The organism is Luteimonas kalidii (assembly GCF_029887935.1).
GTDB classification, from domain to species: domain Bacteria; phylum Pseudomonadota; class Gammaproteobacteria; order Xanthomonadales; family Xanthomonadaceae; genus Luteimonas; species Luteimonas kalidii.
In genome coordinates this window covers 15,484-72,441 of sequence record NZ_JARXRO010000009.1, presented here as the reverse complement: position 1 = coordinate 72,441, position 56,958 = coordinate 15,484, and the positions used below count along the sequence as shown (strand labels likewise).

The window sequence follows — 56,958 nt, the reverse complement described above, 5'->3', positions numbered from 1 at the left end:
CTGGTGACGTTGTTGATGGCGGCGGCGGTGGCACCGGTGAAGTAGCCGAGGTTGCGCGAGACCACCGGGTCCTGGAAGGCGTCGTAGGCGTTGCCGCTGCCGTCGTTGCCCTGCTGCAGGCGGACGATGGTGTCGCGCACGCGGTCTTCCTGCCCGCTGGCGAGCAGGCCGGCGGTGTAGGACACCATCGCCTGGCCGGACGGATCGGCATTGGTGCGCAGCTGGGTCACGATGCCGTTGGGATCGCTGTCGAGCAGGGTGCCGAGCGCGTCGGACACCGCGGCGACGTCGTCGGACTGGCCCACGTAAGGCGTGAACAGCCCGCCGGCGTCCTGGATATCCTGCAGCTGGCCGGCGGCGACCTCGAACACGCGCGCCTTGGTGGCGGCATCGTCGCTGCGCGCGGCGGCGGTGACGATGTCCGCGAGCAGGCCGGGGTCGTAGTCGACCGTGGTGGCGCTGGCGCCATGGCCGCCGGACACGGTGGTCAGGCTGCCGCCTGCGGCACTCTCGAGCACCGACGAGAGCTGGGAATCGTTCAGCGCAGCCACGGCGCGGTCGAACGAGGCGGGATCGTCGGACAGGCTGGCCAGCACCTCACCCACCGCGATCGCCTGCGGATCGGCCTGGGTGGAGCTGGCATAGCCGAGGCCCGCGTCGATCTGGAGCGTGTCGCCACTGTCGGTCTGCGCGGCCATGCGCTCGACGTATTCCACCCGCACCGTGGCCGGCGCGCGCTCGGCGATGGCGCGGCCGAGTTCGGCCACGCTGCCATCGTGGCCCTCGAATGCGGCGGTCACGCGCGCCAGCTGTTCGGCGTCGAGTCCGTCGGCGAGCGAATTGAACAGCGACTGGCGCTCGCTGGCGCTCAGGTCGCCGATCGTGCCGTGGATCTCGTCGGCCCACTTGTCGAGGTCGCCGTCGCCGAGCTGGCCGATGACCTCGTTGCGTTCTTCCGGCGTGAGCGATGCGAGGACCTGGCTGTTCTCGGTCAGATCGCCATGGCTGACATCCCAGTCACGCCAGGATTCGGACAGGTTGTCCTTGATGGTGTTGACGGCATCGCCGACCGGATCCGGCATGGCACATCTCCGTGGCGGCATGCGCCGCATGATCGATGGCGCCATGATCCCCGCCACGGCAAGCGCCAGACAGCTGGGGAGGGCCCTAGGGTGAGCAGGCGGCGCTTGCGAGGCACTGCCTCGCGCCGCCTGCGAACGCCCGGCGCGCTGCGCCGGGCCGGACGTAGTTGAGTTGCGACGAACGACGCTGGCGCTTGCGAGGCACTGCCTCGCGCCGCCTGCGAACGCCCGGCGCGCTGCGCGGGACCGGATGAAATTATCTATGGCGGACGGCAAAAAGGAGAAGCGGGGGCACGGGTTCCGGCTGGGGCGACGCCGGAAGCGGAGCATGCTCCCCGGCTCGGTCAGCCGTCCCTGGCTGACTCGCCGCCGCAGGCCATCCATGGCCTGCTGTCCGCATGCCCCGCGTCCGACGCCGCCTCGGCCATTCGTTCATGCAGCTTCCCGGGCATCTCCCGCGCGAGCACGGTGTCGCGACCAGGATTGGTTGGGCGATGGATCGGGCGGCGCGACCCTGGCGAGGTCGCCACGCAGGCGCTTGAAAAAGCATCGAAGCACTCAGGGTCGGGCCGCAGCGAGCCGCGTCCTGTTGGCCGGGGATCGCGCCAAGCAAGACATGGATGTCTTGCGCCCGAGTCAGGACAGGACGTCATGACCGAGGGAAGAGCGATCCCCGGCCGGCAGGGCGCGGCGTCGGCCCGAAGCCGTTGGTCATGGGCGAAAGCGGCAGCAGACGGCCAGGTGTTGGCGTGGTCGGCGCTCCTCGTCATCCGGTGGCCATGCGAAGAAGCCGCTGGCGGAGAAAGGTGGCCACGCATCGGCGGCCGCTCGTCGAGTGCGCGGCCTCCTGCCGCGGCCCACCGCCGCGCCTGCAGCAACTCCCGCAGGCATCGAGAAAGCCCAGGGGCGCCTGGACAGGCCATGCGGCTGGCCGATGTGGCCGATCAACCCGCAGCCGACAAGGTGCGGATGGCGTCCCTGAGTTCCCGTGCGGTGGTCATGAGCGACGACATCTCGGTACGTTCTTCGAGACTGAGGCCCTGTGTCCCGAGCTGCCGCAGCTTCTCGGCCAGCTCCGCCTGGCGTTGCTCCACGACCTGCAGGTCGAGCTGCTTCACCGCGTTGAGCAGCGATGTCCGCCACACGCCTTCGTCCCCGGGCAGCGACTGGCTGGCCAGCTTCTGCAGCGCGGCGCCGTCCTCGCGACCTTCGAAATGCTCGAGCAGCGCACCGGTGGTGATCTCGGGACGGATGCTGACCAGCGCGATCAGCTCGGTCAGCAGCTCGATCCCGGGCTGGCGCAGGGCGACGAAGCGGTAGGGCGGCGGAAGGTCCAGCGCCAGCGACGGCTGCTGCAGCAGCAGCGCGATCGCGCTGCGCACCAGGCTGCGCCTGGGCGGCGCCAGCGGCTGGCTGCCGCGGCGGCGGATCGGCGCCGATGCCTCGGCGGCCGCCGGGCGCGCGCCGACGCCGGTCAGTTCGGTCAGCCGCTGCTGCATCAGGTCGCCGAAGGCCCCGTCCGGGATCTGCGCCAGCAGCGGCTTCGCGCGCTCGGCCAGCCGCGCCTTGCCGTCGAGCGTCCCCAGCGAAATCCCGTCCGACAGCGTGTCGAAGAAATACCGCGACAGCGGCGTCGCCTGCTGCAGCCGCGCATCGAAGCCCGGCGCGCCTTCGCTGCGCACGATGGTGTCGGGGTCCTCGCCCTCGGGCAGGAACAGGAAGAAGGCCTGGCGGCCGTCGCGCATCCGCGGCAGCACCGATTCGAGCGCCTTCCACGCGGCGCTGCGCCCGGCGCGATCGCCGTCGAAGCAGAAATACACGTCCGGTGCGTTGCGGAACAGCAGCTCGGCGTGGTCGGGCGTGGTCGCGGTGCCCAGCGTCGCCACGGCCTGGGTCACGCCATGTTCGAACAGCGCCACCACGTCCATGTAGCCTTCCACCACCACCAGCCGCTCGAGCTTCTGGTTCGCCTGGCGCACCTGCCACAGGCCGTACAGTTCGCGGCCCTTGTGGAACACCGCGGTCTCGGGCGAGTTGAGGTATTTCGGCGCGGCGTCCGGCTCCAGCACCCGGCCGCCGAAGGCGATCACGCGCCCGCGCCGATCGTGGATCGGGAACATCACCCGGTCGCGGAACTTGTCGTACACGTGGCCGCGGTCGTTCTTCGAGAACAGCCCTGCGCGGTCGAGCAGCTGCATGCGCCGCGGATCGGTGCCCAGCGCATCCTTGAGCGCGGAATAGCCGTCGGGCGCGTAGCCGATCGCGAACTGCGCGCGCACCGCCTCGCCCACGCTGCGGCGGTCGAGGTATCCACGCGCCTTGTCGCTGCCGGCGAGCTGGCGCTGGAAGAACGCGGCGGCCGCGTCGAGCGCCTTGAACACGTCCTGGGTGTCGGGATCGGCATTGCGCTGGCGGGTATCGCGCGGTACTTCCAGCCCGGCCTGGCGCGCGAGTTCGTCCACCGCGTCGAGGAACTCGAGCCGGTCGTAGTTCATCAGGAACGAGATCGCGGTGCCGTGCGCGCCGCAGCCGAAGCAGTGGTAGAACTGCTTGGTCGGCGAGACGGTGAACGACGGCGAGCGCTCGTCGTGGAACGGACACCGCGCCGAATATTCCTTGCCCTGGCGCTTGAGCGGCACCCGCGGGTGGATCACCTCGACGATGTCGGTGCGCGCCAGCAGCTCGTCGATGAAGGCATCGGGGATGCGGGCCATGGTCAGCGTCCCTGCGCGCGGGAGGCCGCGCCGCGCACGCACGCGGCCATCGCGCCGCCCGGGGCGGCGCCGCGGCAGCGGGCAGGTGCGTCGGGGATCCGGGACACCGCGCCATGATCGCATCCCGGCGCCTGCCGGGGCGACGCTCCCGTGGCGCGCTCCCGGCTACGCGTCGGCCGGATCCGGCCGGTCCGCGGCCCGCGCGGCGGACCGGGCCTCGCGCGCCCGCCGTGAGACCCGCTCGTCGATCAGTGCCGTGATCAGCGCGCCGGTGAAGAAGACCATGGCCGCGTAGTACATCCACACCAGCAGGATCACCAGCGTGCCCATCGACCCGTATGCGCTGCCGGGCGCGGCCTGGGCGATGTACAGCCCGATCCCCCAGCGCCCGAGCACGAACAGCAGCGAGGTGATCACTCCGCCCAGCAGCGCCTGCCGCCAGCGCACGCGGCGGTCGGGCAGGTAGTGGTACATCAGGGCGAAGGCCAGCGAATAGATTCCCAGCGCGGCCAGGTTGCCCAGCACCGGGAGCGTGGGCGAGCCGGCGAACACCACCTCCAGCGCCGTGGTCAGCGCCGCCGACACCACCAGCAGGAAGCCCAGCGCGAACACCACCCCGAACGAGAACACGCGCTTGCGCAGCCAGGCCTGCAGCCCGCCGAGGCGCCGGGCGTCGGTCAGGAACACCAGGTTGAGCGTGTTCTGCAGCCGCGCGAACACCGCGGTCGCACCGACGAACAGCAGCAGGGTGCTCCACAGGCCGGCCAGCGAACCCACGTCGGGCTGCTCCTCGGCATTGCGCAGCACCGTGGTCGCCACTTCCTGCGCGCCGCGACCGGCGAGGATGCCCAGCTGCTCCATCAGTTCGGCCTGCGCCGAGGGATAGAGCGAGGCGGTCAGCCACAGCAGCAGCACCAGCAGCGGCGCCAGCGAGAGCAGGGCGAAGAACGAGAGCGACGCGGCCTGGGTGAGCAGGTCGATCTCGATGAAGCGCTGCACCAGCTGCGCGGGCAGGGTGCGCTGCAGGCGGTCCAGGCGCGCCTGGAGCGCGGGGGAGAGTTTCATGCCGCCATCCTCGCGGTCCCGGCGTTGCCGCGGCGTCAGCACGCGGCGGCGGCCGTCAAGGCGCCGCCGGCGGACCCGGGGCCAGCACGGTCTCGCCGAGCGCACGGCCCAGGGCCTGGAAGGCCTGCTCGGCCTGCGCCAGTTCGTCGAAGCGTTCCGCGCAGGCGACCACTACGGTGGCGCCCGCGGTGCCGCGGTCGGGTTCGACGATGCCCACGTTGCACGCACGGCCGAGCTGGGTCCCGGTCTTCTGCGCGAAGTCGGTGCCCGGCGGCAGGCCGGCGGCGATCCGGCGGTCGCCGGTGGTGATCGCGCGCATGTGGCCCAGCAGCAGCGCCGTGCTCTGCGCCGACAGCAGCTCCCCGGCCACCAGACGTTCGAGCAGTCGCGCGAACGCCGGGAGCGTGGCCGCATTCGCGCCGGTGGCGTAGTAGTTCTCGAACGCATCCTGCAGCGACCCGGCCGGCAGTGCATCACGCTCCACGTCCAGCGCGCTCGCCAGCGCCTGCAGCCGTGGCTCGCCGGCCTCGGCGTTGCGCAGCGCGACGATCTGCAGGTTGTCGAGGCTCGCGACGTCCGGATGCAGCGCGCCATAGGCGTCGTAGCGCACCTGCAGGATCGTGGTCAGCGGTCCGAAGTCGCCCACCCATTCGGCCAGGCGCGCGTCGAGGTGGCCTTCGCCGAGGCGCCGGATCAGCATGTCGGTCGCGGTGCTGTCGCTGTCGCGCAGTGATTTCTCCAGCAGCGTGGCGATGCTGAAACGATTGCCGGGGGGCTGGGCCAGCATGTCGCCCGCGCCGTCGACGAAATCGCTGCGCTGCAGCTCGACCTCTTCGTCCAGCGACATGCGGCCGGCATCGACCTCTTCCAGCACGGCAATCGCCACCGGCACCTTGACCGTCGAGGACAGGTACCAGCGGCGTCCGTCGCCCCGGTCCAGCGTGCCGGCGCGATCGCCGAAGCGGGCGACGTAGACGCCGAACTCGCCCGGCATCGCGGCGTCGATCCGCTCCACGGCCGCGTCGAGCGGCGCCACCCAGGCCGGGTCCGGGGCCTGGGAACGGGCGTCGGCCTGGCGTTCGACCGGACCCGGTGGCTCGTCCCGGCAGGCGGCGAGCAGCGCCAGCAGCGCGATCGACGGCAGCGTCGCCGCCCACGGGCGCGCACGGCGCGTCGGAGTGGAATTCATGCGGGATCGGGCGGTGACACCGTCGGACGCGGCGGGGCGTCCATGAATATCCCGGACGCGGTGACGGCCGCGCCAACGTCGCGCAGCGCGCGTTCGGCCGCGGCGGTGCCGGTACCGCGCGCGCAGGCGGCGATCACCACCCGCGCCGGCGCGGCATCGGCACGGGTTGCGGGCACGGTCGCGATGCCGAGGTCGCAGATGCGCCGGTGCTGGGTGCCGGTCTTGTGCGCGAAGCGCGCCTGCGACGGCAGGCCGGCGCGCAGCCGGCGCTGTCCGGTCTGCACCCGTGCCATCAGGTCGAGCAGGGTGGTGGTTTCGCGCAGCGGCAGCGCGTGGCCGTCCGCGAGCGCGGCCAGCATGCGGCCGAAATCGACCAGGCTCGCGCTGTTGACGTGGGTGGCGTAGTAGGCCTCGAACGCGGTGTCCAGATCGTCCACGCGCAGGTCCTCCGGCGGCACCTGCAGCAGTTGCACCAGCTTGCGCACCCGCGCCTGGCCGGCGCCGCTGCGCTTGAGCGCCAGCAGGTCGGTCGAGCGCAGCGTGGCGGCGGCCGGGTGCAGTTCGCCGTAGGCCAGCCGGCGCACGTCGGCCAGGGTGGTGATGCGCACGCCGGCCGCATCGGTGAGTTCGGCAGCGACGGCATTGACCGCGTCGATGCCGACGGCGCGGATCAGCACGTCGCTGGCGGTGTTGTCGCTGTGCACGATCATCTGCTCGAGCAGCCAGGACACGCGCAACCGGCTGCCGGCGCGGAAGCCGTTGGTGGCGCCGGCGCCGTCGACGAAATCGTCCTCGCGCAGCGTGATCCGCGTGTCCAGCGCCAGCTCGCCGCGCGCGACCGCGCGCAGCACCGCGATCGCCACCGGCACCTTCACGCCCGAGGCGAGATACCACGGTTCCTCGGCGCGGTAGGAAAACGACTCGTCGCGATCGAGGTGCCGCACGTACACCCCCAGCTCGCCGGCATAGCGCGCATCGGCCGCGTCCAGCGCCCGTTCCAGCGCCGTCGTCCAGCCCGGGACCTGCAGCCGTTCCTCGTTCGTGTCCTTCGCGCGCGTGGTCGCGCCCGTGGCTCCCGGCAGGGTGCACAGCAGGGCGAGGCAGACGGCGATGGCGGACAGGCGCTGCATCGCGACAGGAGTCTGGCGTGAACACGCGCGACCCGCGCTGAACATCAGTCCGACGTCGCCCCGGCCGGCGGTTCACGCCGGCGGCGCAGGGGCCGCTTCATCGCCTGCCACAGCCAGATCCACAGGGCAGTGAGCGCCACCAGCCCCAGCGACCACCACAGCGCGCGTTCGTACGGCACCGACTGGTACAGCCCCAGGGTGTTGCGCAGCACGATGAAGATCACGCCGATGTGGACGATGAAGGCCATCAGCGCGTCGCTGCCCACCACCGCGATCGGTCGCAGCACGCGCGCCAGCAGCGTGCCGCCCGCGATGCACAGCGCCAGCAGGCACAGCGCACCGCCCACGCTGAACAGCGAGAAGTCCATGCCCGGCGGATGCTTGCCGTCGTTGCGCCCGATCGCCACCAGCGACGCATGCACGTCGTCCACCCGCAGCGCGAACCAGGCCAGCAGCGCCACCCCGGCACAGGCGACGCCGGCCGCGAGCAGCCAGCGGTGCGCGGCGGTCTGGTGGCATCGCAGCAGCAGGCCCCCGACCAGCAGGCCGACCAGCACCAGCGGCAGGCGCGAGAGCTGGCCCCAGGTGTAGTACTCGGGATGCTCGACGAAGATCGCCTGCAGCTGCGGCACGCCGCCGAACGAGGCATGCTCCAGCAGCCACCACGACACCCCGATGACCGGCCAGGGTGTCAGCCAGCGCAGCCACGCCGGCGCCTTCGCCCACAGCGGCAGCAGCCACGGAATCCACAGCAGGGCGATGGCGTAGAAGCCGAGGATCTCGACGAACGAGGGAAACTCGCGATACAGCAGCGCGTCGGTGATCTCGTCCCGGCTGCGGTCCCACAGTTCCACCACCGTCAGCACCTTGTACCAGACCAACACCACCAGCCCGCGCCGGAGCAGCCGGTTGCGCCGCCGCGGCCAGTCGGCCGCCGTGGTCTTCGGCACGAATGCCACCGCCAGCGCGATCCCGAAGACGATGAAGAACAGCGACGAGGAGAACTTGGTGATCGCGTGGACCGGCACCTGTCCCCAGTCCGGGAAGTCGCTGTAGGGCATCAGCCCGTTGGTGCCGTGGGCGACGATCATCAGGCACACCGCCATCCCGCGCGCGAGGTCGACCGCTTCGATCCGACCGCGCAGGGGACTGCCCGCGTGGGCTGCCGCCGCGTCGTTCACCGCGCCGGTTCCGCAGCGTACGGCGTGCGCCACGCGGCGCGGACGGGCGGGACAGGCATCGTGGCGGGCGCTCCTCGGGCGGAGCCTGCATTGCAGCAGCCGCGTCGTGATGGCGCGGTCAGCGCATCGCGTCGGTCAGTCGGCCTGTCCTGCCAGCCGACGCAGCGCCTCGCCGCTCACGCGCTGCACGGTCCAGCCGTCCATGCCGATGGCGCCGAGGCGGCGGTAGAAGCCGATCGCCGGCGCGTTCCAGTCCAGCACCGACCATTCGAAGCGCCCGCAGCCACGTGCAAGCGCGATGCGCGCCAGTTCTGCCATCAGCCGCCTGCCCACGCCATGGCCGCGGAAACGCGGTTGCACGAACAGGTCTTCGAGATAGAGGCCCGGCCTGGCGAGGAAGGTCGAATAGCTGTGGAAGAACAGCGCGAATCCGGCGGTGTCGCCATCGACCTCGGCGATCAGCACCTCGGCGGCGGGGCGCTCTCCGAACAGCGTCGCCTCGAGCGAAGGCGCGTCGGCCTGGCATTCGTGCCCCAGCCGCTCGTATTCGGCCAGGGCGCGGATGAGCGCCAGGATCGCGGGGACGTCGGCGCGGCGCGCAGGCCGGATCGCGACTTCTGATGTGCTGCTCATCGGCGCCATCTCCTACGGGCTGGGATATCGCGGGCCCGCGTTCGTCACGTGGGCGGGCGGCGGTGGCGGTTCCGTCGGCCGCGACACCGTCGGCCGAAGCCGCGGCCTTGGGATCGGGTGACGCGTCAGCCCGCCAGCCGCTGCTTCACCAGCGCCGAAACCTGGCCCATGTCGGCCTGGCCCGCGAGCGTCGGCTTGAGCACGCCCATCAGCCTGCCCATGTCGGCCGGGCCGGTCGCCCCGGTCTGCGCGATGGCGGCATCGATCGCGGCGCGGATCTCCGCCTCGCCGAGCTTGGCCGGCAGGTAGGCCTCGATCACCGCGATCTCGGCGCGCTCGATCGCGGCCAGGTCCTCGCGCGCGGCGGCCTCGTACTGGCTCACCGAATCCCTGCGTTGCTTGACCATCTTCTCCAGCACGGCCAGCACCGCGGCGTCGTCGAGTTCGACCCGCTCGTCCACCTCGCGCTGCTTGATCGCGGCGTTGATCAGGCGGATCACGCCCAGGCGCTCCTTCTGGCCGGACTTCATCGCGGCCTTCATGTCGTCGGTGAGCTGTTGCTTGAGGGCCATGGGCGGCTCCGTGTGTGTGGCGGGGTCAGAACGGGTGGAAAAGCGGTGGTCCAGAAGCGCAAAAAGCCGGCCACGCTCGCGCGTGCCGGCTTCTGCGCGTCGCGCAGCGGCTCAGTACAGGCGCTGGCGCTTGGTGACGTCGCGCGAGGTGCGGCGCGCCTGACGCTTCACGGCCGCGGCCGCCTTGCGCTTGCGCTCCTGGGTCGGCTTCTCGTAGAACTCGCGCTTGCGGGTCTCGGCGAGCACGCCGGCCTTTTCGCAGGTGCGCTTGAAGCGGCGCAGGGCAAACTCGAACGGCTCGTTTTCGCGGACTTTGACGCTGGGCATAGGAATCTCGGTTCTGGGATCATCCGGCGGTCGACACCGGGCTCGTGCGAAGGATCTTTCGCCAAACGCCAGGTCCCCGGACCGGGCGAGCCGCGTATGATAACTGCCTGTTTCCCGCCCATGCAAGCCGCACCGCCCGCCCCATGAAGGTCCTCGGCATCGAATCGAGCTGCGACGAGACCGGCGTGGCCGTCTACGACACGGCCCTGCCGGGCGTGGCCGGGCTGCGCGCGCACGCGGTCTACAGCCAGGTGGCCCTGCACGCTGAGTACGGCGGGGTGGTGCCGGAGCTGGCCAGCCGCGACCACGTGCGCAAGCTGCTGCCCCTGGTGCGCCAGACCTTGGCCGAGGCCGGGATGGGCGTGGGCGACCTCGACGGGGTGGCCTACACCGCCGGCCCCGGCCTGGTGGGCGCCCTGCTGGTGGGCGCCGGGGTGGCGCGCTCGCTGGCCTGGGCGCTGGACCTGCCGGCCATCGGCGTGCACCACATGGAAGGCCACCTGCTGGCGCCGCTGATGGAGGACCCGGATCCGGTCCACGGCACCCCGGAACCGCCGTTCGTGGCCCTGCTGGTCTCCGGCGGGCACACCCAGCTGGTGGCCGTGGACGGCATCGGCCGCTACCGGCTGCTGGGCGAGACCCTGGACGATGCCGCCGGCGAGGCCTTCGACAAGACCGCCAAGCTGATGGGCCTGCCCTATCCCGGCGGACCGCAGCTGGCCGCGCTGGCCGAGCAGGGCACGCCCGGCGCGTACCGCTTCTCGCGGCCGATGACCGACCGGCCCGGGCTGGACTTCAGCTTCAGCGGACTCAAGACCCAGGTGCTGCTGGCCTGGCAGCAGTCCGACCGTTCGCCGCAGACGAAGGCCGACATCGCCCGCGGGTTCGAGGACGCGGTGGTGGAGACGCTCGCGATCAAGTGCGGGCGCGCGCTGGACGCGGCCGGGTGCGACGTGATCGTGGTGTCCGGTGGCGTCGGCGCCAACCGGCGGCTGCGCGCGCGCCTGCAGGAGATGGCGGCCGCGCGCGGCGGCCGCGCCTGTTTCCCGCGTCCGTCGCTGTGCACCGACAACGGCGCCATGATCGCCTTCGCCGGCGCGCTGCGGCTGCAGGCCGGCCAGCACGACGACGCGGCGGTGCACGTCACGCCGCGCTGGGACATGGCGTCGCTGCCGCCGGTCGCGGCATAGGACCCGGCACATGGACAGGGTGTTCATCGAAGGCCTCGAGATCGACGCGCTGATCGGCATCTACGACTGGGAGCGGCGGATCCGGCAGACACTGGTGTTCGACCTGGAAATGGGCTTCGACAACCGCGTACCCGCGGCCAGCGACGACATCGCCGACACGCTCAACTACAAGGCGGTGAGCAAGCGCCTGATCGCATACGTGTCGCAGTCGGAGTTCGGCCTGGTGGAAACCCTGGCCGAGCGCTGCGCGGAGATCGTGCTGTCCGAGTTCGCGGTCTCGCACGTGCGCCTGAAGCTGAGCAAGCCCGGTGCGGTGCGCGGAGCGAAGGCGGTGGGCGTGATCGTGGAACGCGCGCGCGCCGGGTGACGGCATTGCCCGCCGGACGGGCGCACACGCGGCGTTTGTTACGATGGCGCCATGCAATTCGATGATCGGTGGCTCGCGTGGACCGCCCGCGTGCCGTACGGCGAGACCCTGGTGGGCCTGCTGGCCCTGGTGGTCCTCGCACTCCTGGCGAGCTGGCTGACCCACCGCGTGCTGCTGCGGGTGGTGCGACGCCTGGTGCGTGCCTCGCCGATGTCGTGGGACGATGCCCTGATGGCGCGCGGCGTGCTCACGCGCCTCGCCCACGTGGTGCCGGCGCTGGTGCTGTCGGCCGGGATCGGCCTGGTGCCCGACCTGCCGCCGATGGTGGTCGCGGTAGTGCGCAACGTCGCCAACGCGTACATGGTGCTCACGGTCGCGCTGTCGCTGGGCAACCTGTTCAACGCGATCGGCGATCTGTACGCGCACGACGTGGCACGCGCGCAGGCGCGCCCCATCAAGGGCTACCTGCAGGTGGCCAAGCTGCTGGTGTTCCTGCTGGCCGGCGTACTGGTGGTCGCCACCCTGATCGACCGCTCGCCGCTGATCCTGCTCTCCGGCCTGGGCGCGATGACGGCGGTGCTGCTGCTGGTGTTCAAGGACACCATCCTGTCGCTGGTGGCGAGCGTGCAGCTGTCGGGCAACGACATGCTGCGCGTGGGCGACTGGATCGAGATGCCGTCGCTGGGCGCCGACGGCGACGTGATCGACATCGCGCTGAACACGGTCAAGGTCCAGAACTGGGACAAGACCATCACCACCATCCCGACCTATCGCCTGATCAGCGAGTCGTTCAAAAACTGGCGCGGGATGAGCGAAGCCGGCGGGCGCCGGATCAAGCGCGCGCTGCTGATCGACCAGGCCTCGGTCCGGTTCCTGGAGAAGGACGAGCGCGATGCGCTGCGCCGGGTGGCGCTGATCGACGACTACCTCGACACCAAGCGCGCCGAACTCGAAGCCTGGAACGCGCGGCTGGAGGAGGCCGGCAAGGATCCGGTCAACGCACGCCGGGTGACCAACCTCGGTACGTTCCGCGCCTATGCGCTGGCCTACCTGCACGCCCATGAAGGCATCCGCGACGACATGACCCTGCTGGTGCGCCAGCTCGATCCGGGTCCGACCGGGCTGCCGCTGGAGATCTACTGCTTCACCGCGACCACGGCCTGGGCGGAATACGAAGGCATCCAGTCCGACATCTTCGACCACCTGCTGGCGATCCTGCCGCAGTTCGGACTCAAGATCTTCCAGAGCCGCAGCGACGCGCCACTGGACGTGCGCCTGCACCGGGCCGACGCCGACCCGTCGGACGTCACCGCCGGTTGAGCGACGGGCCCCTGGCATGGCGCGGTTGCACGAGCGGCATCCGCGCATCGCGTGACCGCCGGGTCGCCGCTGCATGGCGAGCCCGGACGCGACTCCGGTCCGCGGCCACCGTGGCCGCGATCGCGTCGATGGCGACGGACATGCGCCAGCTCCGCGCCCGCCGCTCCGTCCCGGGTCGAGGCATCCGCACGCGCTCCCAACCGCGCCTCGATGCGCGATCATGGACGCCCGTCCGGAGCGCCCCATGCCCACCGCCCATCTCAGCCTTGGCAGCAACCTCGATCCGGAGCACCACCTGCGCGCGGCGATCGCGGCGCTGCGCGCGCGTTTCGGCGAGGTGCGGGTCTCGTGCGTGTACCGGTTCCCCGCGGTGGGCTACGACGGCCCCGACTTCCTCAACGCCGCCGCCTCGCTCGACACCGACCTCCCGCCCGAGGCGCTCAACGCCTGGCTGCACGCGCTGGAGGATGCCCACGGCCGCGACCGCAGCGGCCCGCGCTACAGCGACCGCACGCTCGACATCGACATCGTGCTCTACGACACCCTGGTCGCCGAGGGCGCGGGCCACCTGCGCCTGCCGCGCGACGAACTGCGCCACGCCTTCGTGCTCAAGCCGCTGGCCGAGATCGCGCCCGATGCGGCGCATCCGCTCGCGGGACGCACGGTGGCCGAGCTGTGGCGCGCGCATCCCGACCACGACCGTCCGTTCGAGGCGGTGGCGCTGGAGCCGGTCGCCACCACCGGCTGAGCCAGGCCGGCCCGGCCGTGGTCCGCAGGGCGCCTGCAGACCGACGCGGCCGAAGCGGGCGGTGGCGGCGTATCGCGGCGCGCGTCCGCGGCGGTCACATCCGGCGCGCCGCCACGGTCGTGGACATGACATCCGTCAATTGCGGGCGCCGGTGCGCCGCGGCACGATGGCGGGCATCCACGGAGGCGACACCATGTTCGACAAGTTCTCGCGCAGTTGGGACCTGGTCAAGGCCAGCGCTTCGGTGCTGCGCTCGGACAAGGAACTGATGCTGTTTCCGGTGATCTCGGGCGCGGTCACCCTGGTGGTGCTGGCGACGTTCCTGCTGCCCGCGTTCGCGCTGCGGATCTTCGCCGACGGCTTCGGCCTGGGCGGCGTGGTGTTCGGCTTCCTGTTCTACTTCGTGCAGTACAGCATCATGATCTTCTTCAACTGCGCGCTGGTGGGCGCGGCGATGATCCGCCTCGACGGCGGCGACCCGACCCTGGCCGACGGCTTCAACGCCGCCAAGGCGCGGATCCCCGCGATCCTGGGCTACGCGGCGATCGCCGCGACCGTGGGCGTGCTGCTGCAGGGGCTGAAGCAGAAGGACAACTTCCTGGTGCGGCTGATGGGCAGCGTGCTCGGCGCCGCGTGGACGCTGGCGACCTTCCTGGTGGTGCCGGTGCTGGTCTCGCGCGACATCGGCCCGATCGATGCGCTCAAGCAGAGCGTGTCCCTGCTCAAGCGCACCTGGGGCGAGAACGCGGTCGGCCAGGTCGGCATCGGCGCGGCGTTCGGCCTGATCACCGGCGCGGTGGCGATCGTCGGCTTCGGGCTTGCGGTGCTCGCCGCGCAGGCCTCGTTCGCGCTGACCATCGTGGTGGGCGCGCTGGCGCTGCTGGCGGTGCTGCTGGTGGGCGTGTACCAGGCCGCGCTGAGCGGGATCTACTCGGCCGCCCTGTACCGCTACGCGGTGTCGCACGAGACGCCCGACGCGTTCCGCGGCGCTGACCTGGAACACGCCTTCCTGCCGAAGGCGTAGGCACGCCGGGAGCGTCGGCTCCGTCCGGCGCCGCGGCGTACTACCGATCGCTGCGCGCCACGCCAGTTGGCGTGCGTCGATCGGCATCTGCACGACATCGCTCGACGGGACGGTCGGCTGCTGACGCCGGTGGCGGGCTGCGGCGGTGGTCCCTCGCTACAGCGGCGTCCTTCCGCCGTCCACGGCCACCGTCGAACCGGTGGTGTAGGTCGCATCGCGCAGCAGCCACAGCGCGGTGGTGGCGATCTCGTCCACCGCGCCGGTGCGGCCGAGCGCGGTGCTGGCGAGGATCCGGGCCTGCAGCGCCTCGTCGCCGGCCTCCTCCGGCCACAGGATCGCGCCCGGCGCCAGCGCGTTGACCCGCACCTCGGGGGCGAGTGCCGCCGCCAGCGCGCGCGTCATCGCCTCCAGCGCGCCCTTGCTGGTGGCGTAGGCGGACAGGTCCGCGCGCGGCTGGCGCGCGTAGACGTCGCTGAGGTTGAGGATCGCGCCGCGCGCGGCGGCCAGGTGGGGCGCCGCCGCCTGCGACAGGAAGAACGGTGCGCGCAGGTTGGCGTCCATCAGGGTGGCCCACTGCGCCGGGGTCACCGTGCCGATCGGCGTGGGGAAGAACGCGGCGGCGTTGTTCACCAGTGCGTCGAGCCGGCCGAAGCGGCCGACCGCCTGCGCCACCAGCTCGGGCAGGCGGTCGAACTCCGCCAGGTCCGCCTGCAGCACCAGGCTGCTGCCCGCGCGCGTGGCCTCGAACGTGGCGGCCAGTGCGTCGGCCTCGACGCGCGATCCGCGGCAGTGCACGACCACCGCATAGCCGGCCGCGTGCAGCTGCCGCGCGATCGCGGCGCCAAGCCGGCGTGCGGCGCCGGTGACCAGCGCAACGGGGATCGGTTCGGGCATGGGTGGCTCCGGATTGCCGGTATCCTGTGCATTGTCGCCGCTGACGCCGCACGATGCCCGAAACCCCGCTCTCCGACGATGCGCGCGCCCACAGCGCGCGGCTGCAGGCGCTGATCCGCGAACAGATCGCCGCCGCGGGCGGGGCGATCCCGTTCTGGCGCTTCATGGAGCTGGCGCTGTACGCGCCGGGGCTGGGCTACTACAGCGCGGGGGCGACCAAGTTCGGCGCCGCCGGCGACTTCGTCACCGCGCCCGAGCTCGGCGCCCTGTTCGCCGAGTGCGTGGCCGAGGCGCTGGCGCCGGCACTGCGCCAGCTCGGCCCCGATGCACGCATGCTGGAGATCGGCGCCGGCAGCGGCCGCTTCGCCGCCGACGCGCTGGCGCATCTCGATGCGCTTGGCGCCGCGCCGGCGCGCTACGCGATCCTCGAACCCAGCGCGGACCTGCGCGACCGCCAGCGCGCGCACCTGGCGCAGGCGCTGCCGCCGGAATTGCATCGTCGCGTGGAATGGCTCGATGGCCCGATGCCGGACGACTGGACCGGCGTGCTGTTCGCCAACGAGGTGGTCGACGCCCTGCCCACGCCGCGGTTCTCGATCCTGGGCGGCGAGGTGTTCGAGGAACACGTGAGCCTCGACGGCGACCGCTTCGTACGCAGCGACCGCCCCGCCGACGCCCTGCTGGCCGCCGCCGTGCGCCATGTCGAATCGCAGCTCGAGGCCCCGTTCGCGGACGGCTACCGTTCCGAACTGCTGCCGCAGCTGCCGTACTGGGTGCAGGCGGTGGCCGGCGGGCTGAGGTCGGGCGCGCTGCTGTTCGTCGACTACGGCCATCCCCGGCGCGAGTACTACGATCCGCGCCGGCAGGGCGGCACCCTGCGCGCGTTCCACCGCCACCAGCTGGTCGAGGACGTGCTGGCGCGCGTGGGGCTGCAGGATCTCACCGCCTCGGTCGATTTCACCGCGCTCGCCGAGGCCGGCACCGGCGCCGGCTTCGGGTTCGCCGGCTACTGCACCCAGGCCGGTTTCCTGATCGGCAACGGCCTGGCCGCGCGCGTGGAAGCGCATGAGGCCCGCGCCGCCGACGAAGCCGCGCGCTACGCGCTGCGGCAGCAGGCCAAGATGCTGACCCTGCCGGGTGGCATGGGCGAACGCTTCCAGGTGATGGGGTTCGCGCGCGACGTGGATCTGGAAGCCGCGTTCCTGTTCGGCGACCTGGGATTCCGGCTGTGACCCGGCGCGGCGTCGGACGCTCGCTCAAGCCGCTGCGGCATCCGCGGCTGTGGTGCGCGCTGTGGTGCCTGGCGATCGCGGCCGTGGTGGTGGTGTCGCTGATGCCGCCGCCGCCGATGCCGGATTTCGACGACAGCGACAAGTGGTCGCACTTCCTCGCCTATGCGGTGCTCGCCGCGTGCGCGGTGCAGCTGTTCCGCAACTGGCCGGCGCTGCTGGGCGCGGGGCTGGGGCTGGTACTGCTCGGCATCGGCATCGAATACGCGCAGGACGCGTTCACCACCGACCGCATGCTCGACATGCGCGACGGGCTGGCGAACACGCTGGGGGTGATCGCCGGGCTCGCCACGCGGCTCACGCCGGCACGCGACCTGCTGCTGCGGCTCGACGGGCGGCGCGAGGGCCCGGGCTAGGCGCGAACCCCGCGGGTGTCTCGCGCGGTCGAACGCCTGCCCGATGCGCCGGCGTCGCGCGTCTGCGGCGCCGCCTGCGTGCAGGCGGGCGGACATCGATGGCCGCACGGGCGCCGCGTGCCAACGCGTCTGCCGCCATCCGCAGGCGCGCCTGCGCTCAGCGGGGGACCAGTTCCACCCGGTCCAGGACCCACATCGTCGGACGCGTGTCGCCGGTGGCGATCAGGCACAGGTCGGTGCGCCCGGCGTCGGCGCCCGCGTCGGGCAGCGGCAGGTCGAGTTCGATGAACCCGTCCGCGCCGGGCGCTTCGGGCAGGGGCAAGGAGGCGACCGGCTCGCCCTCGCAGCCGCCGGTGCGCAGCAGCAGTTCGCCATGCGGCGACTGCGCCGGTTCGAACCGGCGTGCCGGCTCGTCGTGCGCGAGCTGGAAGTAGTACGGCAGCCGACCCAGCCGCACCTTCGCCGAGGCGATGCCGTCCAGCTCGGCCCCCGCCCACAGCCAGCACGGGCGGAAGATGGTGACGTTGAAGATCGCGCGCTCGCCGTCGGGCGGCCCGTCGTCCTCCAGCCGCAGCAGCAGCCGGCCGGTGTCCGGGCACGTCGCCATCTGCTCGTCGGTGCGCACGCGCAGGCGCGCGGCATCGAACGCATGGCGCGAGGCCGGCGCCAGCGCGGTGGTGCCGGCGAACGCGGCGGCGCGCACCTCGACCGGCAGCGGCGCCTGCAGCGGCGCCTCGTACAGCGGCGAATCGGCGTCCGGGTCGCTGCCGTCGGTGGTGTAGCGGATCGCGTAGCCGAGCGGATTCTCCAGCGTGACCGTCGACGCATCGCCGTCGCCGGCTTCGACGTCGGCGAGCACCTCGAACGGCGTCTGCGCGTAGGCGATCCCGAACGCGCGGTAGCGCGCCAGCTGCGCCGGCAGGCGCGTGAGGAAGTCGGCGTAGTCCTTGCGCCCGGCCGGCGACCAGGCCGACTCGGCGAGCGCGGCGACGCGCGGGAACAGTGCGTGCTGCATCCGCGGCCAGGTGCGCAGGTGCTCGGTCCACAGGTTCGCCTGTACGCCCAGGATGTGGTTGCGCTGTGCCGGGGTCAGCACGGCCGGCACCGGCTCGAAGTCGTACACGGTCTGCAGGGTGACCTGGGCCGGGCGGCCCGGCGGTTCGTTCGGTGAGCCGGTCTGCAGGTAGTCCAGGTACAGGCTTTCCGCCGGCGTCATCACCACGTCGTGGCCGGCGCGCGCGGCGGCGATGCCGCCCTCGGTGCCGCGCCACGACATCACCGTGGCCTGCGGCGGCAGGCCGCCGTCGAGGATCTCGTCCCAGCCCAGCAGGCGCCGGTCCTTGCCTTCGAGATAGGTTTCCAGGCGCTTGACGAACCAGCTCTGCAGCGCGGTCTCGTCGGCGATGCCGAGCTCGGCCATGCGCGCCTGCACGCGCTCGGACTGCTCCCACTGGTCCTTGACCGCCTCGTCGCCGCCGATGTGGATGTAGGGCGCCGGGAATAGTTCGACAATCTCGTCGAGTACGTCCTCGATGAAGGCGAAGGTCGGCTCGTCGACGTTGAACAGGTACTGGTGCACGCCCCATTCGTTGGACACCGCGGGCGTATCGCCAAGCGAGCCGTACTCGGGATAGGCCGCGACCACCGCCTGCACGTGCCCGGGCATGTCGAACTCGGGCACGACGGTGATGTGGCGCTGCGCCGCGTAGGCGACGATGTCGCGGATCTGGTCCTGGGTGTAGTAGCCGCAGTAGGGCCGCGTCTGTCCGCTCACGGGGTCGGTGCCCGCCTCGCCGGCGGGGATGCGGCAGGCGGCCACGTCCATCAGCTTCGGATACTGCGGGATCTCGATCCGCCAGCCCTGGTCGTCGGTCAGGTGCCAGTGGAAGACGTTGAGCTTGTGCCAGGCCATCGCATCGAGCAGCTGCTTGATCTGCTCGACGGACTGGAAGTGGCGCGCCGAATCGAGCATCAGCCCGCGCCAGCCGAAGCGCGGCGCATCCTCGATCCGGAGCGCGGGAATGCGCACCGCCTCGCCCTGCGCGGAGGACAGCAGCTGCCACAGCGTGACCGCGCCGTAGAACAGGCCGCGTTCGTCGGCCGCGGCCACGCGCACGCCCTGGGGCGCGACCTCGAGCACGTAGGCCTCGGGCGCGTCGGCGGGCAGGGAGGCGTCGATCGCGAAGGTGATCGCGGGGGCCGCGTCGGCGCCTGCCAGCGCCGGCGTGACGCCGTGGGTGGTGGCCACCAGGCCAGCGAACGAGACCGCGACCCGGCGCGCGGCCTCGCCGTCCGCGACCAGGTGGGTGCCGCGGTCGAAGCGGAAGCTGCCCTCGCGCGACTGCAGCGAGGCCGGGGCCGGAATCAGCGCGGGCCGCGCCGTCGCCTCGGCCACCGGCGGCACCGGCGCCGGCTCCGGCTCCCGGCCGCAGGCGGCGAGCAGGGTGCAGCAGGACAGGGTCAGCGCGAGGCGCCACGTGCGTCGGATCGGCTTCATCTCGTCTCCTGGATCACTGTCGGACGATAGCGAAAAAAAAGCGGGCCCGGAGGAATCCAGGCCCGCATGGACAACGGCATCGATCTGGGAGGGGACGCCGTGGTGCCTCAGAACTGCATGCGCAGCGTGGTCAGGAAGCGGCGACCGGACCGGTACACGCCGCGGGTCAGCCGCTCGGTGTCCGCATAGCTGTGGTAGGCCTCGTCGAGCAGGTTCATCGCGTCGAAGTTGAGGCTGACGTTGTCGTTGAAGCGATAGCCCAGCGACAGATCCATCGAGGTGTACGGACGCACCCAGAGGTTGTCGCCGCGATCGACGTTGGTGAAGTACTCCGAACGCCACGACGCGCTCAGGCGGGCACTGAACCGCTCGTTCTCGAAGTAGGGGCTGATGTTGAGCTGGTTCTTCGAGTTGTAGGGCATCGGATCCCCCGAGCTCGACTCCGCATCGGCATAGGTGTAGTTCGCGACCATGCCGAAGCCGCCGCCGATCTGCTGTTGCCAGGCCAGGGCCGCGCCCTGGATCTTGGCCGTGCCGGCATTGTCGGGGCGCGCGACCTGGTAGGTGGTCACTTCGTTCCGGGACTGGTTGAAGTGCTCCTCGGGCGAAGTCGTGGTCAGGATGTAGTTGTCCACGTCCTTGTAGAACACGGACCCGGCCAGGATCGCGTCCTCGCTGAAGTACCACTCCGCGGACACGTCGAAGTTCGTGGATTCGTAGGGATCCAGGTCGGGGTTGCCGCCGCCGCCGGTCAGGGTCTGGTCGCCCAGCCACAGGTAGCTCGACATGTCGCTGTAGTTCGGGCGTGCGATCACCTTGGCCCCGGAGAAGCGCAGCACCACGTCGTTGGCCAGATCGTAGGCGAGGTTCACGTTGGGCAGCACGTTGTTGTAGGTCTTTCCGACCACCGCCGGCGCGTAGCCGTCGGCCGGGCACGGCGGCGGCGCGTCGGTGCGCACGCACTGCCAGCTGTGGCTTTCGGTCTCGGTCTGGACGTAGCGCAGTCCGACGTTGCCGCGCAGCCCGTTCCAGCTGAAATCCGCCTGCACGTAGGCAGCGTTGATGTCCTCGACGATGCGCCATGTGTTGGCTGCGAACGAGGGATCGTTGAACGTGCTCGGCTCGGGCATGGTCTGCCACGGGGCCAGCCAGTCGCCGCCGAGGATGTAGTCGGCCAGGGCCCAGCCATCGATGTAGAAGCGGTCGCCCAGGTCTCCATAGCCGTCGAAGCCCGTGAGGTAGTTGCCGGGCACGGATTGCGGATTGAACATGTCGGCCGTGGCATCGCCGTAGCCTGCCACGGACGCAAGCGAAACACCGCCCATCTGCTGTTCGGTTTCGTGCTCGCGACGCTTGACGCCGAAACGCAGCATGTACACCGGCGAGTCGAGGTTCAGGCCGAAATCGAGCTGACCATACGTTTCCTCGTCCCAGGTCGGCTTGAACACGATGTTGCCACCCCAGCCGGGGTTCCACGAAGGTGGCGGCTGGGTCGGATCGGCGCCCCATCCGCCGTCCATGCGGAATGCCGACGGATCGGTGAACGGGTTGGTGCCGTGGTACGTCAGCATGCCGGGCTGGGATGGCGCGCGGCTGATGTCATAGGAGTAGTTGGCCCAGTTGAGGAACTCGCCGAACACCTGCTGGTCGGTGCCACCCGTGGCCTCGGTGGTGCCGACGTGCGCGGAGGCGAACCAGCGCTCGCCGCTCCACTTCGCCTTGAGGTCGTAGGACTCGGTTTCCACGGTCGACTTTCGGTTCTGCACGTCGAACACCGACAGCGCGTTGCGGAAGGTGCCGCGGGTGATGATGCCGTCCTCGACGGTGACGTCGGTCAGCCGCATCAGGCTGTTCCAGGCATTGCCCATGAATGCGAACATGGACTGGTTGATGTTGTCGTAGCTGGCATCGATCTTCAGTGCATTGAACTCGATGTCGAGCTCGTCGACCGGCTTGAACTGCAGTGCCATCGAATAGCTGTTGCGCTCACGCTGCTGCTCGAAGAACGAGGCGCTGAGCGAGTTCGGCCCCCGTGCGTCGAGGTTGGCTTCGAGCGTGTCCGCACATGCGCCGACGCACGAGGCCGGCAACGTGGGCTGGCTGCCGTCTCCATTGGGGGGCTGCGACCAGTCCGGGGGCAGGTTGTTCACCGAGCCTCCGCCGCCCTGTCCATCGCGGTAGTCGCGCGCCGAGACGCTGCCGTAGGCCTCGATGCCGTCACGGCGGATGGTTTCGTCCAGGCGCTGGGCGGACAGGATCAGGCCGAAGTTCTCCGCCTCGTTCTTCCAGCCGAACATGAGCGAACCCTGCGGTTGGCCGTCCTCGTCGCGATCGTTGTACAGGTAGCCGAGCTGGCCGCCCACCACCATGCTCTCCTCGAGGTCGAGCGGCTTGCGCGTCTCCACGACCACGGTGCCGCCGATCGAACCCTCGTCGATGTGCGCCTCGGGCGACTTGTAGACCGTCACCTTGCCGACGATCTGAGGCGCGAGCAGCGAGTAGTTGAACGTGCGGCTGGGGTGGTCGAGGATGAACCAGTCGGCGGACGCCACCGTCTGCCCGTTGAGCAGCGTGCGATTCAGGGCAGGATCCGTGCCGAGGATGCTGACGCGCTCGCCCTGGCCGAACAGCCGGTCGATGGTGACGCCGGGGATCATGGTCATGGCCTCGGCGATATTGGTCGAAGGGAACTTGCCCACGTCCTCGGCCGTGATCACGTCGACGATCGCGTCGGAGTTGCGCTTGGTGTCCAGCGCCTGCTGCAGGCTGGCGCGGATGCCGGTGACGACCACGCGGTCGAGTTCGCTGGGACTCTCGGCTGCGTCGGTCCCCTGCGTGGCCGCGTCCTGCGCGCTCGCCTGCGCGGCGACCCCGAGGCACGCGGCGATGGCGGCCGACAGCATGGATGTACGGTGCTTCATGACGGTTCTCTCCATTGCGAATGTGTGGCTGTGGACGCCGGCAAGAGACGCGCCGGCGCCGGGGCAGTGCCATCTCCTCGCCGCCAGGGGCCGGCGCGGGGCGTGGCGGGTGGGTCAGCTCAGCAGGCGGGAATCCGTTCGCTCGTTGTCGTTCTGGTCCTGGTCGAGGTACCAACCGGCGGCGCCGATCACGCCCAGTTGCCCGTGCTCGACCAGCGTCACGGGGATGCGGAGCAGTGCCTCGCGCATCGGTCCCTTGTCGAGGAACCGCTGCACGAAGCTGCTGTGTGCGAGGAAGTCGCGGATCTGCGGCAGGATGCCGCCGGCCAGCGCGACGCCGCCGTGGGCGCCGTACAGCAGCGCCATGTCGCCGACCGCGCTGCCGAGCAGGCCGCAGAACAGCTCCAGGGTGTCGCGCGCCAGCGCGTCGGCGCCGGTCTTCGCCGCGGCGGTGATGGCGTCGGGCGTGGAATGGGTGGGGCGGGTGCCGCGCACGCGCGCCAGCGCGTCGTGCAGGCGCACCAGGCCGGGGCCGGACAGCGCGTGTTCGATCGAGACGTGGCGGCGCTCGCGCAGGAACTCGCGCAGCACCGCCATCTCGGCTTCGGTGGACACGGTGAGCGAAGCCTGGCCGGCCTCGGTGGCCAGCACCACCGCGCCGCCGCGCGCCGGGATGCGCACCGCGGCGCCGAGGCCGGTGCCCGGCCCCACCACGAGCGTCGGTCCGGGCGGGGCGCGTTCGGGGCCGGACAGGCGCAGCAGCGAGTGCGCGTCGGCAGACGCGACCGCATGCGCGACCGCCTCGAAATCGTTCACCAGCCGCAGGTCGTCGAAGCCGAGCTGGGCCCGGATCTGGGCGGGGACCACCGGCCAGGGCAGGTTGACCGACAGCAGCGAGCCGTCTTCGAGCGGATGCCCGGCGCAGGCGATCACGCCGCGGCGGACCGGGACCGGCGCCGCGAGCTCGCCGAGGAAGGCCTCGAGGATGGCGGCCAGGCCCGGGAAGTCGGCGCAGGCGAACTTGCGGTAGTGCGCCGGCGCCTCGGGGCTGGCGGTCACCAGGCCGACGCGGACATGGGTGCCGCCGACGTCCGCGGCCAGGAACGGCGCAGCGATCGGGCGGGGTCCGGCGACGGGCAGGGGGCGGGTCATGGCGGCCAAGTGGGCTCCTGCAGGGGCTGCCCACGTGCGGCAGCGATCTCGGTCCAGTGTCGACAGCTCGTGACAACGATGTCAAGCGCGCACCGTCGATGGATTCCAGATCGTCACCAATTCTTCACACCTGCAGGACAATCCCGCCAATCACGGTCGGCCACAACCTCAGATGCTGCGAATGAGCGGGGTTTCGGCCAGGTGTCCTGTCCATGTCCGGACCGTCGATGTTGCAGGACAACACCGTGCCCGTGCCGCATCCCCCGACCCGGCCCGCCGAGGCAACTGGCATCGGCGCGCGAAGTATGACAACGTTAGTCACCCTGTCCGGGGGCAGGACATGCGGTGGCAGGAGCGCAGATGAGCGACCAATCGGCCAACCCGCGCAAGCCGACGATCCGCACCGTGGCCGAACGCGCCGGGGTGTCGCTGAAGACGGTGTCGCGCGTGATCAACAACGAACCGTCGGTGTTGCCGGCCACGCGCGCGCGCGTGCTGCAGACCATCGCCGACCTGGACTACGAGCCCGATCCGTCCGCGCGCAACCTGCGCAGCGCCAGTGCCTACGTGATCGGCCTGGTGTACGACAACCCCAATCCGTACCACATCATCGGCCTGCAGAACGGCGTGCTGTCCGCTTGCCGCGAGACCGGCTTCGGCTTGCAGATCCATCCGTGCGACGCCACCTCGCCGCTTCTGGCGGACGAGCTGGTGGAGCTGGTGAACCGGTCCCGGCTCGCCGGTCTGGTGCTGACGGCGCCGATCTCCGAGCGGCCGGAGCTGATCGAGGCGCTGGAAAAGGCCGGCGTGCGCGCCACCCGCATCATCGCCGCGGCCGAGGATCCGACCGATGGCCATCCCTGCGTGTACGTGGACGACCGCGACGCGGCCTACGAGATCACCGAACACCTGGTCCAGCTGGGCCACCAGCGCATCGGCTTCCTCTGGGGCGGACAGGAGCACCGGTCCAGCTCCGAGCGCTACCTCGGCTACGAGCAGGCGCTGAAGGACTACGGCATCACCCTGGACAAGCACCTGGTGGTGCCCGGCGACTACACCTTCGACGACGGGTTCCGCGGCGCGCGCCGGCTGCTGGCGCTGCGCGACCCGCCGACCGCGATCTTCGGCTCCAACGACGAGATCGCCGCCGGCGTGCTGGCCGCGGCCAAGTCCGCCGGCATGAACGTGCCTTTCGATCTGTCGATCGCGGGGTTCGAGGACAGTCCGTTCTCGCGCCAGTCGTGGCCGGCGCTGACCACCGCCAAGCAGGCCACCGAGGACATCGCCCGCCACGCCGCGCGCATGCTCATCGCCGGCCTGCGACAGGATGCCGCCGCCGTGCACAACCAGGGCTTCGTGCCGCAGCTGGTGGTGCGCGGCTCCACTGCGCCGGTGCGGCCGCGCGTGCCACCCAATGCGAGCGAGGCATGAACGCAGTGATCGATCCCGAGGCGCTGCACGCGCGCGCCGCCACCACCCGCATGTTCCAGGAGGCGGCCGAAGCGCCGTCGGTGGTCGGCGCCCAGTTCGTCGCCAACCGCGACGTGCTGGCCGCGCTCGCGGCCGACCTGCGACGACGTCCGCCGTCCTTCATCGCCACCTGCGCGCGAGGCAGTTCCGACCACGCCGCCACCTACGCCAAGGCGCTGTTCGAGACCCGGCTGGGCGTGGTCACCGCATCGGTCTCGCCGTCGATCGGCTCGGTGTACGGCGTACCCCAGCAGTTGCGCGATGCGCTGTTCATCGCCGTTTCCCAGTCGGGCAGGAGCCCGGACCTGCTGCGCAACGCCGAAGCCGCGCGCGAAGCCGGCGCGCGCGTGGTCGCGCTGGTCAACGTGGCCGACTCGCCGCTCGCCGACCTGGCCGACGTGGTCGTGCCGCTGCATGCCGGACCGGAGCGCAGCGTGGCGGCGACCAAGAGTTATCTGGCATCGCTGTCGGCGCTGCTGCAGCTGGCGGCGCTGTGGAGCGACGACTTCGCCCTGCTCGATGCCCTCGACAAGCTGCCCGACGCGCTGCGGCGCGCCTGGGACTGCGACTGGTCGGCTGCCGGGGAGGGCCTGGTGCCGGCGCGCAACCTGTTCGTGCTGGGCCGGGGCCTTGGCCTGGGCGCGGCTCAGGAGGCCGCCCTCAAGCTCAAGGAAACCTGCGGCCTGCACGCCGAGGCCTACAGCTCGGCCGAAGTGAAGCACGGGCCGATGGCGCTGGTGGGGCCGGGCTTCCCGGTGCTGATCCTGGCCCAGCCCGACCAGACCGAGGCCGGCACGCTGGCGCTGGCCGGCGAGTTCCGGGCACGCGGCGCACAGGTCTGGCTGGCCTCGCGCGAACCCGGTGCCGACCTGCCGGTCGCCGTTGCGCCGCATCCGGCCTGCGCGCCGCTGCTGCTGGTGCAGAGCTTCTACCGGATGGCGAACGCGCTCTCGCTCGCGCGCGGGCTGGACCCGGACACGCCGCCGCATCTGAACAAGGTCACCGAGACGCTCTAGCGATGCCTGCGAACGAAACCGCCCTGATCAACGGCCGCATCGTCGGCGACGACGGCATCCGCGGTGGCGCCGCCGTGCTGCTGGCCGACACCCGGATCGCGGCGATCCTGCCGGCCCACGATCCGCGGGTGGCCGCGGCCACTCCGGTCGACCTCGAAGGCGGCCTGCTGGCACCGGGTTTCATCGACGTGCAGGTCAACGGCGGCGGCGGCGTGCTGCTCAACAACACCCCGACCGTCGAGGGCGTGCGTGCGATCGCGCGCGCGCACCGCCGCTTCGGCACCACCGGGATGCTGCCGACGCTGATCAGCGACCGGATCGGGACGATGCGCGAGGCGATCGACGCGGTGCGCGAGGCGATCGACGCGGGCGTGCCTGGCGTGCTCGGCATCCACCTCGAAGGCCCCTACCTGGCGCCGTCGCGGCGCGGCACCCACGATGCGCGCGTGTTCCGCGTCCCCGATGCCGACGAGGTCGCGCTCGCCACCTCGCTGGGCAACGGCGTCACCCTGATCACCCTGGCGCCAGAACAGGTACCGGCCGCGACGATCCGCACGCTGGTGGCCCGCGGCGCGATCGTGGCCGCTGGACATACGGCCGCCAGCTGGCGCGAAGCACGCGCCGGGCTGGAGGCCGGGATCCGCGGCTTCACCCACCTGTACAACGCGATGTCGCCGCTGCAGGGCCGCGAGCCGGGCGTGGTCGGCGCCGCGCTCGAGGATCCCGGCAGCTGGTGCGGGATCATCGTCGACGGCGTGCACGCGCATCCGGCCAGCCTGCGCGTGGCGCTGGCGGCCAAGCCGCGCGGCAAGCTGCTGCTGGTCACCGACGCGATGCCGATGGTCGGCGCGGACTCGCCCTCGTTCGAGCTCTACGGCGAGACCATCACCGCGGTCGATGGCGTGGTGCGCAACGCGAGCGGCGCCCTGGCCGGTTCGGCGCTGGACATGGCCTCGGCGGTGCGCAACGCGGTGCGCCTGCTCGGGGTGCCGGTCGAAGAGGCGGTGCGCATGGCGTCGCGCTATCCGGCCGAGTTCCTCGGCATCGGCGACCGGGTCGGCCGCATCGCCCCGGGCTACGCGGCGGACCTGGTGTTGCTCGACGACACCCTGGGCGTGCGCGCGACCTGGATCGGCGGCGAACACGAGCGGCACGCGGCTTGAGCGCGCCGGTACGCCGCTTCGCCTCGGTCGATGCCCTGCGCGGGCTCACCGTGGCGGCGATGCTGCTGGTCAACACGCCGGGCGACTGGGGCCACGTCTACGCGCCGCTGCTGCACGCGGACTGGCACGGCTGCACGCCGACCGACCTGGTGTTTCCGTTCTTCCTGTTCGTGGTCGGGGTGTCGATCGCGCTCGGGCCCGTGGCGTTGATGGAGCGGAGTGGCGACCTGCACGCGCTGCAGCGCGGCGTGATCCTGCGCGGCCTGCGCATCGTCGCGCTGGGCCTGCTGCTGCACCTGGTGGCGTGGTGGGCGCTGGACGCCGCGCACTACCGTCCATGGGGCGTCCTGCAGCGGATCGGACTGTGCGTCCTGGTCGCCGCGCCGCTGGCGATGCGCACCTCGCCGCGGGTGCAGTGGGCGGTCGTGCTGGCGATCCTGCTCGGCTACTGGGGGCTGCTGGCGTCGTGGGGCTACGCGCGCTTCGACAACCTCTCCGATCGCGTCGATACCGCATTGTTCGCGCCGCTGCTGTACGTGTACGAGCCCGCGACCGGCCGGGGACACGATCCCGAAGGGCTGCTGTCCACCCTGCCCGCGATCGCGACCGTGCTGCTCGGCGTGCGCGCTGGAGACTGGCTGCGGCGCGGCCGGCTGCAGCGCCTGTTCGCTGCGGGCGTGGCGATGCTGGCGCTCGGTGCGCTGTGGTCGCTGGCGTTGCCGGTGAACAAGGCGCTGTGGACGTCCTCGTACGTGCTGTGGACCGGCGGCTGGGCGGCGCTGGCCCTTGCGGCGATCCACGTCCTGGTCGACCGGCGCGGCTGGCCGGCCGTCGGGCGTGCGTTCGGCGTCAACGCGATCGCCGCCTACGCCGGCTCGGCGCTGATGGTGTACGTGCTGGTGGCGGTCGGCGTGTGGGGCGCGCTGTACCGGTTCGGCTTCGCGTGGCTGGCGCCGCACGTCGGTCCCGAACTTCCGTCGCTGCTGTTCGCGCTGGCGTTCGTGGCGCTGTGGTGGGGCATCGTGCGCGCGATGGATCGTCGGGGCTGGCACCTGAAGATCTGAGGCAGGGCGCAGCTCGCGCGTCGACGCCGCGTCGATTCACCGGCCGATCACGGCCGCTGGCGACACTCCGCGCATGCCCGCCTCCCGATCGCGTTCTTCCCGCCGTGTCCCACGTCGACAGGCATTGACTCCAGCCGAACGCGACGCCATCGAGGCCGGCCTGCGCTACGTGAGCGATGGATCGCCGGGCATCTCGCGCGAGCGTCGCGGCCGCGGCTTCTGCTACCGCGACCCGCAGGGCCAGGCGGTGCGCGATGCAGCTACCCTGGAGCGCATCCGCATGCTCGCGATTCCGCCGGCCTATCGCCAGGTCTGGATCTGCAGCTCGCCGATCGGACACCTGCAGGCGACCGGTCGCGATGCGCGAGGCCGCAAGCAGTACCGCTACCACCCCGACTGGCGTCCGCTGCGGGATGCCAACAAGTTCGATCGTATCGTCGAGTTCGGGCGCGCGCTGCCGAAGCTGCGGCGACGGGTGCGCAGCGATCTCGCACGGCCCGGGCTGCCGCGCGAGAAGGTGCTGGCCGGCGTGGTGGCGATCATGGCCACGACCCTGGTGCGCGTGGGCAACGAGGGCTATGCCCGTGACAACGGGTCGTTCGGACTGACCACGCTGCGCAACCGCCACGCGAAGTTCCTCAAGGGCGCGCTGCGGCTGCAGTTCGTCGGCAAGGGCGGACGCGCGCACGAGGCCGGCATCCAGGACCGGCGCCTGCTGCGGCTGGTGCGGCAGATGCACGAGCTGCCCGGCCAGCGCCTGTTCCAGTATCGCGACGACGACGGCACGCTGGTGCCGGTGGATTCGTCCGACGTCAACGACTACCTGCGCGAGGCCATGGGCGCGTCGTTCACCGCCAAGGACTTCCGCACCTGGGGCGCGACCGAGGCGGCCTTCCGGCAGCTGGCCGCGACCGTGGTCGGGGAAGGCGAGCGCATCACCGTGGTCGGCGTGCGCAAGCAGGTGGTGGAAGCGGTGGCGGCGATGCTCGGCAACACGCCGACGGTCTGCCGCAAGTCGTACGTGGATCCGCGCGTGTTCGACGGCTGGGAGGACGGCCGGCTGCAGCGGGCGGCGAAGAACGTGCGCGGCCCACGGCAGTGGGAAGGCGCGCTGCTGCGGTTCCTGGCGCGTGCGTCGGGAGGGCGGAAGGGCGCGGCGGCCTGAGGCGCGGCTGCGGTGCGGTGTGACGACTCGCCTGGTGCGAGCGCCGCATGGGCATTGCGTACCTGGTGGAGGCGATCTCAGCCACAACGTCCGGCTCGCCATGCGTAGCGATCCCGGGTGCGCTTCGCTTGCCCGGGCTACGGGGTTGGCGGCGCACCGATGGCGTAGCCCGGATAAGGCCGACGGCCGCATCCGGGGCGGACGGCCATCGGGGTGGCCATGTCGATCCTGACGAGAACGGCAAGCACATCCGCCTGCCCGGGTGGCCGCGTGATCAGGATCGCGGTGGCATCGCGCAAGCGTGGATCGTCGTCATGGTGGCGGGGCCGGGCTCTGGTACGGCGCGGTTCCCGGGTGCGCTTCGCTTACCCGGGCTACGGGGCGTGGTGCCGGGGACGTGCCGGTGGGCTAGCGCTCGCCCGCCGGCGCGTGGCGCGCGGCATGGATCGCCGCGATCCGGGCCTTGCGCAGGGCCTCGCCCACCGCAGGACCGTCGAGACCTTCGAGCGCAAGGTCGCGCGCGTTCACCGCGAGTGCGGCGGCGTGCATCCGGCGCAGTGCGTCGGCCTGCGGATACGACGCATCCTCGTGCCCGAGGCGCCCGCGCTTGTCGGCTTCGCACACGGTGGCGAGCCGGTCGATGCGCCCGGGCTTGCGGAACGCGTCGCAGCGCAGCAGCAGTTCGTGAACGGTGCTGTCGCGCAGTTCCGCCAGCCGATGCACGTTGAGGTGTTCGCGGCAGGCGGCGATCGCGAGGTCGCGGTGCTCCTGCGGCACCTTCAACCGCACGCACAGCGCGTTCAGCGGTGCCAGGCCGGCCTGCTCGTGACCGATGTGGCGCGGCCACTGTGCGGGCGGCGTGCGCGCCTTGCCGAGATCGTGGGCGAGCGCAGCGAAGCCGACCACGGTGTCGCCCGGCGCCAGACGCGCGGCCATGTCGCTCACCAGTTCCTGGTGCACGCCGGTGTCGACTTCCGGATGGAATTCCGCGCGCTGCGGGACTCCGTAGAGGGCGTCCACCTCGGGCAGCACCGCAGCGAGCGCACCGGCCTCGCGCAGCGTTCGCAGGAAGGCCGACGGGCGCGGCGCGGCCAGCGCCTTGGACAGTTCCTGCCACACGCGCTCGGGCACCAGGGTGTCGAGTTCGCCGCTGTCGGCCATGCGCCGCATCAGCGCCAGCGTGTCCGGCGCGACGCTGAAGCCCAGTGGCGCGAGCCGCGCCATGAAGCGCGCCGCGCGCAGCACGCGCAGCGGATCCTCGGCGAAGGCCGGGCCGACGTGGCGCAGCACGCGCGCTTCGATGTCGCGCGCGCCGTGGAAGGGATCGACCAGGCTGCCGTCGTCCCGCTGCGCGATCGCATTGATCGTGAAGTCGCGGCGCTGCAGGTCCTGCTCCAGCGTCACCGAGGGGTCGGCGTGCACGACGAAGCCACGGTGGCCGCGCCCGGACTTGCGTTCCGTGCGCGCGAGCGCGTACTCCTCGCCGCTGCCGGGATGCAGGAAGACCGGGAAATCGCGTCCCACCGCACGGTAGCCCGCGGCCAGCATCGACTCCGGGGTCTGGCCCACGACCACGAAGTCGCGGTCGCCCGGCGGCAGCCCGAGCAACCGGTCGCGCACCGCGCCACCGACCAGGTAGGTTTCCATGTGCACATGATGCCCCAGGGCGCCACGCAGCGCGGTCATCGCACGAGGGCGTCACGCCGGTCGCACACGATCTTGTGATACTTGGCGCATGAGCTGCATCGCAACCGGGCGCGTCGCACGCTGCCTCGCCGTGCCGGCGACGCTGTGCATGCCGGTGGCCGCGCTTGCCGCCGGACCGGTGGATACCGTGGACGTGGCGGCGTCGGGTACGCCCGCCGACGTGGCGCTGATGCTCGCCTACCTGTTCGGCGCGATCGTAGTGTCGTTCCTGTGTTCGATCGCCGAATCGGCGCTGCTGAGCATGACCCCGTCCTACGTCGCGGGGCTGCGCGCGAGCCGGCCGGCGCTAGCCGATCGGCTGCAGACGCTGCGGGTGGACCGGATCGACCGCTCGCTGGCGGCGATCCTCACGCTCAATACGATCGCCCACACGGTGGGCGCCGTCGGGTCGGGCGCCAAGGCCACCGTGGTGTTCGGCAGCGCGTGGGTGGGGGTGTTCTCGGCGGTGGCGACGCTGCTGATCCTGTTCCTGTCCGAAATCGTGCCCAAGACCCTTGGCGCCCTGTACTGGCGCCGGCTCGCGCTGCCGGTGGCCTGGTTCATCCGCGCGATGATCGTGCTGCTCTATCCGCTGATCGTGGTCTCGGAACTGCTGACCCGCCTGCTGTCGCGCGGCCACCAGGCCGAAGGCTTCAACCGCCAGGAGTTCCTGGCGATGGCCGGCATGGGGGAAGCCAGCGGCGACCTGGATCCGCGCGAATCGCGCATCCTGCACAACCTGTTTTCCATGAGCACGCTGCGCACCCGTGACGTGATGACCCCGCGCACGGTGGTGGCCGCCCTCGCGGGCGACACGCCCATCGAGGCGGCGCTGGCCGATGCGAAGGCCCTGCCGTTCTCGCGGATTCCCGTATACGCGCGCGACATCGACGACGTGTCCGGCTTCGTGCTGCGCGACGAGTTGCGCCAGGCCGAATCGACGGGACGCGGGGGCGAGACGATCGCCGGACTGGCGCGGCCGTTGCCGACCGTGGCCGACAGCATGCCGCTGGGTGCGCTGCTGGAGTTCCTGCTCGAGCGTCGCCAGCAGATCGCACTGGTGGTGGGCGAGTACGGCGACACGGTCGGCCTGGTGTCGATGGAGGACGTGGTCGAAACGCTGCTCGGCGACGAGATCGTGGACGAGCGCGACCGCGTCACCGACATGCAGCGGCTGGCGCGCGAACGCTGGCAGCGGCGTGCCGCGCGGCACGGCGTGGTCTGGCGGGAAGACGGCCCGTCACCGGCGGACGGGCGCACGCCCGACGGGCAGGTGCCCGACGCGGACCACGGGCCGCGCGGCTAGGCCGGCGCGGGGCAGGCGAAGGCCTTGCGCGGTGTGCCCGTGATGCCGTGCATGCGGTCGCTGACCTTCGTCGCCTTGCCGAACATGCGCCAGTCGTAGATCACGCTGAAGGCGAGGATGCGCGCGACGTACTCGCGCGTCTCCTTGTAGCTGATGGTCTCGATCCACAGGTCCGGTTCGTGCGCGGGGCGCTGCGCGAGCCAGCGCGAGGTGGGCGTGGGCCCGGCGTTGTAGGCGGCGATCGCGACGTACGGCTTGCCGTACATCTGTTCCTTCTCGCGCAGGTAGGCGGTACCGAGGGTGATGTTGGTCTCGGGGTCGTACAGGCGTTCATTGCCGCTCCACGCCATGCCCAGGCGCCGCGCGACCGCCGCGGCGGTGGTGGGCAGCACCTGCATCAGTCCGCGCGCATCGGCCGGCGAACGCGCGCGCGGGTTGAACACGCTTTCGGCGCGGATCTCGGCCGCCACCCAGGCCGGATCCAGGCCGTTGCGACGCGCCTCGCGCTGGATCACGTCGGCGTGGTGGATCGGAAAACGCAGCGTGTACAGGCGGCTCTCGTCCGGCGCCTTGCCCAGGCCGAACACGCCGCGGTCGAACCAGCCGTGCTCCTGCGCCACTTCCACCGCGATCCGGCGCTGGTGGTCGTCGAAGCGCGAGAGCGCATCGTTCCATTCCCGCACCGCCCACACCGCGCGCTCCGCGCGGTACAGCGCGAGTGCGCGCACCAGTGCCGGATCGGCCGCGACCGCGGCCTTCTGGGCCGGGCTCCAGTCGGGCATCCACGGGCACAGCGCATAGGGCTGGTCCAGCCGGTCGGCGGCGAGGAAGCCGTGGAAATCGGGACTGCGCGCCGCGCTCGCGAACACGGTGCGGGCGGCGTCGCGATCGCCGGTGAGTTCCAGCATCCGCGCCTCGAACCACTGCCAGCGCGAATCGGCGCGCTGCGTTGCCGGCATCGCGCGCAGCGCCGTCAGCGCCGCCGGCCAGTCGGAGCGCGCCAACGCGTCGCGCACGCGCCATTCGTGCAGGCGTTCGTCGTAGGCACTGGCGGGCACCAGCCCGAGCAGCCGCGCCGAATCGGGCAGGTAGGAGGCCACCGTCCACAGCGCGGCCTGGTACAGCACGCGGCCGCGTTCGGTCTCGCCGAAATCGAGCGAGCGGGCGATCGCCGGCAGCTGCGCCTCGGCGGCGAGCGGGTCGTCCTTGGCGAACTTCGCCAGCCCGTGCGAGGCGACCAGCCGGCTGCGCGCGGTCTTCGGCCACTGCGCGGCGCGCGGATGCGGCGCCTGTACGTACGCGGCGTAATCGTTGGCCAGCGCCAGCTGGTCGGCCGGCAGGCCACGTGCGGCGGCGCGCATCACGCCGGGGTTCCACCCGGCCGCGGCCAGTTCGAGACGCTCCCAGCGCAGCGCATCGTCGAGGCCGCCGCGCGCCGCGAGTGCGGCGAATACCGGATCGCATTCGTCCGGCAGCGAGGCACCGTTGCGCCATATCGCCTGCGCGTCGCGCGTCCACTGCGCGTCGGCGGCGCCGGTGCGCTGGCGCGCGTCGAGTTCGGCGCAGCGCAGTGCCGGGGTGCGCACGTCGTCGGACCATGCCGCGCGGTAGCCGGCCCAGTCCTGGCGCTTGAGCAGCGCGCGCAGCCAGGCCTCGCGGAACACGCCGGCCACGGGTTCGCCGCGGTAGCGCGCCAGGAAGGCCTGCGCCTGCGCGGCGGGCAGGGTGTCGAGGTTGCGGCGCAGCGCCGCCATCTCGACCCAGCGCGCAGCGGGGTGGCCGGCGGCCAGGGAAGCGGTAGGCAGGCCGCGTTCGGCGGCCTCGAGCGCCGCACGCAGCGCGGCGTCGGTGTGTTGCGCGCGCGCGGGAGCGGCGGACAGCAGCACCGCGGCGAGTACGATGGAGACGATGGACAGGCGTTGACTCGACATGTCCCGACTATAGCGAACGGCCCATGAATTCAGCCCCGGACCATCGACATCCCGATCGCAGGCCACGCGCGTGCGGGGCCCACGCGTGATCGAAGGCTGGTGGGTATTCCCGCTGCTGGGCGTGGCCGCGGGCGTGTTGGCGGGACTGCTCGGCATCGGCGGCGGGCTGGTGCTGATCGGCGCCCTGGTGTGGCTGCTGCCGGCCTACGGCGTGCCGCAGGAGGCGGCGATGCATGCGGCGCTGGCCAGTTCGCTGGCGAGCATCGTGCTGACCGCCGCCTCGTCGGCGCGTGCGCACCATCGCCGCGGTGGCGTGCTGTGGCCGACGGTGGGCTGGATGGTGCCGGGGCTGCTGCTCGGGGGCTGGCTCGGCAGCCTGGTGGCGGTCGCGCTCGCAGGCGAGGTGTTGCGCTGGTGCGTGGCGCTGTACTGCTTCGTGGTGGCGGCGCAGATGGCCTTCGGCGGCCCGCGCGGCGGTGCCGCGACGGGCACGGGAGTGCCCACCGGCTGGCCGCTGACGGTGGCCGGCGGCGGCATCGGCGCGGTGTCCGCGGTGGTCGGCATCGGCGGCGGCAGCATGACCGTGCCGCTGCTGGTCTGGCGCGGAGTGGTGCCGGTGCGCGCGGTCGGCACGTCCTCGGCCTGCGGCATCTTCATCGGGCTCGCGAGTGCGGCGGGCTACGCCGTGCACGCGCCCGCGGGCGCGCTCCCGGCGCATGCGATCGGCTACATCTACCTGCCGGCGGCGATCGGCATCGCGCTGGCGTCGGTGCTGGCCGCGCCGCTGGGCACGCGGCTGGCGCACGCGATCAGCGGTGCGGCGCTCAAGCGCGTGTTCGCCGTGTTCATGGTGCTGGTGGGGATCAGCGTGCTGCTATAAGCAAGGGCCCGGGCCTCCCGCAATCCGTCGCGCAGGCGTCGGACGCCAACCCTCCGCATGGACAAGCGCAGTTGCGTCGCCCGGGTGAATGCAGCACACCCTGGGCCATTCATTCCGTTGTGCGGGCGCCAGCCGTCAGGATCCGGGCGGCTTTTCACGGTGGCGTGTCACCGCGCCCGTCGCCCGGGCCGTCGTCCCGCCTGCCGCCGCGGCGTCCGCGGGTCGATCCGCCTACTCCGTCGTCACCGCCGCCTCGGCACGGCGCAGGAAGTCGCTCACGTACCACGTGCCGTCGCGCCGTTCGAGCTGGACGATGGTGTCGATCGGGGTGCCTCCCAGGGCGTACTGCATGCGCACGCGGGCCAGGTCCCCGGTCTGCGAGAGCAGCTGGACGTCCATCGCGCGCAGGTCGGCGTCGAGGTCGAGGCCGTAGTCCGCCAGCGACTGCTTGCCGGCCGCCAGCACCCGCGACATGCGCTGCAGGCTCGCGGCCATGCCGGCCTCGGCGTAGGCCGCGTCGCTGTCGAGCGCGGCCTCGCGCGCGGCCGCGGCCATGCGCGCGATCACGACGCGCGCCCGCGCCCGGTCGCCGATCGGCGCCTGTCCGGCCCAGGTGCCCAGCGCCTGAACCAGCTGCGGATAGTGTTCGCGCTCTCCGACGCTGAAATCGCCCTGCTGGGTGATGTACTGGACCGTGAACACGGTGAGGAATTCCGCCGCCGAGGCCAGGCTGGCATTGGCGAGCTGGCGGTCGAAGCCCTGCTGCAGGGTCGTTTCCGCGTCGGCTGCCGACAGCGCGGCCATCGCCCGCGGCAGGTGCTGGGCGAACGGCAGCTGGTCGAGCGGCCAGCGGGTACGGCCCTCGCGCCAGGCCTGCTCCAGTTGCGCGTGCAGCTGCGGCGTGACCGCGTCGCGGGCGAAGGCCTCCAGGTCGTTCTCGACCAGGTGCCCGGTCAGGCGGCGAACGGTTTCGCCAGGCGTGAGCGGTTCGGCTGCACGTTCGGCCTCGGCCTCCTGACGCCGTTCACAGCCGGACAGGCCCGCGACGCAGGCCGCCAACAGCAGGCACAGCAGGGCCCGCACCCGTCTCCCCATCGCCCGACCTCTCCCCGAAGGCTCCGCCGCATCTTGGCGACTGTGGCGGCCGCCGGCAACCGCGCGGGCCGGGAACCGTGCCCGGGGTCGCGCGGCGCCCGGCTACAGGTCGCGGACCACCCAGCCCGGCGGCAGGTCGGCGTGGGCGGCGTCGAGCGCGGACTGGGCCACCTCGTCGGGTGGGCGGCCCGCCTGCCAGGCGGCTGCGATCGCCGCCAGCCGCGTGCGCGTGGCGCGGGTGTAGGCGCCCTCGAGCTCGTTCTGGGCGTCGGCGGCCAGCTTCTGCGGATACAGCTGGCGGGCCTCGGGGCTGTGGTTGAGCAGGTCGATCAGCCGGGCCAGCTGGGTGCGGAAGGTGTCCACGCCCAGCGAGGTGCGCTGGGTGCGCTGCAGGTGCCAGACCAGCAGGTATTCCACCGGACCCAGCATCCGGCGCGGCGAAGCGCCGAAGAAGTGGCCCGACAGCGCGCCTGCGGTGAGGCCGGTCACATCGTCGGGCAGCCGGGTCGCACCCCAGGAACTCAGGGCGCCCCCGGGCAGGTCGGCACGCCGCAGGGCGGTGGCGACGGTCTCGGCCAGCAGGCGCTTGGCGTCGTGGTCGTCGCTCTCGGCCACCACCCCCAGCAGGCGCAGGAACATCGGGTACTGGTCCTCGCCCAGGCGCCGGGACAGGCGCTTGAGCACGGCCAGGCGGTATTCGGGGTCGTCGTGCGCGCCGAGGGCCGCGACCAGCCGCCCGGCGGCGTCACGCAACTGTTCGGCGGTGGGCGGGGTGGTGGACATCGGGGCCGGGCGGGAAGATCCACCCATTATCGGCCTGCCGCGATGGCGGCGCTGCGACGGTGGGTGGGTCACCTGGATCGGCGTCCGACCCGAAACGGCGCGACCGGAATCAGAGTGCAGCGAGGATGCCGTCGACCGCCGCGTTCGCGGCCTCGGCATGGTCCAGCCCGGCCAGCCGGGCGCCGAACGCCTCCTGGCGCGGCAGCGCACGCAGCCCGGTGTCGTCCCAGACGGCGCGATTGAGCAGCGATTCGCCCGGATCGACCAGCGCCGGCGGGGCGGCGTCGACCTCCGCAAGCCCGCCATCCGCGCGCAGCAGGTCCTGCTGGCGGGCCTGGTCGAGCGAAACCTGCCCGGCCGGATCGAATCCGGCGGTGTTCAGGCCCGGGGGCGTGGAACCGATGCTGCTCATTGCGGGTGCGGGACTCGGGTGTCGTGGTGGAGCCGTTCGCGGCGGTGGACACACTCTAGCGAGCGTGTCATCCGACTGTCACCTCGGGTCGTCCCTAGGACGGCAGGCGCACCGGGCATGCGTTCATGCGCGCGCTGCCGGTCGGCGTCGACGGGCGCCGCCGGACCGCCATGCTAGCCTCGGCCGGCGCGACCTCCCCCAGCACGGGATACGGCAATGGCCGACAAGGACCAGGGCGCCGACAAGACCGAAAAGCCCACTCCGAAAAAGATCCGCGACGCGCGCAAGGAAGGCAACGTCGCCAAGAGCAAGGAGCTCACCGCGACGGTGCTGCTGCTCGGCTGGATCGCGCTCGGGGGCATGCTGGCCGCGTTCATCTACGGGCGGCTGCAGGCGCTGTTCGACCAGAGCCTGGAGGCGATCGGGCAGCCATTCCACATCGTGCTGCCGCGGCTGGGCCAGCTGGCGTTCGAAACCCTGCTGTGGGTGTGCCTGCCGCTGATGGCGATGACGCTCGCGCTCGGCGTGCTGATCGAGTTCCTGCAGGTCGGGCCGGTCGCGTCGATCAAGAAGGTCACGCCGAACATGGACAAGATGAACCCGGTCGAGGGCATCAAGCGCATGTTCTCGATGGACAACCTGGTCGAGCTGGTGAAGTCGGTGCTCAAGTGCGCCGCGATGATCGGCATCGGCTACATCGTGCTGCGCGGGATGATGGAATGGCTGCTGAAGCTGCCCTACGCCCCGCCGCAGGCGATGGCGGCGGCGTTCTGGCACGGGGTGAAGTGGATCGCGGTGTGGACCATCGCGGTGTTCTTCTTCGTTTCGGCGCTGGACGTGTGGTACCAGAAGTTCTCGTACACCAAGAAGCTGCGCATGAGCCGGCGCGACATCCGCCAGGAGGTCCGCGAGAACGAGGGCGATCCCTACGTGAAGCAGCGCCGCCGCCAGTTGCACCAGGAGTGGGCGCAGCAGAACATGCTCTCCTCCGTGCGCAAGTCGAACGTCGTCGTGACCAATCCCACCCACATCGCCGTCGCGCTGCAGTACGAACCGGGCGAGACCGACCTGCCCGTGGTCGTGGCCAAGGGCGAGGGCGCGTTCGCCGAACTGATCAGGAAGACCGCGCAGGAGGAAGGCATCCCGATCCTGCAGAACGTGCCGCTGGCGCGCGGACTCAACGAGCAGGTCGAACTGGACGACTACATCGGCAGCGATTTCTTCGACGCCGTGGCCGAGGTGCTGCACTGGGCCGAGAACGTGCGTCGCGAACGCGGCGACGACATCGAGACGGTGTACCGGGAACCGGACGCGGAATAGCCGGTGGCTGCGCCGCCGCGTCCCGGCATCACTTCACCCGCTGCTTCTCCAGCTTGCGCGCCAGGGTGCGGCGGTGCATGCCGAGCTGGCGCGCGGCCTCGGAGATGTTGAAGTCGGCCGCGGCCAGGGCTTCGTGGATGTGCTCCCACTCCAGGGTCTTGATCGAGGTCGGGCGCCGGGTGAGCTGCACGTCCTCGTCGCCGTCTTCGCGCGCGAACGCGGCCTCGATGTCGTCGGTGTTCGACGGCTTGGCCAGGTAGTGGCGGGCGCCGAGCTTGATCGCCTCGACCGCGGTGGCGATGCTGGCGTAGCCGGTGAGCACGACGATCAGCATGTCCGGATCGCGCGCGTGCAGCGCCCTGACGCAGGCCAGCCCGGAGCCGCCACCGGCCAGCTTGAGGTCGACCACGGCGTGGCTGGGGGCGAATTCCTCCAGCAGGGCCTCGAGCGTGTCCAGGCCGGATGCGGTGCGCACCTCGTAGCCGCGGCGCTCGAACGAGCGCGACAGCGTGCGCGCGAACGCGGCATCGTCCTCGACGATCAGCAGGCGGCGCGGGTCAGTGTCCATCGTCCTCCTCGCGTTCCAGCGACAGCGCCGGCAGCGGCAGCGTAATCGTGACCACCGCGCCGCCGCCGGGCTCGTTGCCCGCCTCGATGGTACCGCCGAGCGTGCGCGCCACGTTCACGGACAGGAACAGCCCCAGCCCGCGCCCGGGCGCGCCCTTGCTGGACTGGTAGGGCGTGCCCAGGCGTTCGAGCATGCCGGCGCCGAAGCCCGGGCCGTCGTCGCGCACGCGCAGCACCACCGCCTCGCCGCTGCGCGTCGCCTCCAGCGTCACCCGCGAGCGCGAGGCTTCCAGCGCGTTGTCGAGGATGTTCCACAGCATCTGCTGCAGGCCGGCGTCGGCGACGATCGGCACGTCCTGGTCGATCCGGTCGTCGTAGCGGAACCCGCGCACGCTGCGGCTGCGGTTCCATTCGTCCACCAGGTCGTCGAGGAACGCGCGCAGCGTGGTGCCGCGCGGCGCCTCGCCGCGGGTCTCGCCGGCCGAGGCGAGGATGCCCGAGACGATCGCCTTGCAGCGCAGCACCTGCGCCTGCATCTCGCTCACGTCCTGCAGCAGTTCCGGGTCGGAGGTGAAGTGCGGCAGGTGCTGCCAGTCGCCCAGGATCACCGCCAGGGTCGACAGCGGCGTGCCGAGTTCATGCGCGGCGCCGGAGGCCAGCAGCCCCATGCGCACGATGTGCTCCTCTTCCGCCGCGCGCTGGCGCAGCGCCGCGAGGCGCGCGTCGCGCGCGCGGATGATGCGGCCGATGCGGGTGATGAACACCACCAGCAGGGTTGCGATCAGCATGAAGCACAGCAGCAGGCCGAACACGTAGGGATCCGACAGTCCGCCGGTGGGGCTCGCCGGCAGGGTCACCGGTCCCGGGAACAGCGCCAGCCCCACCACGCAGGCGCTGGTCAGCGCCACGATCACCCAGCTCGACCAGGGCTTGAGCAGCACCGCCGCCAGCACCACCTGCAGCAGGTACAGGAACGCGAACGGGTTGGCGATGCCGCCGCTCAGGTACAGCTGCGCGGTCAGCGCGGCGACGTCGGCGAGCAGGCCCAGCAGCAGCGCGGTGTTGGTGACCCGGCCGCGCCCGCGCCAGCGCAGCATCGCCAGCGCGTTGAACGTGGCCAGCGCCGCGAGCACCGCCAGCATCGGCCCCAGCGGCAGCGCGATCCCGAGCCCGGCGTGCACCACGACGATCGTGAGCAGCTGGCCGACCACCGCGATCCAGCGCAGCTGGATCAGCTGACGCATGTTGTTCACCCCGGCGCTGTCGCCGGTCGCGCGCGCGGCGACGCGCGGATCAGCGGCGATCGGGTCGGGCGGCGAGGGCGGCGTGGCTGCGTGCGGCATCGGGGGGGTCGGTGTGCGGAACCCGGCGCCGCAGTCGCGGCCCGGACAGCACGCGCCACGCGGCGAAGGCCAGCATCAGCGCCAGCGCGAACCAGGTCAGCGCGTACTGCAGGTGGTGGTCGCGGAACCGTACCACGGTCATGCCGCCGCGCGGCCAGGGCGCGGCGGCGGGGTCGAACGCGGCGTCGATGAAATACGGCGCCACGGCACCGAGATCGCGCGCTGCCGCGATCGCCTGCACGTCGCGCGAGAACCAGCGGTCCTGCGCCGGCACGTTCGCGCGCAGGATCCGGCCGCGGGGTTCGTCGAGCCGCAGCAGGCCTTCCACCCGCACCTCGCCCGCGGGCACCGGCGTGGCGTCGCGCGCGTCCGCCGGCACGAAGCCGCGGTTCACCAGCACCACGTCGCCGTCCGCGGTGCGCAGGGGCGAGAGGATCCAGGCGCCGGGGCCCATTGCGGTGAGTGCATCGACGCGGGTGTCGCGGCCGGGCAGGAACCGGCCGGTCGCCGACACGCGCAGATACTCCGCGCTGGCGCGGTCGATCCCGCCCCAGGCCGCGCGACCCGGCGCGGCCACTGGTTCGGCATTCACGCGTGCATCGACCCGCGCGATCAGGTCGCGCTTCCACTGCAGCCGCTGCACCTGCCAGGTGCCGAGCACGCAGAACATCGCGAACAGCGCCGCCAGCAGCGCCAGGAAGGCGAACTTCCGGACGCGGCGTGGCGCAGGGGCGGGATGCGGGGTCATGGCGGCGGTGCGGTGTGTCGGTGGCGGGTCGCGTCGGGGCGCGGCGCTCCAGCCGGACCACGTGCCGGGCAGCCCCGGCGCGTGGAGACGGCGAGGGACGACGCTAGAGCATGCGTTCCATGTCGTGCATCGACGGCATCATGTTCGCGTTCATGTGGTGCATCACCCACAGCGTGCCGATCAGCACGATCACCAGCAGCACCGCGGTGAAGATCAGGGCCAGCAGGTTCCAGCCGCCCTCGGACTTCGGGTTCATGTGCAGGAAGTACACCATGTGCACCACCACCTGCACCATCGCGAAGGCCAGGATCACCAGCAGCGTGATCGTCGGCGTCGGCAGCACCTTCGCCATCACCAGCCAGAACGGGATCGCGGTCAGCACCACCGACAGGCCGAAGCCGGTGGCGTACTCCTTCACGCTGACGTGCGGAATGCCGGCCTCGAGGAAGTCGTCGTGCGGATCGTGGGAATGGTCGCTCATCACTGCGTTCCTGTTCAAAGCACGCCCATCAGGTAGACGAAGGTGAAGACGCCGATCCACACGACGTCGAGGAAATGCCAGAACAGCGACAGGCAGGCGATCCGCCGCGTGGTCGTGCGGTTCAAACCCCAGCGGCCGACCTGCACGCACAGCACCACCAGCCACACCACGCCGAACAGCACGTGCAGGCCGTGGGTGCCGACCAGGGCGAAGAACGCAGACAGGTAGGCGCTGCGTTGCGGCCCGGCGCCGAGGTGGATCAGGTGCTGGAATTCGTAGAGCTCGATCCCCAGGAACGCCAGCCCGAGCAGCCCCGTCACCGCCAGCCAGCCGATGGTGGCGCGCGCGTTGCGCCGGAGCATCGCGATCATCGCGAAGCCGTAGGTGATCGACGACAGCAGCAGCACCGCGGTGTTGACCGCGATCAGCTTCAGGTCGAACAGGTCGCGGCCCGACGGCCCCGCGGCATAGCTCTGCGCGAACACCCCGAAGGTGGCGAACAGGCTGCCGAAGATCATCAGGTCGCTGAGCAGATAGATCCAGAAGCCCAGCAGGGTGCCGTTTTCGGGATGGTGGCGGCCGGCGGTGTCCAGGAACACCGGGCTGCCGTCGGCATGGGACAGGGCGATGGACTCAGACATGGACGCTGCCCAGCTGCTGCGTGCGCGCGGCCTCGGTCGCGGCCACGGTCTGCGCGGGGATGTGGTAGTCGCGGTCGCGGTCGAAGCTGTGCCGGATCGCGTACACCACGGTCGCCAGCAGCGACACCGCCGCCAGCCACCAGATGTGCCAGATCAGGGCGAAACCGCAGACCGTGCTCAGCGCCGAGAGGATCACGCCGGCACCGGTGTTGCGCGGCATGTGGATCGGCACGAAGCCGCTCTCCGGGCGCTGGAAGCCGCGCCGCTTCATGTCGGCCCAGGCGTCGTTGTCGTGCACCACCGGGGTGAAGGCGAAGTTGTATTCCGGCGGCGGCGACGAGGTCGACCATTCCAGCGTGCGCCCGTCCCAGGGATCGCCGGTGACGTCGCGCAACTGCTCGCGGCGACGGAAGCTGACCGCGATGCACCACAGGAACGCGGCGATGCCGATCGCCACCAGCACCGCACCCAGCAGCGCGATCTGGAACCAGATCTGCAGCGAGGGATCGTCGAAGTGGCTCATGCGCCGGGTCACGCCCATCAGGCCGAGCACGTACAGCGGCGTGAACGCGAGCCAGTAGCCGGCCAGCCAGAACCAGAACGAGACCTTGCCCCAGAAATCGTCGAGCCGGAAGCCGAACGCCTTCGGGAACCAGTGCGTCATCGCCGCGAACAGCCCGAACACCACCCCGCCGATGATCACGTTGTGGAAGTGCGCCACCAGGAACAGCGAGTTGTGCAGCACGAAGTCCGCCGGCGGCACCGCCAGCAGCACGCCGGTCATGCCGCCCACCACGAAGGTGACCATGAAGCCCATCGTCCACAGCATCGGCACCTCGAAGCGGATGCGGCCGCGGTACATGGTGAACAGCCAGTTGAAGATCTTCGCGCCCGTGGGGATCGAGATGATCATCGTGGTGATGCCGAAGAACGAGTTGACGCTCGCGCCCGAACCCATGGTGAAGAAGTGGTGCAGCCACACCAGGTACGACAGCACCGTGATGCACACCGTGGCGTAGACCATCGAGCTGTAGCCGAACAGGCGCTTGCCGGAGTAGGTCGAGACGATCTCGGAGAACACGCCGAACACCGGCAGGATCAGGATGTAGACCTCCGGGTGGCCCCAGATCCAGATCAGGTTCACGTACAGCATGGCGTTGCCGCCGAGGTCGCTGCCGAAGAAGTTGGTGCCCACGTAGCGGTCGAGCGTCATCAGCGCCAGCACCGCGGTCAGCACCGGGAACGAGACCACGATCAGCACGTTGGTGCACAGCGCGGTCCAGGTGAACACCGGCATCTTCATCAGGCCCATGCCGGGCGCGCGCATCTTGATGATGGTCACCAGCAGGTTCACGCCCGACAGCAATGTGCCGACGCCCGCGATCTGCAGCGCCCAGATGTAGTAGTCCAGCCCCACCCACGGGCTCTGGTTGCCGAGGTTGGACAGCGCCAGCCAGCCGGCGGTGGAGAACTCGCCGAAGAACAGCGACAGCATCACCAGCATCGCGCCGGCGGTGGTCATCCAGAAGCTGAAGTTGTTGAGGAACGGGAACGCCACGTCGCGCGCGCCGATCTGCAGCGGCACGATGTAGTTCATCAGCCCGGTGACCAGCGGCATGGCCACGAAGAAGATCATGATCACGCCGTGGGCGGTGAAGATCTGGTCGTAGTGGTGCGGCGGCAGGTAGCCCGCGCTGTCGCCGAAGGCCATCGCCTGGTGCAGGCGCATCATGATCGCGTCGGCGAAGCCGCGCAGCAGCATCACCAGCCCCAGCACCATGTACATGATGCCGATCTTCTTGTGGTCGATGCTGGTGAACCACTCGTTCCACAGCCAGCCCCACAGCCGGTACTTCGTGATCACGGCCAGCAGCCCCAGGCCGCCGAGGCAGGTGGCGACGAAGGTCGCGGCGATGATCGGGTCGTGCAGCATCGGGATCGCGTCCCAGGCCATGCGGCCGGTCAGCGGGGACGTCTCGACGGTGGAGGGATCGAAAGCCATCTGAAGGGGTGTCCGGAAAAACTGGGGTGTCGCGGGGAGCGGATCAGGGCGCCTGCAGGCCGCCGGCGATGACGGGGCGCGAGGGCGGGACGAGCGCGCGCGCCTCCTCGGCCGTGCACACGCCGGCGCTGACGAACGGACCGGTATCGAGGCGGCCGCGGCGCGGCATCGCCAGCGCGTCGATGCCGTCCAGCCCCAGCCCGCCCATCGCATCAAAGGCCATCATCTGGTCCATGCACAGCCGGTCGGTGTCGACGCAGCGGTTGACCACCGCGTCGAACAGGTCCGGCGCCACGCTGGCGTACAGGCGCGCCGGTTCGCGCGCGCTGGGCGCTTCCAGCGCGAGGTAGCCGGCGCGGTCGAGCGTCGCGCCGCCGGCGCGCGCGGTCTCGATCCACTGCGCGAAGCCCGCGTCGTCGAGCGCGATGAAGTCGAAGCGCATGTGCGAGAAGCCCTCTCCGCTGTAGTGCGAGGAGAAGCCGCGGTAGGTGCCGGGCGCGTTCATCACCGCGTGCAGCGTGGTCTCCATCGCCGGCATGGTGTAGACCATGCCCGCCAGCGCCGGCACGTAGAACGCGTTCATCGTGGTCGACGAGGTGAGCCGGAAGCGGATCGGGCGGTCCACCGGGGCGGCCATCTGGTTGAGCGAGGCCACGCCGTACTCGGGATAGACGAACAGCCACTTCCAGTCCAGCGACACCACCTGCACCTCCAGCGGCTGCACGTCCTCGGGCACCGGGCGCCCGGGCGCGATGCGCTCCAGCGGCCGGTGCGGGTCGAGCAGGTGGGTGCTGATCCAGGTCACCGCGCCGAGCGCGATGATGATCAGCAGCGGCACCGCCCAGATCACCAGTTCCAGCTGGGTGGAGTGGTCCCAGTCCGGGGTGTAGGTGGCCTTGCGGTTGGACGCGCGGTAGCGCCAGGCGAACAGGAAGGTGAGCGCGATCACCGGCACGATCACCAGCAGCATCAGCCCGGTGGCGACCAGGATCAGCCGGCCCTGCTGCGCGGCCACGTCGCCGGGCGGCGACAGCACGACGGTGCCGCAGCCGGACAGCAGCAGGACGGCGAACGGCAGCATCCACCGGGACAGGGCGCGTGGGAAGGCGGGCATGGGGGCTCGAATCGGCATGGCGCTTGATCGGGATCAATGTAGTGAGCGCGCCGGGGCCGGACCATTGGACGTTTTGTCCCATCGCTTCGCGCCTGCGTCGCTGCGACACTGGCGTCGCCGCCACTGACACCGGCGGCCGATTCCGGCATTGCGCCGGTCGTCCCGCCAGAAGAGCCACGCCGACGATGTCCGCCCATCCAGACGCCATCCATTCCGCCCACGACCACGGCACGCGGGCGCACAAGGACATCGCGCCGGGCGAGATCGCGGTCGGCGTGGTGGTGGGCCGCGGCTCGGAATACTTCGACTTCTTCGTCTACGGCATCGCCTCGGCGCTGGTGTTCCCGAAGGTGTTCTTTCCCTTCGCCGAACCGCTGACCGGCACGCTCTACGCGTTCGCGATCTTCGCCCTGGCCTTCGTCGCGCGCCCGCTCGGCACGGTGCTGGGCATGTGGCTGCAGCAGCGCTGGAGCCGCAGCACCAAGCTGACCGTGGCGCTGTTCCTGCTCGGCACCTCGACCGCGGGCATCGCGTTCCTGCCCGGCTATGGCGCGATCGGCGCGGCCGCGATCGTGCTGCTGGCGCTGTTCCGGGTGCTGCAGGGTGTGGCACTGGGCGGCTCGTGGGACGGGCTGCCGTCGCTGCTGGCGCTCAACGCGCCGAAGCAGCGCCGCGGCTGGTACGCGATGCTCGGCCAGCTGGGCGCGCCGGTGGGCTTCATCGTCGCCGCGGCCCTGTTCGCGTTCCTGATCTCCAGCCTCTCGCCCGAGGACTTCCATGCCTGGGGCTGGCGCTATCCGTTCTTCGCCGCGTTCGCGATCAACGTGGTGGCGCTGTTCGCGCGCCTGCGGCTGGTGGTGGCCGACGAATACCAGGACAAGATGGGCGAGCTCGAACTCGAGCCCACGCCGGTACGCGAGCTGTTCCGCGGCCGCGGGCGGCACGTGTTCATCGGCGCGTTCGCGGCGCTGGCCAGCTACGCGATGTTCCACATCGTCACGATCTTCCCGCTGTCGTGGATCGAGCTGTTCACCGACGACTCGGTCAGCGGCTTCCTGCTGCTGCAGGTGTTCGGCGGCGTGCTGGCGGCGGCGGGCATCGTCGCCTCGGGCGTGATCGCCGACCGCGTGGGGCGCGCCCGCACGCTCGGCGGCACCGCGGTGGCGATCGCGATGTACAGTGGCTTCGCGCCGACCCTGCTCGGCGCCGGCGGCCCGGGGCAGGTGGTGTTCGTGCTGCTGGGCTTCGTGCTGCTGGGGTTGTCCTATGGCCAGGCGGCCGGCGCGGTGACCGCGAACTTCGGCAGCCGCTACCGCTACACCGGCGCCGCGCTCACCTCCGACCTGGCCTGGCTGATCGGCGCCGCGTTCGCGCCGCTGGTGGCGCTGGGGCTGTGCGCGGAGTTCGGCCTGCCCTACATCGGCCTGTATCTGCTGTCGGGTGCGATCGGCACGCTGGCGGCGCTGGGCGTGAACCGGGCCCTGCGCCTGAAGAGCTGACGCTCCGCGCGTACCCGACCTTGGTCGCGGTCGCGCGCCCGGAGCCCGCGGCGGGGCTACCATCGCCGGCATGGACAGCCCGCTGGCCGATGTCGAACGCTTCCTCGCGCAGACGCCGCCGTTCGACTGCCTGGAACCGCCGCAGTTGCGGCGCGCTGCAGCGGCGTTCGAAGCGGTCTACCGGCGCAGCGGCACCGAGGTGCTGCGCATCGGCGAAGCCAACGACACCCTGTGGCTGGTCCGCCGCGGCGCGGTCGAGACCCACGACGCCCAGGGCAACCTGATCGGCCGCTACGGCGAGGGCGAGAGCTTCGGCCTGCAGTCGCTGCTCGGTGCGCGCCCGGTGCGCTTCCGCGCGGTGCTGATCGAGGACAGCCTGCTGTGGTGCATGCCGCGCGCGGCCTTCGACGACCTGCGCGCGGCCTCGCGCGCGTTCGACGACTTCTACATCCGCAGCCTGGAACAGCGGCTGGTCGGCGCGCTGCAGGACAGCGCGGCCGGCAGGCAGACCGCGACCCTGTTCCTCACCCCGCTGTCGCAGCTGGCGCGCCGCACGCCGATCTCGGTGCCGCGCGCCACCCCGGTGGCGGAGGCGGCGCGGGTGATGGCCGAGCACGGCGTGTCGTCGCTGCTGGTGGGCGAGGGCCGCGAACTGGAAGGCATCCTCACCGACCGCGACCTGCGCAATCGCGTGCTCGCGCAGGGGCGCGACCCGTCCACGCCGGTGGCCGAGGTGATGACCGCCACGCCGTTGACGCTCGAGGCCGACAGCCCGGTGCTCTCGGGCATCGTCGCCATGGCCGGGCGCGGCATCCACCACCTGCCTCTGGTGCGCGACGGCGCGGTGGTGGGCATGGTCACCACCCGCGACCTGCTCAGCCTGCAGACCCACCACCCGCTCTACCTCGCCGCCCAGATCCAGAAGCAGGACACGCGCGAGGGCGTGGTCGAGGTCTGCCGCCGGGTGCCGAAGCTGTTCGAACTGCTGCTGGCCTCGGGCCTGCGCGCCGAGGAGGTGCCGAAGGTGATGAGCACCATCACCGATGCGGTGACCCGACGCCTGATCCACCTCGCCCAGGCGCGCCTGGGTCCGGCGCCGGCGCCGTGGGCGTGGCTGGCGTTCGGTTCGCAGGCGCGCGAGGAGCAGAGCCTGCGGACCGACCAGGACAACGGCATCGTGCATGCCGACGACGTGCCCGCCGGCGCCGACGCCTGGTTCGCCGCGCTGGCGCGGGAGGTCAGCGACGGGCTCGACGCCTGCGGCTACGTCTACTGTCCGGGCGGGATCATGGCCACCACGCCGGAATGGCGGCAGCCGCTGTCGGGCTGGCTGCGCCACTTCGCGCGCTGGGCCACGCTGCCCGACCCGACCGCGGTGCTGCGGGTGAGCATCTTCTTCGACCTGCGCGGCATCCATGGCGACGCGGGCCTGGTGGCGCGCATCCGCGAGGCGATGGCCGAGTGTGCCGGTGGCCGTGGCCGCGCGGTGTTCCTGAGCGCGCTGGCGCACCAGGCCGCGCACTACGACGTGCCGCTGGGATTCTTCCGCCAGTTCGTCCTGCAGCGCCAGGGCGAGCATCGCGACACCCTCGAGATCAAGGCCGCCGGCCTGCTGCCGCTGACCGACCTGGTGCGCGTGCGCGCCCTGCAGGGCGGCGTGACCGTGGCCTCGACACGCGAACGCATCGCGGCCCTGGTCGCGCGCGGGGCGATGGATCGCGCCGAGGGCGATCGCCTCGACGGCGCCTATCGCCTGCTGTGCGGGTTGCGCGTGCGCCTGCATGCCGACCTCGCGCGCCGCGGCGAGGCGCCGCACAACCACCTCGACGTGCGCCGCATCGGCCATGCCGAGCGCGCCGCGCTGCGCGATGCCTTCCTCGTCATCCGCGAGGCCCAGGACGCGCTGAAACAGGACTTCCCGTGATCGGCTGGCGTGCCTGGCGCGGGGAACATGCGCGCGCGCGCTGCCGGCTGCCGTCGCAGCGCGAGGCGCTGGCGGTGCCGCTGCCCGCGGCCGCGACCGTGTTCGAGGCCTTGCCGGTGCTGGCGCTGGATTTCGAGACCACCGGTCTGGACCCCGCGCGCGACCAGATCCTGTCCGCCGGCTGGGTCCCGATCGACCGCGGCCGCCTGCGCATGGGCGCCGCACGCGAAATCCGCGTACGGCCGCGCGGCACCGAAGGCGTCGGCCAGAGCGCGACCATCCACGGCCTGTTCGACAGCGACCTGGCGCAGGCCAGCGACGAAGCCGCACTGCTCGATGCCCTGCTGCCCGCGCTGGCAGGGCGCGTCATCGCGGCGCATGCGGCCAGCATCGAGCGCGGCTTCCTGCGCGCGCTGCTGCTTCGCCACGGCGGCGTGCCGCTGCCCAATCGCTTCATCGACACGCTGGCGCTGGCTCGGACCCTGCTCGAGGGCGGCGGCGTGCGCATCGACGAACACGGGGGCGCGCTGACCCTGGCCGCGTCGCGCGCGCGGCACGGCCTGGCGCCGCACGCGCAGCACTCGGCGGTGGCCGACGCGCTGGCGTGCGGCGAGCTGCTGCTGGCGCAGGTCGAAGCGCTCGGTGGTGTCGCGCGCGTGCGGCTGCGCGATCTCGACTAGCGCGCCGCCTTCGGTCACAGTCTCCCACTCGCCTGCAGGAGCCCCGCGCGCAATGACCCAGCACCCCGACACCGGCGGCGCCCGCTCCCGCATCACCGGCTTTCTCGACATGGCCCGCGACTACCTCGGCATCGGCGGCCGCGTCCGCCGCGAGCCGGTGCGCGATCCCGAGGCGCTGCGCGGGTTCGTGTCCTCGCGCGCGAGCTTCATCGCCCAGACCACCCTGTACGGCTACATGCGCACGCGCGCCGGCCAGCGCTATCCGGAGCTGTTCGAGCAGGACGGCTTCGTGGAGCTGCTCAACGCCGCCAAGTGGCACATGTGGCTGGCCAGCCTGTCCGACCTGAGCGTCTATGCCGGCGGCCTGCTGGCGCGCGGCGGGATGGCGGAGGAGCGGGTCGGCGCGCTGATGCGTCGCGACCTCGACCGCACCCTGGACGAGACCGGCGTGCCGGCCGAGGCCGACGACGGCTACGCCGAGCACGCCGGGCGCGTCCGCGCGCGCATCGCGCTCACGCCCTGGAGCCAGGTCGGCGACGACGAGGGCTGTTTCCACGAAAGCCCCGCGGCGCTGGTGCGGCATGCGCCGATCGTCGAGACCCTGATGCGGCTGGACGAGGACGTGGTGCGGAACTCGGTGCGCTACCACTGGCAGGAAGTGCGCCGCGACCTGCGTGCGCTGCTGGACGCGGGAGCGGTCGACCGCGCGTTCGCGGACTGAATCCGGCACGCCTGCGCGCACCTCGCAAGCGCGACGCGCACCGCACCGCGGTGCGCCGGATCAGCTACCCAGCAGCTTCGAGGTGAGCCAGTACAGGCCCTGCGCGATCTGGCCTTCCAGCGGGAACGACAGCATCCCCATCACCGAATAGCCCAGCGCCCACGGCAACACGTAGAACCGGGCCATGAAGAAGAACCAGGCCACGTACAGCGGCACCATCGCCGGCACCAGGAAGCCCGGCGTGATCGGCTTGAACAGCTTGAGCAGCGGGTCGGTGACCCGGACGAAGAAGCGGCTGAAGAAGAACCTGCTCTCCTCCGGCAGGAACAGGCGCATGCCGAAGCGTCCGATCAGGGTCCACATCACCATGCCCAGCAGGTAGTCGATCACGACTGCGTACAGCGGTACTCCGGTCACCATGCGTTGTCGCGGCTCCTCGCGCCCCTGGTCTTCGGGGCCATGCTCTCACGAATAAAAGATGCCGGGGGAGTCGCCTCGCCCCGGCATCCGGTTGCATCGCAGGACCGTCAGTGGTGACGCACGAGCGACTCGCCGCGCGGCACGCGCACCTCGTCGACCATGCGCTGGATCTCCTCGTCCGGCGCCGGCGTCAGCAGCGAGACGCTGACCATCGCGATGAAGCTGGCCACCACGCCGACCACACCGAAGCGCAGGTGGTCCAGCCCCAGCCACGGCGTCATGCCGTTGCGCACCGCGAGCAGGTAGCCCCAGCCTGCGATCAGGCCGACCACCATGCCGGCCACGGCGCCGGCACGGTTGGCCCGCTTCCACCACACGCCCAGCACCAGCGGCGCGAACAGGCCCGACATCGCGAAGCAGAAGGCCCAGGCCACCGCGCCGAGGATGCCTTCCAGCCGCATCGACGCCACCGCCGCACCGGCCGCACCGATCACCAGCAGCAGCACGCGGGCGGTCAGCAGGCGCTTCCGGGTCTCGGCCTTCGGGTCGATGATCTTGTAGTACAGGTCATGCGACAGGGTGTTGGCCATGGCCAGCAGCAGGCCATCGGCGGTCGACAGTGCGGCCGCCAGGCCACCCGCGGCCACCAGGCCCGAGATCACGTACGGCAGGCCGGCGAATTCCGGCGTGGCCAGCACGATGATGTCGGGGTTGAGGAAGAACTCGTTCACCTGCAGCAGGCCGTCGCCGTTGGAGTCGCGGATCGCCACCAGCCCGATCTCGCCCCAGTTGCGCACCCAGCTCAGCGCTTCCACGTCGGCGATCGCCTTGCCGAAGATCGAGCTGGCCAGGGTCGGGTCGAACAGCGACAGCTTGCTCAGCGTGGCCAGGGCCGGCGCCGAGAAGTACAGCAGGAAGATGAAGAACAGCGACCAGGCCACCGAGCTGCGCGCGGCCTTGACTGACGGCGTGGTGAAGTAGCGCATCAGGATGTGCGGCAGCGACGCGGTGCCGACCATCATGCAGAACGCCAGGGTCACGAACTGCCACGCGGCCAGTGCGCCGTCCGCAGGCGAGGCGTGCAGGGTGGTCAGGGCCGAGAGGCCGGCCACGGTGTCCACCGGTGCGGTACCGACGCCCAGCAGCGGCTCGAGTTCCTGGATGCGTTCCACCGCCGGGCCGTACTGCAGCTGCGGGAACCAGCCGAAACCCTGCGCGCCCGACATCCACACGATCGGCAGGATGTAGGCCACGATCAGCACGATGTACTGCGCCACCTGGGTCCAGGTCACCGCGCGCATGCCGCCGAGCATCGAGCACACCAGGATGCCGACCAGGCCCAGCCAGCAGGCGAGCTCGAACGGGATCAGGAAGGCGCGTGCCGCGATCGTGCCGGTGGCGGTGATCTGCGCGGTGACGTAGGTGAACGAGGCCACCATCAGCACCACGATCGCGCAGAACCGCGTCAGCTTGCCGCCGTACCGGGTGCCGATGAAGTCAGGCACCGTGTAGCAGCCGAACTTGCGCAGGTACGGCGCCATCAGCGTCGCGACCAGGATGTAGCCGCCGGTCCAGCCGACCACGAAGGCCAGGTACGGATAGCCGGACATGAAGATGCCGCCGGCCATCGCCACGAACGATGCGCCCGACATCCAGTCGGCCGCCGTCGCCATGCCGTTGAACACCGGCGGCACGCTGCGGCCGGCGAGGTAGTACGCGTCCGCTGCCGCGGTCCGCGACAGTACGCCGATGAAGGCGTAGATGCCGATGGTGAAGGCGACGAAGCTCAGGCCGATGGCGCGCGCACTGAGCCCGAACTGCTCCAGTACCGCCATCAGCCCGAAGAACGCAAGGAACCCGCCGGTGTAGATCGCGTAGATCTTCGGCAGGCTTTGGGTGAAGGACTTGCCTTCGAATTGCAGTGCCATGACGTCTCCCCTCGGTTGTCAGACTTCGTCTTCTTCGTGGACGCCGTACTTCACGTCGATGGCGTGCTGCTGCCGGCTGAACAGGAACAGCTGGACCACGAACACGGCCAGCGACCCCTGCGCGGCCATGTAGTAGCCCAGCGGCCAGCCCATGAAGCGGATGCCGTTGATGTCGTGGGCGAACCAGTGGATCAGGAATGCGAAGACGAACCAGACGGCCAGGTGCGTCAGCGTCAGGTTGCGTGTCCTGCGCCAGTGTTCGGTGTCTGCACTCATGGTTGACATGCCTCCGTGGATCTGCGGGAACGAATGCCGGGACGGGTCCTGGAACGGAACCGGCCGGGCCGCCACCGGAGCGGCGGCGACCCGGCCCGGACGCGGCTAGAACGAATACTTGACGGTGGTGTGGATGCGCTTGAGGTCGCCCTTGCGGTCGTCTTCCAGCGCGCGCTCGCCCCAGCTGATCTCGGCGCCGATGTCGAGTTTCGGGAACGGCGAATAGATCAGGTTGGCGTGGAACGACTGCGCGCGCTCGATCGCCGACCAGCTGCCCGGGCCCCAGCCCGCCAGCCCGCGGTCGTTGTCGAACTCGGCCACCGAATACATCAGGTTGCTGCGCAGCTGCGGCGTGAACGCGTGCCGCCAGGCCACGAAGCCGCCGGCGCCGTTCTGCGAATGCAGCTCGCCGTTGGCGTCGAGCACCGCGTCCGCCCCGAGGCCGAACGCCAGGTAGCGGCCGATGCCCGAGCCGTAGTTCGCCATCCAGCGGATGTCGTCGCTGGCGCCGATGTTGAACCGGCCCGACAGGCTGACCGCCGCGCCGCTGGTGCTCTCGTCGCCGGTCTTGAGCTGGCGCAGCAGGCCGGCGACGCTGAAGTGGCCCCAGTCGCCCTTGGTCACGTAGCGCGCGGTGACATCGGGCATCACGTTGCTGCCGCCGGCGTTGTTGCGCGCGGCGGTGTCGACGCTGCTGACGGTGGTGAGCGGGTTTTCCAGCGCGACCGAGAACGGGCCGCTGGTGTAGCGGACCTGCGCCTGGCGCACGAAGGTGGTGCCTTCGGTGACGCCGACGAAATCCACCGCTTCGGGCAGCGCCGCCACGTCCTGGAAGTTCGACCAGGTCTGGCCGGCCAGCCACTTGTTCCAGGTCACGTAGGCGTGCCGGAGGGTGAGGCCGTGGGTGTTGGTGGCCACCTCGTTGCCGAGGTTGGCGCTGCCGCCGCCGAACATGTCGGCCTCGATGTAGCCGCGGAACTTGTCGCCGCCCTCGCTGGTCCAGTCCGCCGCCAGCCAGAAGCGCGAGAACGCGGCGTGGAAGTCGGTGTACGGATCGGTGTCGGGTTCGGCGCCGTTGGCCGCGACCGGGATCGTGGCGGGCACGTAGAACAGGCGCCCGGCCGAGCCTTCCGCGATCGTGCCGTCGCTGGTGTCGGTGGTCATCGCGTCGAGCTTGATGAAGCCGCCGTAGGAGAACACGCTGCCCGGGTTGCCGCCGGTCAGGATCGGCGAGCCCTGGATGCGCGGCTTGCCGTCGCCCGGCGCGCCCTGCGCCACCCGGACCTCGTCGAGCTGGGTCTGGGTCGCGGCGACCGTCGCCTGCGTCTGTTCCACCGTGGCCTGGGTCTGCTGCTGCCCCTGCAGCAGCGCCTGCACCTGTGCCTCGAGCTGGGCGATGCGCGCCTCCAGCTCCCGTTCCTTCGCGGTCTGCCCGAACGCCACCCCCGGCGCGATGAGGGCCAGCGTCAAAGCGGCCGCAAGCGGCCGGATCGGCCTGCGTCTGATCATGAAGTTCCCCTCCCAGAGACTTGTGGGTCACACACTCGCCCAGCGAGGCTGCGCGCCGGGGCGCGCGGTGCCTATTCGTCTTTGGTAGGGGTGGCCTGCGCCTGCGACCAAAGTCCAAGCGCGGTGCTGCGTCGCAACACCGCGGCGATGCGGCACACTGGTGCATGGACGCCGGTCGATGGCTGGCAAGACTGCCTCGGGAGGGCGACATGAGCGACATCTACCCCGTCGATCCGGATTTCGCCGCGCACGCGCGCATCGACCGCGCCGCCTACGCGCGCGACTACCAGGCCTCGGTGCGCGATCCCGACGCGTTCTGGGCACAGGCCGCGCAGCGCCTGGACTGGTTCCGCGCGCCCACCCGGGTGCGCGACGTGAGCTTCGCGCTGGAGGACTTCCGCATCCGCTGGTTCGACGACGGCGAACTCAACGCCAGCGTCAACTGCCTGGACCGGCAGCTCGCCACGCGCGGCGACAAGACCGCGCTGCTGTGGGAGGCCGATGATCCCGGCACCGCGCCGAAGCACGTCAGCTACCGCGAGCTGCACGCGCGCGTGTGCCGACTCGGCAACGCGCTGCGCGCACTGGGCGTGGAGAAGGGCGACCGGGTCACGATCTACCTGCCGATGATCGTCGAGGCCGCGGTGGCGATGCTGGCCTGCGCGCGCATCGGCGCGGTGCATTCGGTGGTGTTCGGCGGATTCGCGCCCAACTCGATCGCCGACCGCGTGTCCGACTGCGCGTCCAAGCTGATCATCACCGCCGACGAAGGCCTGCGCGGCGGGCGCAAGGTGCCGCTGAAGGCGAACGTCGACGCGGCGCTCAAGCTGCCCGGCACCGACACCGTCGAGACCGTCCTGGTGGTGCGCCATACCGACGCCACGGTCGACATGCAGATGCCGCGCGACCGCTGGTACGACGCGGTGGTCGACCCGCAGCCGGCCGAATGCGAACCCGAGCGCATGAACGCCGAGGATCCGCTGTTCATCCTCTACACCTCCGGCAGCACCGGCAAGCCCAAGGGCGTGCTGCACACCACCGGCGGCTACCTGCTGTACGCCAGCTACACCCACGAGGCGGTGTTCGACCTGCGCGAGGACGACGTCTACTGGTGCACCGCCGACGTGGGCTGGGTCACCGGCCACAGCTACATCGTCTACGGCCCGCTGGCCAACGGCGCCACCTCGCTGATGTTCGAGGGCGTGCCGAACTACCCGGACTTCTCGCGCTTCTGGCAGGTGATCGACCGGCACAAGGTCACCATCTTCTATACCGCACCGACCGCGATCCGCGCGCTGATGCGCGAGGGCGAGGGCCCGGTGAAGGCGACCTCGCGCGCGTCGCTGCGCCTGCTCGGCAGTGTCGGCGAGCCGATCAACCCCGAGGCCTGGCGCTGGTATTACGAAGTGGTGGGCGACAGCCGCTGCCCGATCGTGGACACCTGGTGGCAGACCGAGACCGGCGGCATCCTGATCTCGCCGCTGCCCGGCGCGATCGACCTCAAGCCCGGCTCGGCCACGCTGCCGTTCTACGGCGTGCAGCCGGCGCTGGTCGACGCCAACGGCCAGCTGCTCGAGGGCGCGACGGAGGGCAACCTGGTGATCACGGACTCGTGGCCCGGCCAGATGCGCACCGTCTATGGCGACCACCAGCGCTTCATCGACACCTATTTCAAGGCCTATCCGGGGATGTACTTCACCGGCGACGGCTGCCGCCGCGACGAGGACGGCTACTACTGGATCACCGGCCGCGTCGACGACGTGATCAACGTCAGCGGTCACCGCATCGGCACCGCCGAGGTGGAGAGCGCGCTGGTCTCGCATCCGAAGGTGGCCGAAGCCGCCGTGGTCGGCTTCCCGCACGACATCAAGGGCCAGGGCATCTACGCCTACGTCACCCTGGTGGCCGGCGAGGCCGAGAGCGACGCCCTGCTCAAGGAACTGGTCGCGCACGTGCGCAAGGAGATCGGCCCGATCGCGTCGCCGGATTTCCTGCAGTGGGCGCCGGGCCTGCCGAAGACACGCTCGGGCAAGATCATGCGCCGCATCCTGCGCAAGATCGCCGAGAACGCCCCCGACCAGCTCGGCGACACCAGCACCCTGGCCGATCCCTCGGTCGTCGATTCGCTGGTGAAGCATCGCCACGGCGCCTGACCCGGGCGCG

At 71.1% G+C, this 56,958-nt stretch carries 49 protein-coding genes (1 of these 49 only partly in view); 20 read left to right on the top strand and 29 right to left on the bottom strand.

Translation table 11 applies throughout. The features are described 5' to 3' along the window. The 9 genes from QFW81_RS01955 to rpsU form a co-directional block, all read right to left on the bottom strand. Positions 1–1,082, bottom strand: the 5' portion of a protein-coding gene (locus QFW81_RS01955; protein ID WP_280576881.1) for a hypothetical protein. 289 nt of this gene lie to the left of the window's left edge; 1,082 of the gene's 1,371 nt are visible here — the first part of the coding sequence; the start codon lies at positions 1,080–1,082; the stop codon falls past the left edge of the window. A 944-nt stretch (positions 1,083–2,026) separates the two neighbouring features. Continuing rightward, positions 2,027–3,796: a DNA primase gene (dnaG, locus tag QFW81_RS01950; RefSeq protein WP_280576880.1), complete on the bottom strand. Its 1,770-nt coding sequence runs from the start codon at positions 3,794–3,796 to the stop codon at positions 2,027–2,029. Positions 3,797–3,961: 165 nt separating this feature from the next. After that, complete coding sequence (locus QFW81_RS01945; protein ID WP_425603948.1) at positions 3,962–4,861, bottom strand: YihY/virulence factor BrkB family protein; 900 nt, start codon at positions 4,859–4,861, stop codon at positions 3,962–3,964. A 55-nt stretch (positions 4,862–4,916) separates the two neighbouring features. Further along, positions 4,917–6,050 carry a serine hydrolase gene (locus QFW81_RS01940; RefSeq protein WP_280576879.1) on the bottom strand — a complete coding sequence of 378 codons (1,134 nt, stop codon included), beginning with the start codon at positions 6,048–6,050 and terminating at the stop codon, positions 4,917–4,919. Further along, a complete protein-coding gene (locus QFW81_RS01935; protein ID WP_280576878.1) occupies positions 6,047–7,180 on the bottom strand; it encodes a serine hydrolase in 1,134 nt (377 codons plus the stop codon). The genes QFW81_RS01940 and QFW81_RS01935 overlap by 4 nt, the downstream gene beginning before the upstream one ends. Positions 7,181–7,224: 44 nt before the next feature. After that, entirely contained in the window at positions 7,225–8,361 is a 1,137-nt protein-coding gene (locus QFW81_RS01930; protein ID WP_280576877.1) for an acyltransferase family protein, read from the bottom strand. 135 nt (positions 8,362–8,496) lie between these two features. Next, positions 8,497–8,994 (bottom strand): GNAT family N-acetyltransferase, encoded by a 498-nt coding sequence (locus QFW81_RS01925; RefSeq protein ID WP_280576876.1) that lies wholly within the window; start codon positions 8,992–8,994, stop codon positions 8,497–8,499. Between the two features lie 125 nt (positions 8,995–9,119). Then, complete coding sequence (locus tag QFW81_RS01920; protein WP_280576875.1) at positions 9,120–9,566, bottom strand: GatB/YqeY domain-containing protein; 447 nt, start codon at positions 9,564–9,566, stop codon at positions 9,120–9,122. 111 nt (positions 9,567–9,677) lie between these two features. After that, complete coding sequence (gene rpsU / locus QFW81_RS01915) at positions 9,678–9,893, bottom strand: 30S ribosomal protein S21 (protein WP_036170822.1); 216 nt, start codon at positions 9,891–9,893, stop codon at positions 9,678–9,680. Between the two features lie 143 nt (positions 9,894–10,036). On the opposite strand from rpsU, the gene tsaD reads away from it, so the two are divergent. From tsaD to QFW81_RS01890, 5 genes are all read left to right on the top strand, one after another. Next, the gene (gene tsaD, locus QFW81_RS01910; protein WP_280576874.1) at positions 10,037–11,083 is read left to right on the top strand and encodes a tRNA (adenosine(37)-N6)-threonylcarbamoyltransferase complex transferase subunit TsaD; all 1,047 of its coding nucleotides are present in this window, start codon (positions 10,037–10,039) and stop codon (positions 11,081–11,083) included. A 10-nt stretch (positions 11,084–11,093) separates the two neighbouring features. After that, entirely contained in the window at positions 11,094–11,450 is a 357-nt protein-coding gene (folB, locus tag QFW81_RS01905) for a dihydroneopterin aldolase (RefSeq protein ID WP_280576873.1), read from the top strand. 51 nt (positions 11,451–11,501) lie between these two features. Further along, positions 11,502–12,770 (top strand): mechanosensitive ion channel family protein, encoded by a 1,269-nt coding sequence (locus QFW81_RS01900; protein WP_280576872.1) that lies wholly within the window; start codon positions 11,502–11,504, stop codon positions 12,768–12,770. A 244-nt stretch (positions 12,771–13,014) separates the two neighbouring features. After that, positions 13,015–13,518: a 2-amino-4-hydroxy-6-hydroxymethyldihydropteridine diphosphokinase gene (gene folK, locus QFW81_RS01895; protein ID WP_280576871.1), complete on the top strand. Its 504-nt coding sequence runs from the start codon at positions 13,015–13,017 to the stop codon at positions 13,516–13,518. 193 nt (positions 13,519–13,711) lie between these two features. Then, entirely contained in the window at positions 13,712–14,542 is an 831-nt protein-coding gene (locus QFW81_RS01890) for a DUF6159 family protein (protein ID WP_280576870.1), read from the top strand. Positions 14,543–14,698: 156 nt separating this feature from the next. Here the strand turns inward: QFW81_RS01890 and QFW81_RS01885 are convergent, their stop codons facing one another. Continuing rightward, the gene (locus tag QFW81_RS01885; RefSeq protein WP_280576869.1) at positions 14,699–15,436 is read right to left on the bottom strand and encodes a pteridine reductase; all 738 of its coding nucleotides are present in this window, start codon (positions 15,434–15,436) and stop codon (positions 14,699–14,701) included. Between the two features lie 53 nt (positions 15,437–15,489). Here QFW81_RS01885 and QFW81_RS01880 point away from each other — a divergent pair, with 53 nt between their 5' ends. Further along, complete coding sequence (locus QFW81_RS01880; protein WP_280576868.1) at positions 15,490–16,668, top strand: class I SAM-dependent methyltransferase; 1,179 nt, start codon at positions 15,490–15,492, stop codon at positions 16,666–16,668. After that, on the top strand, positions 16,665–17,081 hold the full coding sequence (locus tag QFW81_RS01875) for a VanZ family protein (protein ID WP_280576867.1): 417 nt from the start codon (positions 16,665–16,667) through the stop codon (positions 17,079–17,081). The genes QFW81_RS01880 and QFW81_RS01875 overlap by 4 nt, the downstream gene beginning before the upstream one ends. 157 nt (positions 17,082–17,238) lie before the next feature. Here the strand turns inward: QFW81_RS01875 and QFW81_RS01870 are convergent, their stop codons facing one another. The 3 genes from QFW81_RS01870 to QFW81_RS01860 all read right to left on the bottom strand — a co-directional run bounded on the left by QFW81_RS01870 (position 17,239) and on the right by QFW81_RS01860 (position 23,651). Further along, complete coding sequence (locus QFW81_RS01870) at positions 17,239–19,578, bottom strand: beta-N-acetylhexosaminidase (RefSeq protein WP_280576866.1); 2,340 nt, start codon at positions 19,576–19,578, stop codon at positions 17,239–17,241. Positions 19,579–19,685: 107 nt separating this feature from the next. Next, positions 19,686–22,499 (bottom strand): TonB-dependent receptor, encoded by a 2,814-nt coding sequence (locus QFW81_RS01865; RefSeq protein WP_280576865.1) that lies wholly within the window; start codon positions 22,497–22,499, stop codon positions 19,686–19,688. A gap of 114 nt (positions 22,500–22,613) precedes the next feature. Beyond that, on the bottom strand, positions 22,614–23,651 hold the full coding sequence (locus QFW81_RS01860) for a glucokinase (RefSeq protein WP_280576864.1): 1,038 nt from the start codon (positions 23,649–23,651) through the stop codon (positions 22,614–22,616). Between the two features lie 360 nt (positions 23,652–24,011). Here QFW81_RS01860 and QFW81_RS01855 point away from each other — a divergent pair, with 360 nt between their 5' ends. From QFW81_RS01855 to QFW81_RS01835, 5 genes are all read left to right on the top strand, one after another. Beyond that, complete coding sequence (locus QFW81_RS01855; protein WP_280576863.1) at positions 24,012–25,082, top strand: LacI family DNA-binding transcriptional regulator; 1,071 nt, start codon at positions 24,012–24,014, stop codon at positions 25,080–25,082. Next, positions 25,079–26,137, top strand: coding sequence for an SIS domain-containing protein (locus QFW81_RS01850; protein ID WP_280576862.1), 1,059 nt, complete (start codon positions 25,079–25,081; stop codon positions 26,135–26,137). The genes QFW81_RS01855 and QFW81_RS01850 overlap by 4 nt, the downstream gene beginning before the upstream one ends. A gap of 2 nt (positions 26,138–26,139) precedes the next feature. Then, positions 26,140–27,300, top strand: coding sequence for an N-acetylglucosamine-6-phosphate deacetylase (gene nagA / locus QFW81_RS01845; protein WP_280576861.1), 1,161 nt, complete (start codon positions 26,140–26,142; stop codon positions 27,298–27,300). Next, complete coding sequence (locus QFW81_RS01840; RefSeq protein WP_280576860.1) at positions 27,297–28,364, top strand: acyltransferase family protein; 1,068 nt, start codon at positions 27,297–27,299, stop codon at positions 28,362–28,364. Before nagA ends, QFW81_RS01840 begins: the two co-directional genes overlap by 4 nt. Positions 28,365–28,437: 73 nt before the next feature. Beyond that, entirely contained in the window at positions 28,438–29,529 is a 1,092-nt protein-coding gene (locus QFW81_RS01835; RefSeq protein WP_331488019.1) for a DNA topoisomerase IB, read from the top strand. A gap of 408 nt (positions 29,530–29,937) precedes the next feature. Here the strand turns inward: QFW81_RS01835 and QFW81_RS01830 are convergent, their stop codons facing one another. Then, positions 29,938–31,176 (bottom strand): multifunctional CCA addition/repair protein, encoded by a 1,239-nt coding sequence (locus tag QFW81_RS01830; protein ID WP_280577041.1) that lies wholly within the window; start codon positions 31,174–31,176, stop codon positions 29,938–29,940. A gap of 88 nt (positions 31,177–31,264) precedes the next feature. On the opposite strand from QFW81_RS01830, the gene QFW81_RS01825 reads away from it, so the two are divergent. Then, complete coding sequence (locus QFW81_RS01825; protein WP_280576858.1) at positions 31,265–32,521, top strand: hemolysin family protein; 1,257 nt, start codon at positions 31,265–31,267, stop codon at positions 32,519–32,521. On the opposite strand, the gene QFW81_RS01820 is transcribed toward QFW81_RS01825, so the two are convergent. Further along, complete coding sequence (locus tag QFW81_RS01820) at positions 32,518–34,452, bottom strand: lytic transglycosylase domain-containing protein (protein ID WP_280576857.1); 1,935 nt, start codon at positions 34,450–34,452, stop codon at positions 32,518–32,520. The genes QFW81_RS01825 and QFW81_RS01820 overlap by 4 nt on opposite strands. A 70-nt stretch (positions 34,453–34,522) precedes the next feature. On the opposite strand from QFW81_RS01820, the gene QFW81_RS01815 reads away from it, so the two are divergent. Then, positions 34,523–35,332, top strand: a complete 810-nt coding sequence (locus tag QFW81_RS01815) for a sulfite exporter TauE/SafE family protein (protein WP_280576856.1) — start codon at positions 34,523–34,525, stop codon at positions 35,330–35,332. Between the two features lie 231 nt (positions 35,333–35,563). On the opposite strand, the gene QFW81_RS01810 is transcribed toward QFW81_RS01815, so the two are convergent. From QFW81_RS01810 to QFW81_RS01800, 3 genes are all read right to left on the bottom strand, one after another. Then, on the bottom strand, positions 35,564–36,415 hold the full coding sequence (locus QFW81_RS01810) for a hypothetical protein (RefSeq protein ID WP_280576855.1): 852 nt from the start codon (positions 36,413–36,415) through the stop codon (positions 35,564–35,566). A gap of 114 nt (positions 36,416–36,529) precedes the next feature. Then, positions 36,530–37,210: a hypothetical protein gene (locus QFW81_RS01805; RefSeq protein WP_280576854.1), complete on the bottom strand. Its 681-nt coding sequence runs from the start codon at positions 37,208–37,210 to the stop codon at positions 36,530–36,532. Positions 37,211–37,319: 109 nt separating this feature from the next. Further along, positions 37,320–37,622 (bottom strand): hypothetical protein, encoded by a 303-nt coding sequence (locus QFW81_RS01800; protein ID WP_280576853.1) that lies wholly within the window; start codon positions 37,620–37,622, stop codon positions 37,320–37,322. A gap of 216 nt (positions 37,623–37,838) precedes the next feature. On the opposite strand from QFW81_RS01800, the gene sctU reads away from it, so the two are divergent. Further along, positions 37,839–38,942, top strand: coding sequence for a type III secretion system export apparatus subunit SctU (gene sctU / locus QFW81_RS01795; protein ID WP_280576852.1), 1,104 nt, complete (start codon positions 37,839–37,841; stop codon positions 38,940–38,942). Positions 38,943–38,970: 28 nt separating this feature from the next. Here the strand turns inward: sctU and QFW81_RS01790 are convergent, their stop codons facing one another. The 7 genes from QFW81_RS01790 to cyoA form a co-directional block, all read right to left on the bottom strand. Further along, positions 38,971–39,510: a response regulator transcription factor gene (locus QFW81_RS01790; protein ID WP_280576851.1), complete on the bottom strand. Its 540-nt coding sequence runs from the start codon at positions 39,508–39,510 to the stop codon at positions 38,971–38,973. Next, the gene (locus tag QFW81_RS01785) at positions 39,500–40,852 is read right to left on the bottom strand and encodes an ATP-binding protein (protein WP_280576850.1); all 1,353 of its coding nucleotides are present in this window, start codon (positions 40,850–40,852) and stop codon (positions 39,500–39,502) included. Before QFW81_RS01785 ends, QFW81_RS01790 begins: the two co-directional genes overlap by 11 nt. After that, positions 40,803–41,600 (bottom strand): SURF1 family protein, encoded by a 798-nt coding sequence (locus tag QFW81_RS01780; RefSeq protein ID WP_280576849.1) that lies wholly within the window; start codon positions 41,598–41,600, stop codon positions 40,803–40,805. Before QFW81_RS01780 ends, QFW81_RS01785 begins: the two co-directional genes overlap by 50 nt. Before the next feature lie 103 nt (positions 41,601–41,703). Continuing rightward, the gene (gene cyoD, locus QFW81_RS01775) at positions 41,704–42,081 is read right to left on the bottom strand and encodes a cytochrome o ubiquinol oxidase subunit IV (protein ID WP_280576848.1); all 378 of its coding nucleotides are present in this window, start codon (positions 42,079–42,081) and stop codon (positions 41,704–41,706) included. Between the two features lie 14 nt (positions 42,082–42,095). After that, the gene (gene cyoC, locus QFW81_RS01770) at positions 42,096–42,722 is read right to left on the bottom strand and encodes a cytochrome o ubiquinol oxidase subunit III (protein ID WP_280576847.1); all 627 of its coding nucleotides are present in this window, start codon (positions 42,720–42,722) and stop codon (positions 42,096–42,098) included. Then, positions 42,715–44,688, bottom strand: a complete 1,974-nt coding sequence (cyoB, locus tag QFW81_RS01765) for a cytochrome o ubiquinol oxidase subunit I (protein WP_280577040.1) — start codon at positions 44,686–44,688, stop codon at positions 42,715–42,717. Before cyoB ends, cyoC begins: the two co-directional genes overlap by 8 nt. A gap of 79 nt (positions 44,689–44,767) precedes the next feature. Further along, complete coding sequence (gene cyoA, locus QFW81_RS01760; protein WP_280576846.1) at positions 44,768–45,838, bottom strand: ubiquinol oxidase subunit II; 1,071 nt, start codon at positions 45,836–45,838, stop codon at positions 44,768–44,770. A 185-nt stretch (positions 45,839–46,023) separates the two neighbouring features. On the opposite strand from cyoA, the gene QFW81_RS01755 reads away from it, so the two are divergent. From QFW81_RS01755 to QFW81_RS01740, 4 genes are all read left to right on the top strand, one after another. Further along, entirely contained in the window at positions 46,024–47,337 is a 1,314-nt protein-coding gene (locus QFW81_RS01755) for an MFS transporter (RefSeq protein WP_280576845.1), read from the top strand. 70 nt (positions 47,338–47,407) lie between these two features. After that, positions 47,408–49,261: a DUF294 nucleotidyltransferase-like domain-containing protein gene (locus QFW81_RS01750; RefSeq protein ID WP_280576844.1), complete on the top strand. Its 1,854-nt coding sequence runs from the start codon at positions 47,408–47,410 to the stop codon at positions 49,259–49,261. Continuing rightward, a complete protein-coding gene (locus QFW81_RS01745) occupies positions 49,258–49,941 on the top strand; it encodes an exonuclease domain-containing protein (protein ID WP_280576843.1) in 684 nt (227 codons plus the stop codon). Before QFW81_RS01750 ends, QFW81_RS01745 begins: the two co-directional genes overlap by 4 nt. Positions 49,942–49,993: 52 nt before the next feature. Beyond that, on the top strand, positions 49,994–50,662 hold the full coding sequence (locus QFW81_RS01740; protein ID WP_280576842.1) for a hypothetical protein: 669 nt from the start codon (positions 49,994–49,996) through the stop codon (positions 50,660–50,662). Between the two features lie 60 nt (positions 50,663–50,722). On the opposite strand, the gene QFW81_RS01735 is transcribed toward QFW81_RS01740, so the two are convergent. The 4 genes from QFW81_RS01735 to QFW81_RS01720 all read right to left on the bottom strand — a co-directional run bounded on the left by QFW81_RS01735 (position 50,723) and on the right by QFW81_RS01720 (position 54,795). Next, a complete protein-coding gene (locus QFW81_RS01735) occupies positions 50,723–51,082 on the bottom strand; it encodes a YggT family protein (protein WP_280576841.1) in 360 nt (119 codons plus the stop codon). A gap of 107 nt (positions 51,083–51,189) precedes the next feature. After that, positions 51,190–53,010 (bottom strand): sodium:solute symporter family protein, encoded by a 1,821-nt coding sequence (locus QFW81_RS01730; RefSeq protein ID WP_280576840.1) that lies wholly within the window; start codon positions 53,008–53,010, stop codon positions 51,190–51,192. Between the two features lie 18 nt (positions 53,011–53,028). Further along, a complete protein-coding gene (locus QFW81_RS01725; RefSeq protein ID WP_280576839.1) occupies positions 53,029–53,286 on the bottom strand; it encodes a DUF4212 domain-containing protein in 258 nt (85 codons plus the stop codon). Between the two features lie 105 nt (positions 53,287–53,391). Then, complete coding sequence (locus QFW81_RS01720; protein ID WP_280576838.1) at positions 53,392–54,795, bottom strand: DcaP family trimeric outer membrane transporter; 1,404 nt, start codon at positions 54,793–54,795, stop codon at positions 53,392–53,394. 209 nt (positions 54,796–55,004) lie between these two features. Between QFW81_RS01720 and acs the strand changes: the two genes are divergently transcribed. After that, the gene (gene acs / locus QFW81_RS01715; RefSeq protein ID WP_280576837.1) at positions 55,005–56,948 is read left to right on the top strand and encodes an acetate--CoA ligase; all 1,944 of its coding nucleotides are present in this window, start codon (positions 55,005–55,007) and stop codon (positions 56,946–56,948) included. Positions 56,949–56,958 lie beyond the last annotated feature (10 nt).

Excerpts from the sequence above, each read along its gene's own strand:
- QFW81_RS01900 (WP_280576872.1), top strand. The coding sequence starts at position 11,502 with ATGCAATTCGATGATCGGTGGCTCGCGTGGACCGCCCGCGTGCCGTAC.
- QFW81_RS01805 (WP_280576854.1), bottom strand. The coding sequence starts at position 37,210 with ATGTCCACCACCCCGCCCACCGCCGAACAGTTGCGTGACGCCGCCGGG.
- QFW81_RS01740 (WP_280576842.1), top strand. The coding sequence starts at position 49,994 with ATGACCCAGCACCCCGACACCGGCGGCGCCCGCTCCCGCATCACCGGC.
- QFW81_RS01885 (WP_280576869.1), bottom strand. The coding sequence starts at position 15,436 with ATGCCCGAACCGATCCCCGTTGCGCTGGTCACCGGCGCCGCACGCCGG.
- QFW81_RS01860 (WP_280576864.1), bottom strand. The coding sequence starts at position 23,651 with ATGACCCGCCCCCTGCCCGTCGCCGGACCCCGCCCGATCGCTGCGCCG.
- QFW81_RS01855 (WP_280576863.1), top strand. The coding sequence starts at position 24,012 with ATGAGCGACCAATCGGCCAACCCGCGCAAGCCGACGATCCGCACCGTG.
- QFW81_RS01925 (WP_280576876.1), bottom strand. The coding sequence starts at position 8,994 with ATGAGCAGCACATCAGAAGTCGCGATCCGGCCTGCGCGCCGCGCCGAC.
- QFW81_RS01830 (WP_280577041.1), bottom strand. The coding sequence starts at position 31,176 with ATGGAAACCTACCTGGTCGGTGGCGCGGTGCGCGACCGGTTGCTCGGG.
- QFW81_RS01725 (WP_280576839.1), bottom strand. The coding sequence starts at position 53,286 with ATGAGTGCAGACACCGAACACTGGCGCAGGACACGCAACCTGACGCTG.
- QFW81_RS01720 (WP_280576838.1), bottom strand. The coding sequence starts at position 54,795 with ATGATCAGACGCAGGCCGATCCGGCCGCTTGCGGCCGCTTTGACGCTG.
- folK (WP_280576871.1), top strand. The coding sequence starts at position 13,015 with ATGCCCACCGCCCATCTCAGCCTTGGCAGCAACCTCGATCCGGAGCAC.
- QFW81_RS01870 (WP_280576866.1), bottom strand. The coding sequence starts at position 19,578 with ATGAAGCCGATCCGACGCACGTGGCGCCTCGCGCTGACCCTGTCCTGC.
- QFW81_RS01785 (WP_280576850.1), bottom strand. The coding sequence starts at position 40,852 with ATGCCGCACGCAGCCACGCCGCCCTCGCCGCCCGACCCGATCGCCGCT.
- QFW81_RS01790 (WP_280576851.1), bottom strand. The coding sequence starts at position 39,510 with ATGGACACTGACCCGCGCCGCCTGCTGATCGTCGAGGACGATGCCGCG.
- cyoD (WP_280576848.1), bottom strand. The coding sequence starts at position 42,081 with ATGAGCGACCATTCCCACGATCCGCACGACGACTTCCTCGAGGCCGGC.
- QFW81_RS01945 (WP_425603948.1), bottom strand. The coding sequence starts at position 4,861 with ATGAAACTCTCCCCCGCGCTCCAGGCGCGCCTGGACCGCCTGCAGCGC.
- QFW81_RS01935 (WP_280576878.1), bottom strand. The coding sequence starts at position 7,180 with ATGCAGCGCCTGTCCGCCATCGCCGTCTGCCTCGCCCTGCTGTGCACC.
- rpsU (WP_036170822.1), bottom strand. The coding sequence starts at position 9,893 with ATGCCCAGCGTCAAAGTCCGCGAAAACGAGCCGTTCGAGTTTGCCCTG.
- sctU (WP_280576852.1), top strand. The coding sequence starts at position 37,839 with ATGGCCGACAAGGACCAGGGCGCCGACAAGACCGAAAAGCCCACTCCG.
- QFW81_RS01850 (WP_280576862.1), top strand. The coding sequence starts at position 25,079 with ATGAACGCAGTGATCGATCCCGAGGCGCTGCACGCGCGCGCCGCCACC.
- dnaG (WP_280576880.1), bottom strand. The coding sequence starts at position 3,796 with ATGGCCCGCATCCCCGATGCCTTCATCGACGAGCTGCTGGCGCGCACC.
- folB (WP_280576873.1), top strand. The coding sequence starts at position 11,094 with ATGGACAGGGTGTTCATCGAAGGCCTCGAGATCGACGCGCTGATCGGC.
- tsaD (WP_280576874.1), top strand. The coding sequence starts at position 10,037 with ATGAAGGTCCTCGGCATCGAATCGAGCTGCGACGAGACCGGCGTGGCC.
- QFW81_RS01825 (WP_280576858.1), top strand. The coding sequence starts at position 31,265 with ATGAGCTGCATCGCAACCGGGCGCGTCGCACGCTGCCTCGCCGTGCCG.
- QFW81_RS01890 (WP_280576870.1), top strand. The coding sequence starts at position 13,712 with ATGTTCGACAAGTTCTCGCGCAGTTGGGACCTGGTCAAGGCCAGCGCT.
- QFW81_RS01865 (WP_280576865.1), bottom strand. The coding sequence starts at position 22,499 with ATGAAGCACCGTACATCCATGCTGTCGGCCGCCATCGCCGCGTGCCTC.
- acs (WP_280576837.1), top strand. The coding sequence starts at position 55,005 with ATGAGCGACATCTACCCCGTCGATCCGGATTTCGCCGCGCACGCGCGC.
- nagA (WP_280576861.1), top strand. The coding sequence starts at position 26,140 with ATGCCTGCGAACGAAACCGCCCTGATCAACGGCCGCATCGTCGGCGAC.
- QFW81_RS01800 (WP_280576853.1), bottom strand. The coding sequence starts at position 37,622 with ATGAGCAGCATCGGTTCCACGCCCCCGGGCCTGAACACCGCCGGATTC.
- cyoA (WP_280576846.1), bottom strand. The coding sequence starts at position 45,838 with ATGCCCGCCTTCCCACGCGCCCTGTCCCGGTGGATGCTGCCGTTCGCC.
- QFW81_RS01940 (WP_280576879.1), bottom strand. The coding sequence starts at position 6,050 with ATGAATTCCACTCCGACGCGCCGTGCGCGCCCGTGGGCGGCGACGCTG.
- QFW81_RS01735 (WP_280576841.1), bottom strand. The coding sequence starts at position 51,082 with ATGGTGACCGGAGTACCGCTGTACGCAGTCGTGATCGACTACCTGCTG.
- QFW81_RS01835 (WP_331488019.1), top strand. The coding sequence starts at position 28,438 with ATGCCCGCCTCCCGATCGCGTTCTTCCCGCCGTGTCCCACGTCGACAG.
- QFW81_RS01730 (WP_280576840.1), bottom strand. The coding sequence starts at position 53,010 with ATGGCACTGCAATTCGAAGGCAAGTCCTTCACCCAAAGCCTGCCGAAG.
- QFW81_RS01920 (WP_280576875.1), bottom strand. The coding sequence starts at position 9,566 with ATGGCCCTCAAGCAACAGCTCACCGACGACATGAAGGCCGCGATGAAG.
- QFW81_RS01780 (WP_280576849.1), bottom strand. The coding sequence starts at position 41,600 with ATGACCCCGCATCCCGCCCCTGCGCCACGCCGCGTCCGGAAGTTCGCC.
- QFW81_RS01755 (WP_280576845.1), top strand. The coding sequence starts at position 46,024 with ATGTCCGCCCATCCAGACGCCATCCATTCCGCCCACGACCACGGCACG.
- cyoC (WP_280576847.1), bottom strand. The coding sequence starts at position 42,722 with ATGTCTGAGTCCATCGCCCTGTCCCATGCCGACGGCAGCCCGGTGTTC.
- QFW81_RS01750 (WP_280576844.1), top strand. The coding sequence starts at position 47,408 with ATGGACAGCCCGCTGGCCGATGTCGAACGCTTCCTCGCGCAGACGCCG.
- QFW81_RS01820 (WP_280576857.1), bottom strand. The coding sequence starts at position 34,452 with ATGTCGAGTCAACGCCTGTCCATCGTCTCCATCGTACTCGCCGCGGTG.
- QFW81_RS01880 (WP_280576868.1), top strand. The coding sequence starts at position 15,490 with ATGCCCGAAACCCCGCTCTCCGACGATGCGCGCGCCCACAGCGCGCGG.